General features: G+C 66.7%; 58 protein-coding genes, 1 tRNA gene and 1 pseudogene (1 of these 60 only partly in view). 41 read left to right on the forward strand and 19 right to left on the reverse strand.

Features of this window, described 5'->3' with window-relative positions; genetic code table 11:
• The 4 genes from OLX02_RS07350 to OLX02_RS07365 all read left to right on the forward strand — a co-directional run.
• Positions 1-577, forward strand: partial view of an acyl-CoA dehydrogenase family protein gene (locus tag OLX02_RS07350; RefSeq protein ID WP_264421561.1) — the 3' end only. It extends 587 nt beyond the left edge of the window; only the last 577 of its 1,164 coding nucleotides appear in the window; its start codon lies beyond the left edge, outside the window; its stop codon occupies positions 575-577.
• A gap of 87 nt (positions 578-664) precedes the next feature.
• On the forward strand, positions 665-1,804 hold the full coding sequence (locus OLX02_RS07355) for an acyl-CoA dehydrogenase family protein (protein ID WP_264421563.1): 1,140 nt from the start codon (positions 665-667) through the stop codon (positions 1,802-1,804).
• 109 nt (positions 1,805-1,913) lie between these two features.
• Complete coding sequence (locus OLX02_RS07360) at positions 1,914-2,714, forward strand: SDR family oxidoreductase (protein ID WP_264421564.1); 801 nt, start codon at positions 1,914-1,916, stop codon at positions 2,712-2,714.
• Position 2,715: 1 nt separating this feature from the next.
• Positions 2,716-3,597 (forward strand): SMP-30/gluconolactonase/LRE family protein, encoded by an 882-nt coding sequence (locus tag OLX02_RS07365; RefSeq protein ID WP_264421566.1) that lies wholly within the window; start codon positions 2,716-2,718, stop codon positions 3,595-3,597.
• A 33-nt stretch (positions 3,598-3,630) separates the two neighbouring features.
• Here OLX02_RS07365 and gmk read toward each other — a convergent pair whose 3' ends face one another.
• The 3 genes from gmk to OLX02_RS07380 all read right to left on the reverse strand — a co-directional run bounded on the left by gmk (position 3,631) and on the right by OLX02_RS07380 (position 5,325).
• Entirely contained in the window at positions 3,631-4,287 is a 657-nt protein-coding gene (gmk, locus tag OLX02_RS07370; protein WP_264421568.1) for a guanylate kinase, read from the reverse strand.
• 66 nt (positions 4,288-4,353) lie between these two features.
• Positions 4,354-4,776, reverse strand: a complete 423-nt coding sequence (locus OLX02_RS07375) for a hypothetical protein (RefSeq protein ID WP_264421570.1) — start codon at positions 4,774-4,776, stop codon at positions 4,354-4,356.
• A 39-nt stretch (positions 4,777-4,815) separates the two neighbouring features.
• A complete protein-coding gene (locus OLX02_RS07380) occupies positions 4,816-5,325 on the reverse strand; it encodes an SspB family protein (RefSeq protein ID WP_264421572.1) in 510 nt (169 codons plus the stop codon).
• A 119-nt stretch (positions 5,326-5,444) separates the two neighbouring features.
• On the opposite strand from OLX02_RS07380, the gene hisB reads away from it, so the two are divergent.
• The 14 genes from hisB (at position 5,445) to OLX02_RS07450 (ending at position 15,469) form a co-directional block, all read left to right on the forward strand.
• Complete coding sequence (gene hisB / locus OLX02_RS07385) at positions 5,445-6,038, forward strand: imidazoleglycerol-phosphate dehydratase HisB (protein ID WP_264421574.1); 594 nt, start codon at positions 5,445-5,447, stop codon at positions 6,036-6,038.
• A complete protein-coding gene (gene hisH / locus OLX02_RS07390) occupies positions 6,031-6,651 on the forward strand; it encodes an imidazole glycerol phosphate synthase subunit HisH (RefSeq protein ID WP_264421576.1) in 621 nt (206 codons plus the stop codon). Before hisB ends, hisH begins: the two co-directional genes overlap by 8 nt.
• 67 nt (positions 6,652-6,718) lie before the next feature.
• Positions 6,719-7,870 carry a glycosidase gene (locus OLX02_RS07395; protein ID WP_264421578.1) on the forward strand — a complete coding sequence of 384 codons (1,152 nt, stop codon included), beginning with the start codon at positions 6,719-6,721 and terminating at the stop codon, positions 7,868-7,870.
• A 21-nt stretch (positions 7,871-7,891) separates the two neighbouring features.
• Positions 7,892-8,620 carry a 1-(5-phosphoribosyl)-5-[(5-phosphoribosylamino)methylideneamino]imidazole-4-carboxamide isomerase gene (gene hisA, locus OLX02_RS07400; RefSeq protein WP_264421580.1) on the forward strand — a complete coding sequence of 243 codons (729 nt, stop codon included), beginning with the start codon at positions 7,892-7,894 and terminating at the stop codon, positions 8,618-8,620.
• A gap of 1 nt (position 8,621) precedes the next feature.
• On the forward strand, positions 8,622-9,383 hold the full coding sequence (gene hisF, locus OLX02_RS07405) for an imidazole glycerol phosphate synthase subunit HisF (protein WP_264421581.1): 762 nt from the start codon (positions 8,622-8,624) through the stop codon (positions 9,381-9,383).
• A gap of 31 nt (positions 9,384-9,414) precedes the next feature.
• The gene (locus tag OLX02_RS07410) at positions 9,415-9,735 is read left to right on the forward strand and encodes a phosphoribosyl-ATP diphosphatase (protein ID WP_264421583.1); all 321 of its coding nucleotides are present in this window, start codon (positions 9,415-9,417) and stop codon (positions 9,733-9,735) included.
• Positions 9,736-9,737: 2 nt separating this feature from the next.
• Positions 9,738-10,115 (forward strand): histidine triad nucleotide-binding protein, encoded by a 378-nt coding sequence (locus tag OLX02_RS07415; protein WP_264421584.1) that lies wholly within the window; start codon positions 9,738-9,740, stop codon positions 10,113-10,115.
• An 85-nt stretch (positions 10,116-10,200) separates the two neighbouring features.
• On the forward strand, positions 10,201-10,674 hold the full coding sequence (locus OLX02_RS07420; protein ID WP_264421585.1) for a YbgC/FadM family acyl-CoA thioesterase: 474 nt from the start codon (positions 10,201-10,203) through the stop codon (positions 10,672-10,674).
• The gene (tolQ, locus tag OLX02_RS07425) at positions 10,671-11,372 is read left to right on the forward strand and encodes a protein TolQ (RefSeq protein ID WP_264421587.1); all 702 of its coding nucleotides are present in this window, start codon (positions 10,671-10,673) and stop codon (positions 11,370-11,372) included. The genes OLX02_RS07420 and tolQ overlap by 4 nt, the downstream gene beginning before the upstream one ends.
• A gap of 10 nt (positions 11,373-11,382) precedes the next feature.
• Positions 11,383-11,832, forward strand: a complete 450-nt coding sequence (locus OLX02_RS07430; protein ID WP_264422069.1) for an ExbD/TolR family protein — start codon at positions 11,383-11,385, stop codon at positions 11,830-11,832.
• Between the two features lie 10 nt (positions 11,833-11,842).
• On the forward strand, positions 11,843-12,820 hold the full coding sequence (locus OLX02_RS07435; protein WP_264421589.1) for a hypothetical protein: 978 nt from the start codon (positions 11,843-11,845) through the stop codon (positions 12,818-12,820).
• Positions 12,817-14,205, forward strand: a complete 1,389-nt coding sequence (tolB, locus tag OLX02_RS07440; RefSeq protein WP_264421591.1) for a Tol-Pal system beta propeller repeat protein TolB — start codon at positions 12,817-12,819, stop codon at positions 14,203-14,205. The genes OLX02_RS07435 and tolB overlap by 4 nt, the downstream gene beginning before the upstream one ends.
• Positions 14,206-14,289: 84 nt before the next feature.
• Complete coding sequence (gene pal, locus OLX02_RS07445) at positions 14,290-14,808, forward strand: peptidoglycan-associated lipoprotein Pal (RefSeq protein WP_264421592.1); 519 nt, start codon at positions 14,290-14,292, stop codon at positions 14,806-14,808.
• Between the two features lie 127 nt (positions 14,809-14,935).
• Positions 14,936-15,469: a J domain-containing protein gene (locus OLX02_RS07450; protein WP_264421594.1), complete on the forward strand. Its 534-nt coding sequence runs from the start codon at positions 14,936-14,938 to the stop codon at positions 15,467-15,469.
• Between the two features lie 120 nt (positions 15,470-15,589).
• Here OLX02_RS07450 and OLX02_RS07455 read toward each other — a convergent pair whose 3' ends face one another.
• The 5 genes from OLX02_RS07455 to OLX02_RS07475 form a co-directional block, all read right to left on the reverse strand.
• Complete coding sequence (locus tag OLX02_RS07455; RefSeq protein WP_264421596.1) at positions 15,590-16,189, reverse strand: hypothetical protein; 600 nt, start codon at positions 16,187-16,189, stop codon at positions 15,590-15,592.
• Positions 16,190-16,324: 135 nt separating this feature from the next.
• Positions 16,325-17,497 (reverse strand): CCA tRNA nucleotidyltransferase, encoded by a 1,173-nt coding sequence (locus tag OLX02_RS07460; protein WP_264421597.1) that lies wholly within the window; start codon positions 17,495-17,497, stop codon positions 16,325-16,327.
• A complete protein-coding gene (locus OLX02_RS07465; RefSeq protein ID WP_264421599.1) occupies positions 17,490-18,098 on the reverse strand; it encodes an NUDIX hydrolase in 609 nt (202 codons plus the stop codon). The genes OLX02_RS07460 and OLX02_RS07465 overlap by 8 nt, the downstream gene beginning before the upstream one ends.
• Positions 18,095-18,667, reverse strand: a complete 573-nt coding sequence (locus OLX02_RS07470) for a DUF1285 domain-containing protein (protein WP_264421601.1) — start codon at positions 18,665-18,667, stop codon at positions 18,095-18,097. Before OLX02_RS07470 ends, OLX02_RS07465 begins: the two co-directional genes overlap by 4 nt.
• Positions 18,668-18,690: 23 nt before the next feature.
• On the reverse strand, positions 18,691-19,200 hold the full coding sequence (locus tag OLX02_RS07475) for a GNAT family N-acetyltransferase (protein WP_264421603.1): 510 nt from the start codon (positions 19,198-19,200) through the stop codon (positions 18,691-18,693).
• Positions 19,201-19,344: 144 nt separating this feature from the next.
• On the opposite strand from OLX02_RS07475, the gene egtB reads away from it, so the two are divergent.
• Both egtB and egtD read left to right on the forward strand, forming a co-directional pair.
• A complete protein-coding gene (egtB, locus tag OLX02_RS07480; RefSeq protein WP_264421604.1) occupies positions 19,345-20,601 on the forward strand; it encodes an ergothioneine biosynthesis protein EgtB in 1,257 nt (418 codons plus the stop codon).
• Between the two features lie 3 nt (positions 20,602-20,604).
• Complete coding sequence (gene egtD / locus OLX02_RS07485) at positions 20,605-21,591, forward strand: L-histidine N(alpha)-methyltransferase (protein ID WP_264421606.1); 987 nt, start codon at positions 20,605-20,607, stop codon at positions 21,589-21,591.
• Between the two features lie 28 nt (positions 21,592-21,619).
• Here the strand turns inward: egtD and OLX02_RS07490 are convergent, their stop codons facing one another.
• Positions 21,620-23,026 (reverse strand): helix-turn-helix domain-containing protein, encoded by a 1,407-nt coding sequence (locus tag OLX02_RS07490; RefSeq protein WP_264421608.1) that lies wholly within the window; start codon positions 23,024-23,026, stop codon positions 21,620-21,622.
• A 148-nt stretch (positions 23,027-23,174) separates the two neighbouring features.
• On the opposite strand from OLX02_RS07490, the gene OLX02_RS07495 reads away from it, so the two are divergent.
• The 4 genes from OLX02_RS07495 (at position 23,175) to OLX02_RS07510 (ending at position 26,319) form a co-directional block, all read left to right on the forward strand.
• Positions 23,175-24,770, forward strand: a complete 1,596-nt coding sequence (locus tag OLX02_RS07495; protein WP_264421610.1) for an isocitrate lyase — start codon at positions 23,175-23,177, stop codon at positions 24,768-24,770.
• Positions 24,771-24,900: 130 nt separating this feature from the next.
• Entirely contained in the window at positions 24,901-25,059 is a 159-nt protein-coding gene (locus OLX02_RS07500) for a hypothetical protein (RefSeq protein ID WP_225008600.1), read from the forward strand.
• Positions 25,060-25,378: 319 nt separating this feature from the next.
• On the forward strand, positions 25,379-25,558 hold the full coding sequence (locus OLX02_RS07505; protein ID WP_264421614.1) for a hypothetical protein: 180 nt from the start codon (positions 25,379-25,381) through the stop codon (positions 25,556-25,558).
• Positions 25,559-25,614: 56 nt separating this feature from the next.
• Positions 25,615-26,319: a glutamine amidotransferase gene (locus OLX02_RS07510; RefSeq protein ID WP_264421616.1), complete on the forward strand. Its 705-nt coding sequence runs from the start codon at positions 25,615-25,617 to the stop codon at positions 26,317-26,319.
• Here OLX02_RS07510 and OLX02_RS07515 read toward each other — a convergent pair.
• Positions 26,312-27,505 (reverse strand): aminotransferase, encoded by a 1,194-nt coding sequence (locus tag OLX02_RS07515; RefSeq protein WP_264421618.1) that lies wholly within the window; start codon positions 27,503-27,505, stop codon positions 26,312-26,314. The two genes, OLX02_RS07510 and OLX02_RS07515, sit on opposite strands and share 8 nt — an antisense overlap.
• A gap of 154 nt (positions 27,506-27,659) precedes the next feature.
• On the opposite strand from OLX02_RS07515, the gene OLX02_RS07520 reads away from it, so the two are divergent.
• The 7 genes from OLX02_RS07520 to OLX02_RS07550 all read left to right on the forward strand — a co-directional run bounded on the left by OLX02_RS07520 (position 27,660) and on the right by OLX02_RS07550 (position 35,580).
• A complete protein-coding gene (locus OLX02_RS07520; RefSeq protein WP_264421620.1) occupies positions 27,660-29,735 on the forward strand; it encodes an alpha/beta hydrolase family protein in 2,076 nt (691 codons plus the stop codon).
• 37 nt (positions 29,736-29,772) lie between these two features.
• Positions 29,773-30,555, forward strand: a complete 783-nt coding sequence (locus OLX02_RS07525; protein WP_264421622.1) for an SDR family NAD(P)-dependent oxidoreductase — start codon at positions 29,773-29,775, stop codon at positions 30,553-30,555.
• A 48-nt stretch (positions 30,556-30,603) separates the two neighbouring features.
• Positions 30,604-31,269 carry a TetR/AcrR family transcriptional regulator gene (locus OLX02_RS07530; RefSeq protein ID WP_264421624.1) on the forward strand — a complete coding sequence of 222 codons (666 nt, stop codon included), beginning with the start codon at positions 30,604-30,606 and terminating at the stop codon, positions 31,267-31,269.
• A gap of 98 nt (positions 31,270-31,367) precedes the next feature.
• On the forward strand, positions 31,368-32,150 hold the full coding sequence (locus OLX02_RS07535; protein ID WP_264421626.1) for an SDR family NAD(P)-dependent oxidoreductase: 783 nt from the start codon (positions 31,368-31,370) through the stop codon (positions 32,148-32,150).
• 29 nt (positions 32,151-32,179) lie between these two features.
• Entirely contained in the window at positions 32,180-32,743 is a 564-nt protein-coding gene (locus tag OLX02_RS07540) for a cupin domain-containing protein (protein WP_264421628.1), read from the forward strand.
• A gap of 14 nt (positions 32,744-32,757) precedes the next feature.
• The gene (locus tag OLX02_RS07545) at positions 32,758-33,834 is read left to right on the forward strand and encodes a zinc-binding dehydrogenase (protein ID WP_264421630.1); all 1,077 of its coding nucleotides are present in this window, start codon (positions 32,758-32,760) and stop codon (positions 33,832-33,834) included.
• Between the two features lie 15 nt (positions 33,835-33,849).
• A complete protein-coding gene (locus OLX02_RS07550) occupies positions 33,850-35,580 on the forward strand; it encodes a thiamine pyrophosphate-binding protein (protein WP_264421632.1) in 1,731 nt (576 codons plus the stop codon).
• A gap of 161 nt (positions 35,581-35,741) precedes the next feature.
• Here the strand turns inward: OLX02_RS07550 and OLX02_RS07555 are convergent, their stop codons facing one another.
• The 7 genes from OLX02_RS07555 to OLX02_RS07585 are packed head-to-tail and all read right to left on the reverse strand — an operon-like array spanning position 35,742 to position 43,862.
• Positions 35,742-36,986: an FAD-dependent oxidoreductase gene (locus OLX02_RS07555; protein ID WP_264421634.1), complete on the reverse strand. Its 1,245-nt coding sequence runs from the start codon at positions 36,984-36,986 to the stop codon at positions 35,742-35,744.
• Positions 36,986-38,545 (reverse strand): AMP-binding protein, encoded by a 1,560-nt coding sequence (locus tag OLX02_RS07560; protein WP_264421636.1) that lies wholly within the window; start codon positions 38,543-38,545, stop codon positions 36,986-36,988. Before OLX02_RS07560 ends, OLX02_RS07555 begins: the two co-directional genes overlap by 1 nt.
• Positions 38,542-39,432, reverse strand: a complete 891-nt coding sequence (locus OLX02_RS07565) for an SDR family NAD(P)-dependent oxidoreductase (RefSeq protein WP_264421638.1) — start codon at positions 39,430-39,432, stop codon at positions 38,542-38,544. The genes OLX02_RS07560 and OLX02_RS07565 overlap by 4 nt, the downstream gene beginning before the upstream one ends.
• Positions 39,432-40,577: a thiolase family protein gene (locus OLX02_RS07570; protein WP_264421639.1), complete on the reverse strand. Its 1,146-nt coding sequence runs from the start codon at positions 40,575-40,577 to the stop codon at positions 39,432-39,434. Before OLX02_RS07570 ends, OLX02_RS07565 begins: the two co-directional genes overlap by 1 nt.
• Positions 40,574-40,978, reverse strand: a complete 405-nt coding sequence (locus OLX02_RS07575; RefSeq protein ID WP_264421640.1) for a Zn-ribbon domain-containing OB-fold protein — start codon at positions 40,976-40,978, stop codon at positions 40,574-40,576. Before OLX02_RS07575 ends, OLX02_RS07570 begins: the two co-directional genes overlap by 4 nt.
• Entirely contained in the window at positions 40,975-41,847 is an 873-nt protein-coding gene (locus tag OLX02_RS07580; protein ID WP_264421642.1) for an SDR family NAD(P)-dependent oxidoreductase, read from the reverse strand. The genes OLX02_RS07575 and OLX02_RS07580 overlap by 4 nt, the downstream gene beginning before the upstream one ends.
• The gene (locus OLX02_RS07585) at positions 41,844-43,862 is read right to left on the reverse strand and encodes an FAD-dependent oxidoreductase (protein ID WP_264421644.1); all 2,019 of its coding nucleotides are present in this window, start codon (positions 43,860-43,862) and stop codon (positions 41,844-41,846) included. Before OLX02_RS07585 ends, OLX02_RS07580 begins: the two co-directional genes overlap by 4 nt.
• Positions 43,863-43,955: 93 nt before the next feature.
• Between OLX02_RS07585 and OLX02_RS07590 the strand changes: the two genes are divergently transcribed.
• The 9 genes and pseudogenes from OLX02_RS07590 to OLX02_RS07625 all read left to right on the forward strand — a co-directional run bounded on the left by OLX02_RS07590 (position 43,956) and on the right by OLX02_RS07625 (position 53,319).
• Entirely contained in the window at positions 43,956-44,627 is a 672-nt protein-coding gene (locus tag OLX02_RS07590) for a TetR/AcrR family transcriptional regulator (protein ID WP_264421646.1), read from the forward strand.
• A 469-nt stretch (positions 44,628-45,096) separates the two neighbouring features.
• Positions 45,097-45,843: an FkbM family methyltransferase gene (locus OLX02_RS07595; protein WP_264421647.1), complete on the forward strand. Its 747-nt coding sequence runs from the start codon at positions 45,097-45,099 to the stop codon at positions 45,841-45,843.
• A gap of 184 nt (positions 45,844-46,027) precedes the next feature.
• Positions 46,028-47,158 (forward strand): acyltransferase family protein, encoded by a 1,131-nt coding sequence (locus tag OLX02_RS07600; protein ID WP_264421648.1) that lies wholly within the window; start codon positions 46,028-46,030, stop codon positions 47,156-47,158.
• A 206-nt stretch (positions 47,159-47,364) separates the two neighbouring features.
• The gene (locus OLX02_RS07605) at positions 47,365-48,822 is read left to right on the forward strand and encodes a tyrosine-type recombinase/integrase (RefSeq protein WP_264421649.1); all 1,458 of its coding nucleotides are present in this window, start codon (positions 47,365-47,367) and stop codon (positions 48,820-48,822) included.
• A gap of 202 nt (positions 48,823-49,024) precedes the next feature.
• A complete protein-coding gene (locus OLX02_RS07610; protein WP_264421650.1) occupies positions 49,025-49,450 on the forward strand; it encodes a Bro-N domain-containing protein in 426 nt (141 codons plus the stop codon).
• A pseudogene (locus tag OLX02_RS20190) lies at positions 49,404-49,499 on the forward strand (antA/AntB antirepressor family protein); the annotation flags it as partial. The gene OLX02_RS07610 and the pseudogene OLX02_RS20190, both read left to right, overlap by 47 nt.
• Positions 49,500-49,564: 65 nt before the next feature.
• Positions 49,565-49,744 (forward strand): hypothetical protein, encoded by a 180-nt coding sequence (locus OLX02_RS07615; protein WP_264421653.1) that lies wholly within the window; start codon positions 49,565-49,567, stop codon positions 49,742-49,744.
• Positions 49,745-49,854: 110 nt separating this feature from the next.
• Positions 49,855-50,646 carry a hypothetical protein gene (locus OLX02_RS07620; protein ID WP_264421655.1) on the forward strand — a complete coding sequence of 264 codons (792 nt, stop codon included), beginning with the start codon at positions 49,855-49,857 and terminating at the stop codon, positions 50,644-50,646.
• A 1,995-nt stretch (positions 50,647-52,641) separates the two neighbouring features.
• Positions 52,642-53,319, forward strand: a complete 678-nt coding sequence (locus OLX02_RS07625; protein ID WP_264421656.1) for a recombinase family protein — start codon at positions 52,642-52,644, stop codon at positions 53,317-53,319.
• Between the two features lie 106 nt (positions 53,320-53,425).
• Here the strand turns inward: OLX02_RS07625 and OLX02_RS07630 are convergent, their stop codons facing one another.
• Positions 53,426-54,127, reverse strand: a complete 702-nt coding sequence (locus OLX02_RS07630) for an abortive infection family protein (RefSeq protein WP_264421658.1) — start codon at positions 54,125-54,127, stop codon at positions 53,426-53,428.
• A gap of 100 nt (positions 54,128-54,227) precedes the next feature.
• On the opposite strand from OLX02_RS07630, the gene OLX02_RS07635 reads away from it, so the two are divergent.
• On the forward strand, positions 54,228-54,386 hold the full coding sequence (locus tag OLX02_RS07635) for a hypothetical protein (RefSeq protein ID WP_264421659.1): 159 nt from the start codon (positions 54,228-54,230) through the stop codon (positions 54,384-54,386).
• Between the two features lie 29 nt (positions 54,387-54,415).
• Here the strand turns inward: OLX02_RS07635 and OLX02_RS07640 are convergent.
• Positions 54,416-54,490 (reverse strand) — tRNA-Gln (locus tag OLX02_RS07640).
• Positions 54,491-54,568 lie beyond the last annotated feature (78 nt).

Genomic DNA, 54,568 nt, shown 5'->3' on the forward strand with positions numbered 1-54,568 from the left:
GACCACGCCGGGCGTTTCGACCAAGCCGATCAAGCTGATCAGCGGCAATTCGCCGTTCTGCGAGACCTTCTTCGACAACGTCGTCGTGCCCAAGGACCAGATCGTGGGCCAGCTGAACCGCGGCTGGGACGTGGCCAAGTACCTGCTGGGTCACGAGCGCGAGATGATCTCGGCCACTGGCGGCGGCGACCGCGCAGGCTCGCTCGGCGCCTCGCTGGCGCGCCACGGTGCGCTGGAAGATCCGGTGCTGCGCGGCCAGGTGGCGCTGTTCGACGTCGATGCGCTGGCCTTCACCTGCATGAGCGAGAAGTTCATGGACGAGGTCAAGATCGGCCGTGGCCATCCCGCCCAGCCCAACATGATGAAGTATGCCGGCACCGAGCTGAACAAGCAGCGGCTGGAACTGCTGATGTCGGCCGGCGGCAGCACCGCGCTCGAATGGGACAGCGAGGAGACCGAAGGCGGCGCGCTGCCGCGTTCGTGGCTGCGCACCAAGGCCAACTCGATCGAGGGCGGTACCAGCGAGGTCATGCTGAACGTGATCTCGAAGCGCATTCTCGAACTGCCGGGCGCCTGAACGCGGCGAACCGCTGAACCCTTGACGGGGCGGGGCGCAGGCCCCGCCCGCACGTTCCCCCGGGAAGGGGGAGCCTGGAGAGACACGATGCCTCTGTATCACAACGACGACCAGCAGATGCTGGCCGATACCGTCACCGGTTTCCTCGCCGAGGAAGGCGGGATCAAGAAGCAGTTGCGCCACCTGCGCGACACCAATTGCCAGGACGGTTTTGCCCACGCGCTGTGGAAGCAGTTTTCCGAAATGGGCCTGACCGGGATGCTCGCCGCCGAAACGGACGGCGGGCTGGGCATGGGCCATGTCGAGGCGGGGATCGTGCTGAAGGAAATCGGCCGCAACCTGACGCCGTCGCCGTTCCTGACCAGCTCGGTCATGGGCGTGACCGCTCTGGCCGATGCTTCGGCCGACCTCAAGGGCCGCTGGCTGCCCCGCGTGATCGCGGGTGAAGGCGTGCTGGCCGTCGCCATCGACGAAGGCGCCAAGCATCGTCCTGAGCGGATCGCCTGCCGCGCCGAGAAGGCGGGCAACGGCTTCCGCCTTTCGGGCCGCAAGGACTTCGTGGTGCAGGGCGCTTCGGCCGATGCGATCATCGTCGCCGCGCGCACTTCGGGCAGCGATGGCGATGCCGATGGCTTGACCCTGTTCGCGGTGCCGAAGGATGCCGCCGGCGTGGGCCACAATTCGGTGCGGCTGGTGGACAGCGCGATGGCGAGCCACATCACGTTCGACAATGTCGAGCTGGATGGCGGCAGTGTGATCGGCGAAGTCGATGGCGGCCGCGCGCTGCTGAACAAGGTGCTGAACGCCGGTCGCCTTGGCGCGGCGGCGGAGCAGGCGGGCGTGGCTTCGGGCGCGTTCGACATCACCACCAATTACCTGCGCACGCGCAAGCAGTTCGGCCAGCTGATCGGCGAATTCCAGGCGCTCCAGCACCGCGCCGCGCATCTCTATTCCGAGATCGAGATCGCCGATGCGACCGTGATCAAGGCGCAGCAGTTGCTCGATGCAGGATCGGAAAAGGCCGAGCTGATGGTCGCGGTGGCCAAGGCCAAGGCGGGCAAGGCGTCCAGCCTCGCGGTGCGCGAAGGCGTGCAGATGCACGGCGGCGTGGGCATGACCGACGAATTCGACATCGGCCTCTACATGAAGCGCGATCGCGCGCTGGCCGAGTTCCTGGGCGACCAGTTCTACCACGCGCAGAAGGTGGCCGAACTGAGCGGCTACTGAGCACGGCGAACATGAAGGAATGAATGCGAAGGGCGGTTCGGCGAATAGGCGGAGCCGCCCTTCCTGCTTCGGGCACCGGGTGCCGAAGCAAGCAAGGGAGAGAGCGCACATGGATTTCAGCAAGCTGTTCAGCCTTGAAGGCCGGGTCGCGCTGGTGACGGGCGGATCGCGCGGGATCGGCGAGATGATCGCGGAAGGCTTCATCGCCGCAGGCTGCGAGCGGGTCTACGTCACCGCGCGCAAGGCCTCGGTGGTCGAGGAAACCGCCGCGCGGCTGGGTGAGCGCTGCATTGCCTTGCCGGGCGATATTTCCACGATGGCCGGGATCGAGGCGCTCGCCGCCGACCTTGCCGCGCGTGAGAGCCGGCTCGACATTCTCGTCAACAATGCCGGCGCGGCGTGGGGTGCGGAGTTCGACCAGTTCCCCGAGAGCGGCTGGGACAAGGTGATGGACCTCAACGTCAAGACGCCGTTCTTCCTGACCCAGAAGCTGCACGGGCTGCTCCAGGCGGCCGCGGCAGATCGGCCGGCCAAGGTGATCAATATCGCCTCGATCGACGGCCTGCGTCCCAATGCGTGGGAAACCTACTCCTACCAGGCGTCGAAGTCCGCGCTGATCCACCTGACCCGGCGCATGGCGGCCCGGCTGATCAAGGACAATATCGTCGCCAGCTGCATCTGCCCCGGCGCTTTCCCGTCGGAAATGAACAAGGCCGCCGCGCTCAATCCCGAAGCTTCGGCCAAGGGCATTCCGTCGAAGCGCGTCGGCACGATCGAGGACATGGCAGGCGGCGCGATCTACCTCGCCAGCCGCGCAGGCGACTACGTGGTGGGCACGCCGCTTCCGATCGATGGCGGCATCGTCAACGGCTGGGTGCCGGAAGACGCCGTCGATCCCTCGGGGCACTGACATGACCCGGACCCTGCGCACGCTGGTGGACGGCATCCACTTCGCCGAAGGACCACGCTGGCATGAAGGCCGGCTGTGGTTCAGCGACTTCTACAAGCATTCGATCTGCTCGGTCGGCCTCGGTGGCGACTTGCGAGTGGAACTGGCGGTGGATGACCAGCCCTCTGGACTGGGGTGGATGCCCGACGGTTCGCTGCTCTTCGTCTCGATGAAGAAGCAGCAGGTCTGGCGGCGCTGGCCCGATGGGCGCGTGGCGCTGCACGCCGATCTTGGCGGCATTTCCGTCCATATGTGCAACGACATGGTTGTCGCGGCGGACGGGCGCGCCTGGGTGGGCAACTTCGGTTTCGATCTTGACCGCACCGCGCGCGAGAAGGGGATCGAGGCGATCTTTGCCGATACCCCGCTGGCCAGGCTGGCGAGCGTGGGACCGGACGGTGCGGTGTCGGTCGCCGCGGAAGGCTTGGCTTTTCCCAACGGCATGGTGATCACGCCCGATGGCGGCACGCTGATCGTGGCGGAAACCTTCGGAATGCGGCTGACCGCGTTCGATATCGCGGCCGATGGCACCCTGTCGAACCGCCGGCTGTGGGCGGACACCGCGCCGCGCCTGCCCGACGGGATTGCGCTCGATGCCGAAGGGGCCATCTGGATCGCCAATCCGGGTGCGGCCGAATGCGCGCGAATCGCCGAGGGCGGGGCGGTGCTGGAAACGGTGCCGGTGGGCGATACCAACTGCTACGCCTGCATGCTGGGCGGTCCGGAAGGGCGCCACCTGTTCATGCTTTGCGGTCCGCACAGCGATGCGGAAAAGGCGGCAGCGGCACCGCTGGGCGCTATTCTGGTGACGGAAGTGGACGTGGGCCGGGCGGGCCGGCCCTGAATCTTGACGCTCTAGCCCGTCAGGCCGTGCCCCTTACGACTGCGTGAGTTCGCGCACGAAGTCGATCAGGCCGGTCTGGCGGGTGCGGCGCATCCGCTCGGCTTCCAGGATCTGGCGCACTTTGGCGAAGCAGGTTTCGACATCGTCGTTGACCACGACGTAGTCGTAGCCGTCCCAGTGGCTGATTTCCGCCTGCGCGCGGGCCATGCGCGCCGCGATCACTTCGGCGCTGTCGGTGCCGCGCCCCACGAGGCGGCGGCCCAGTTCTTCAAGGCTGGGGGGCAGGATGAACACGCGCACCACGTCGGCCTGCGCCTTCTGGTAGAGCTGCTGCGTGCCCTGCCAGTCGATGTCGAACAGGAAGTCGCGCCCGGCCTTCAGGCCCGCGCGGATTTCCGCCTTGGGCGTGCCGTAGCTTTTCCCGAACACGTGCGCCCATTCGTAGAACTCGTTTTCCTCGACCATGCGGTCGAAGTCGTCCTGCGACACGAAGTGGTAGTCCTTCCCGTCGACTTCGCCCGCGCGCATCGGACGGGTGGTGGCCGAGATCGACAATGCGATTTCGGAGTCTTCCGCCAGCAGCCGGCGCGCGATGGTGGTCTTGCCCGCGCCCGAGGGCGAGGACAGGATGAACATAAGTCCGCGGCGGTGGAGCGTGTCCGCGCCGGTCTGGGAAACTGTGTCGGCCATGAGCGCTAGTGGCGCATCGCTGGCCCTTCGGTCAAGCCGGGGGCGGCGCGGACGGGCGCGGCGGCTTCAGGCCTTCTTGCCCTTTTCCGCCTGCTCGGCGACCTGTTCCTCGCCCTTGGCCTTTTGCGATGCCGCGTGGCGGCGATCGTAGAGCGTCTTTGCCAGAAGGCCGCCGCCGACCACGATTGCGCCCGGAACCGAGCGCGTGGCGACGCGGGCGAGCGCCGTGCCGACCAGCGTCTGGCCCAGGCTGCGGCCCTTGATGATCTTCTTCGCCTTTTTCGCGCCGAATTGCTGGCCAAGGATGCCGGTTTCCACGCCCCGGCGCAGCAGCGCGCCGCCGGCGCGCAGTGCGATGTCTGCCAAGATCACGGTGGTCATCGGGTTTGGACTGGGCGGCGGAACCGCGTCGGCGGCCTGCTTCGCGGTATCGGCGGTGTTGCGTCCGGCCTCGCCCAGCGTGCGTTTCGTGCGCTTCAACAGACCCATCGGATGCCCTTGCCTTGCGGGGGCCGGATCAGGCCCGCCTTACTTCTTGCGGCCGAAATCCACCGTCACGACGTTGGAACCGTCCTCGGCCGGCTCAACGGCCGGCTTGTCGCCCTGTTCCCCGTCGTCTGCCGCCGAATCGTTGCCGGCATCCTCGAAGTCCTCGTCGTCGAGGTCGCCCGCAGCCTGGAACTGGAGGCCGAAATCGACCGCCGGATCGACGAAGGCGGTGATCGCGCTGAACGGAACCAGCAGGCTGGAGGGGATCTGGTTGAAGCTCAGCCCCACGCTGAAGTGGTCTTCCGCGACCTTCAGATCCCAGAACTTGTTCTGGAGAACGATGGTCATTTCGTCCGGAAAGCGCTCTTTCAGGCGGGTCGGGATCGACACCCCGGGGGCGCCGGTCTTGAACGTGATATAGAAGTGATGGTTGCCGGGCAGGTGGCCGCCCGAAGATTCGACCTGCCCCAGCACGCGGCCGACGACGGCGCGCAGCGCCTCCTGCACGATTTCATCATAGGGGATCAGGCTATCGGGGCTTTCGGTCATGGCGCATACCATTCGCCCCGCCGGGCCGCGCGGTCAAGGGGGCGTTGCCGCGCCGCGGGGCAAAGGGTGCGGATCAAGGGGCGATTGATTCTGCGTTCCACCGGCCTATAGGCGCTTCCATGCGCACCGGATCGATCAAGCGGAAGACCGAGGAAACCGACATCGACGTGTCGGTCAATCTCGATGGCACCGGCACCTATCAGGTGGAGACGGGGATTGGCTTCCTCGACCACATGATCGAGCAGTTCAGCCGCCATTCGCTGATCGACGTGACCTGCCGGGTGAAGGGCGACCTCCATGTCGACCAGCACCACACGACCGAGGACAGCGCCATCGCGCTGGGCCAGGCCATTTCGCAGGCGCTGGGCGACAAGAAGGGCATCGCCCGCTACGGCCACACCTATTCGCCGATGGACGAGGCGCTGAGCCGCGTGGCGCTCGACATCTCGGGCAGGCCGGTGCTGGTGTGGAAGGCCGCGTTCACGCAGCCGCGCCTTGGCGAGATGGACACCGAGATGTTCGAGCACTGGTTCCAGTCGATCAGCCAGGCCGCCGGCATCACGCTGCACATCGAAAGCCTCTACGGCTCGAACAACCACCACATCATCGAAGGCATCTACAAGGGTTTCGCCCGCGCGATGCGACAGGCGGTGGCGATCGACCCGCGCAAGGCCGACGCGGTGCCGTCGACCAAGGGCATCCTCGGTGGCTGAGATCGTCGCGCTGATCGACTATGGCGCGGGCAACCTGCGTTCGGTCCACAATGCGCTGATGGCGGCGGGCGCCGCAGAGGTTTCCGTCACCGCAGACCCGGAAGTCGTCCGCGCGGCGGACCGGATCGTGCTGCCCGGCGTGGGCGCGTTCAAGTCTTGCGCCGAGGCGCTGCGCGGTGTGCCGGGCCTGGTCGATGCAATGGAAGAGCGCGTGCTGGTGGGCGCGGCGCCGTTCCTGGGCATCTGCGTGGGGATGCAGCTGCTGGCTGACCGGGGCATCGAATTCGGCGTGACCGAGGGGCTGGGCTGGATCGGCGGCGAAGTGCGCCCGATCGAGCGGACCGACCCGGCGATCAAGGTGCCGCACATGGGCTGGAACGACGTGGAGCCCAGTCACCATGAAAGCCTGGTCGAAGGCGGCGAGGCCTATTTCCTCCATTCCTATCACTTCGTCACCGCGCAGGGGACGGATGTGGCAGCGATGACCGACCATGGCGGCGGGCTGGTCGCGGCGGTGGGGCGCGACAATATCCTTGGCGTGCAGTTCCATCCGGAAAAGAGCCAGGACTACGGACTCGCGCTGCTGGCGCGGTTCCTCGACTGGAAGCCCTGATCCGCCGCATGCGCGGGAACGTATAGCGGCGCCATGCCTTCCTCCGTCAACAAGGAGGGCCGGTTTCGTGACGCAGTTTCCCTATGACCGCCTCGTGCTGACGCCGCACGTGATCGACCTGTCGCGCTCCCCACTGGCGGGCCACTTCGCTGCCGAGACTTATGTGCTGGGCGCGTTCAACCCCGGCATGACCGTGCTGCCCGGCGGCAACATCCTGCTGATGGTGCGCGTGGCCGAGGCGCTGCGCGAGCCGATCGTCGATGGCAAGGTCCACGCGATCCGCTGGGAGGACGGCGGCTACGTGCTCGACGGATGGCCGCTCGAACTGGTCGACACGGCGGATCCGCGCAAGTTCATGCTGGGTTCCGGGGCAGTGGGCGGCGGCGGCTGGAAGGTCATGGCGCTCACCTCGCTGTCGTGGCTGCTGCCGGTCGAGATGACCTCGGATGGGCTGGAAATCGTGGCGATCCACTATGACAAGGCTATCGCGCCGCAGGGTTCATACCAATGCTACGGCATTGAGGATGCGCGGATTTCGCGCATGGAGGACCGGTACTGGATGACGACCTGCTCGGTCAGCCCGGAGCGCCATTCCACCACGCTCTACACATCAGACAACGGGCTCGATTGGACGTTCGAGGGGATCGTGCTCGATCACCAGAACAAGGACATGCTGATCTTCGAAGGGTTGGTGGAGGGCAAGTTCTGGGCGCAGACACGGCCGCTGGGCGATCTCTACTTCGCCTATCCGCCAGGCAGCGAATGGCGTCCGGGGCCATCGATCAATCTCGCCACCTCGCCCGACGGGCTGCACTGGAAGCCGCACATCGCGCCGCACATCCGTCCGCCTGCCGGAACCGTGGCGACCGCGCGCATGGGGGGCGGCGCGCCGCCGATCCTGACCGAGATCGATGGCAGGCGTGGCTGGCTGACGCTGTGGCACGGGGTGGAGCCGAAGGAAATCGTCGGTATCTACCGCACCTACTGGACGCTACTCGATGAAGCAGACCCGACGCGGGTGATTGCGACCTCAGACGGGCCGCTGCTGGAGCCGAACGCGGAGCTGACGCGGCCGCTGGAAGACCTGCTCTATTTGCGCGACGTGGTGTTCACCACCGGGGTGATCGACGCGGGCGACCGCTTCATCGTCGCCTCGGGCGAGGCCGACCTTGCCTGCCGCATTACCCATGTGCCGAAGGAATCCTTCCGTTCGGCGTAATCCGCTGCTAGGCGCGCGGCCATGATCGTCTTTCCCGCTATCGACCTCAAGGGTGGACAGGTTGTCCGCCTTGCCGAAGGAGACATGGATCGTGCCACCGTTTACGGTGACGATCCCGCGCACCAGGCCGCGCTGTTCGCAGCCGCCGGCTCGCAATACCTGCACGTGGTCGATCTCGACGGCTCGTTCGCGGGCCGGGCGGAAAACCGCGAGGCGGTGGAAGGCATTCTCAAGTCCTTCACCGGCCACGTCCAGCTCGGCGGCGGCATCCGCACGCGTGAGGCGGTCGAGGGCTGGTTCGATCTGGGCGTTGCGCGGGTGGTGATGGGCACCGCCGCGCTGAAGGACCCGCAGTTCGTCAAGGACATGGCCAAGGAATTCCCTGGCGGGATCGTCGTGGCGGTAGACGCGCGCGACGGCATGGTCGCAACCGAGGGCTGGGCCGACGTGTCCGACGTCGAAGTCGTCGATCTCGCCCGCCGTTTCGAGGACGCCGGCGTCGCCAGCCTGCTGTTCACCGACATCGGCCGTGATGGCCTGCTCAAGGGCGTGAACATCGACGCAACCGTCGATCTGGCCCGCCGGGTCGATATCCCGGTGATCGCCAGTGGCGGGGTGAAGGGCATCGACGATATCCGGATGCTCAAGATCCACGAAACCGACGGCATCGAAGGCGTCATCACCGGCCGCGCCCTGTTTGAAGGCCGGCTCGATCTGGCAGCGGCCATCGCCATGGCCGAGGCGGCCTGACATGACCGTCCGCGTCCGCGTGATCCCCTGCCTCGACGTTCGCGAGGGTCGCGTGGTCAAGGGCGTGAACTTCGTCGACCTGCGCGACGCGGGCGATCCGGTCGAGCAGGCGCGCGCCTATGACAAGGCCGGTGCGGACGAGCTGTGCTTTCTCGATATTTCCGCCACCCACGAAGGGCGCGGCACGCTGCTCGACGTCGTGGCACGCACCGCCGAAGTCTGCTTCATGCCGCTGACCGTGGGCGGCGGCGTGCGCGCTGTTGAAGATGCGCGCGCGCTGCTGCTGGCGGGGGCGGACAAGGTGGCGGTCAATTCCGCCGCCGTCGCCCGGCCCGAACTGGTGCGTGACATTGCCGAGAAGTTCGGCGCGCAATGCGTGGTCGGCTCGGTCGATGCGCGGCGCGTGGCTCCGGGCAAGTGGGAGATCTTCACCCACGGCGGCCGCAAGCCCACCGGCATCGACGCGGTGGCCCATGCCGTCAATCTCGCCACGCTGGGTGCGGGCGAACTGCTCGTCACCTCGATGGACGGCGACGGCACCCAGCAGGGCTATGACCTGGAACTGACCCGCACGATTGCCGATGCGGTGCCGGTGCCGGTGATCGCCAGCGGCGGCGTCGGCACGCTCGATCATCTCGTGGCGGGGGTGACCGAGGGCCATGCCAGCGCGGTGCTGGCTGCCTCGATCTTCCACTTCGGCACTTACTCCATTGCCGAGGCGCACGCCGCCCTGCGCGCTGCGGGCCTGCCCGCTCGCTCTTGACCCAAAGCGCCGTCGCCGCCATGCCCCGCGCATGACCGACGACACGCTGTTCCGCCTCGAAGCGACCATCGCCGAACGCCGCGCGGGCGACCCCGGCGCCAGCTATGTCGCCAAGCTCCATGCCAAGGGCATCGGCAAGGTGGCGCAGAAGGTGGGAGAGGAAGCCACCGAAGTGGTCATCGCCGCGCTTTCCGGCAACGCGCATGACCTGACCGGCGAGGCCGCCGATCTTCTCTTCCATCTCCTCGTGCTGCTGGGCGAAAAGGACGTGGCGCTGGCCGACGTGCTGGCCGAACTGCGCCGGCGCGAGGGCACGTCGGGCATTGCCGAAAAGCAGAGCAGGAGTTCCTGACCATGGCGGTCGATGCCACCCAGCCTTACGACGACCAGAACATCTTCGCGAAGATCCTGCGCGGCGAGATTCCCTGCCGCAAGGTGCATGAGGACGAGTGGAGCCTGGCCTTCCACGACATCAACCCCCAGGCGCCGACGCACATTCTGGTGATCCCCAAGGGCGCCTACGTCAGCTGGGACGATTTCTCGGCCAGCGCGAGCGACGCCGAGATCGCGGGCTTCGTGCGCGCGGTGGGCAAGGTGGCGCGCGATGCCGGTCTTGTCGCGCCCGGCTACCGCCTGCTCGCCAATGCGGGGACGGACAGCCATCAGGAAGTGCCGCATCTTCACGTCCATGTCTTCGCGGGGCGCCCGCTGGGGCCGATGCTCGTCCGCTAAGCGGCAAAAGGGCGCAAATCCGGGGGGAAATCGCCAGAGCGACCTTGCCCAACGATTCGTCGCAGGGTTAAGGTCGCGCCCATCCATGCTTGCGCCCGATCCGCCCTCCGGCCGCTTCGACGGTTCCACCCACCTGTTCCCGGTCCGCGTCTATTTCGAGGACACGGACCTTTCGGGGGTGGTCTATCACGCCAACTACCTGCGTTGGTTCGAGCGCGCGCGGTCCGACATGCTCCGCCTGCTGGGTATCAAGCAGCGCGCCGCGCATGAAGCGGGCGAGGGCGCCTATGCCGTGACCGAAATGGCCTTGCGCTATCTGCGACCCGCCCGGCTCGACGATGCCGTGGTCGTGCGCAGCCGCGTCGCCGAAATTTCCCCCGCCACCTGCCGCATCGTTCAGGAGGCATACAGGGGCGAGGCTCTGCTGTGCGACGCGAAGGTGCGCGTCGCTTTCGTCGCTCCCAATGGCCGTCCGCGTCGCCAGCCGCGCGACTGGGTGGCCGCGTTCCACACCGTTCTTGCCCCTTCCTGCGAACAAGAAGGCCCTGTTTCCGCATGATGATCGAAACGCTCGCCGTTGGCGCTGCCGCCGCTCCGACCCGGCTCAATCCCGTGGCGCTGTTCCTTCACGCCGATATCGTCGTGCAGATCGTGATGGGCGGGCTGGTGCTCGCCAGCGTCTGGGTCTGGACCATCATCGTCGGCTTCTCGCTGCGCATGGCGAGCGTGAGCCGCAAGTGCGATCGTTATGAAGACGAATTCTGGGATGCGCGCGACATCGACGCCTTCCAGAAGGAGAACAAGGGCAAGGACATTCCCTCGGCGCGCGTGGTCAATGCGGCGCTGGCCGAATGGCGCCGTTCGACCGCTGGGCAGGCGATCGACCGCGAAGGCACGCGCCAGCGGCTGAACAGCGCGCTGGAAGGCGCGGTGGTGACCGAAAGCGACCGTCTGGCAAACCGGCTGAACTTCCTCGCCACCGTTGGTTCGGTTGCGCCTTTCGTCGGCCTGTTCGGCACCGTCTGGGGCATCATGGACAGCTTCTTCAACATCGGTGCGCAGCAGAACTCCTCGCTCGCGGTGGTTGCGCCCGGCATTTCCGAGGCGCTGTTCGCCACGGCCATCGGCCTGTTCGCCGCGATCCCCTCGGTCATCGCCTACAACCGCTTCTCGCACCGGGTGAACCGCTTCGAGGGCCGGCTCTTCCGCTTTGCCGACCGCTTCCACGCCACGCTCAGCCGCGAGCTGGAGCAGTAAGGCCGTGTCGATGAATCTCTCGCAGGGCGGGGGCGGTCGCGGCCGCGGGCGGCGTGGTCGTGGCGGCGGTGCGGCGATGTCCGAAATCAACGTGACGCCGCTGGTCGACGTCATGCTGGTGCTGCTGATCATTTTCATGGTCACCGCGCCGATGTTGAGCGCGGGCGTGCCGATCGACCTGCCCGACAGCAAGGCGGAGGCGCTGAAGGAGGAGCAGGACGAAATCACCGTCAGCATGGACGGGGAGGGACGCCTGTTCCTCGACGATCAGGAACTCGCCCCCGGCGAACTGGGCGACCGGCTGGCCGGTGTCCAGAAGGGGGCCAAGCCTCCGCTGGTGACGCTGCGCGCGGATCGCAGCCTCGATTACGGCCGGGTCATGGCGGTGATGGGCGAGCTGAACGCGGCCGGCTTCAAGTCGATCTCGCTGGTCACCAACGGTTCAGTTCCGGCGCCATAGCCCTATGTCGATGCGTGATCCCACCCGGCCCGGCATGACGCGCGAGGAAGGCCTTGCGCTTGGCATCGCGATCGCCGCGCATGGCGCGCTGATCGCGGCGCTGACGCTGTCTCCGCCGGGCAAGGACATCCAGCCGCCGCCCCAGCGGATGACGGTGACGTTCTCGGAGGAGGTGGCTGACAAGTCCACCTCTCCCGATCCGATGGCGCAGGCCGCGCCCGATGTCGCGCCGCAGCTTGGCGAACCCGCGCCCGAAGCCGCGCCCGAGCCGCAGCCTGCACCGCCCCAACCGGCACCGGCTCCGCCGCCGCCCCAGCCGCAGCCTGCGCCGCAGCCCCGGCCGCAGCCACCGCAGCCCGCGCCAAGGCCCGCGCCGGCGCCCAAGCCTGCGCCCCGGCCGCAGCCGGCTCCGCCGAAGCCTGCCCTGAAGCCCCAACCTGTTCCCGTCCGTCCCGCTCCGGCCCAGCCCGCGCCCGCCAAGCCCGCTCCGGCGAAACCGGCGCCTGCGAAGGCCGCGCCCGCGAAGGCTGCGGCGCCGGGCAATGATGCGCCGCGCCGGCGCCCAGACGCGCCCAGCGGCGGCAGCCGGATTGGCAGCGATTTCCTGAAGGGCATTCCCGGATCGACCGCGCCCGGCACGTCGAAGACGCCGCCTGCGCAGGCCGCCGGCCCGGCGGTCGTCTCGTCGCTCGTCAGCGCGATCTCGCGCCAGATCAAGCCGCATTGGGCGGCGCCGCAGGGCGTCGATGCGGACAAGCTGGTGACGGTGCTGGCGTGGAGCCTCAATGCCGATGGCACGCTCGCAGGGCGTCCCACGGTGGTGTCACAATCGGGCGTTACCGACGCCAACCGCGCGCAGGCGCAGCGCCATGCCGAGCAGGCGATCCGCGCGGTGCAGCTGGCCGCGCCGTTCGATCTGCCCGCCCCGTATTACTCCAGCTGGAAGCGCGTTTCGCAGTTCCGCTTTGACAGGAAGTTGTCGCAATGATGATCCGCAAGATCGCCCTGTTCCTCGGTGTTGCCGCGCTGCCGGTTGCCGCGTTCGCGCAGGCCCAGTCGCTGCCGGCCTCGACCGCGTCGCAGGCGGCCCCGGCGCCCGACGAGGGTGGGTTGACTGGCTCGGTCACCGATGAAAGCGAGTGGCAGGACCTTGGCATCGCCATCCCCGCTTTCCCCACCGATAGCCCGGTTCCCACCGCGGCCGAAGGCGGCAACACCGCGGCGCTGGGCCAGAACCTGGCGCGCGTTGTGTTCAACGATCTTCGGAACAACGGCCTGTTCAAGCCGGTCGGCCCCGATGCGCTGCCCGGCATCGGCTATCCGCAGGTGACCGCGCCTTCGTTCGATGTCTGGCGCGGGCGCTCGGCGGAAATGCTGGTGCAGGGCTTCGTCAAGGCCGCGCCCGACGGCAAGCTGACCGTGGGCTGCTACCTCTATGACGTGGCGCTGGGCAGCGAGCTCGCGCGGCAGGGTTATGTCGTCCAGCCGTCCGACTGGCGGCGCGCGGCGCATAAGTGCGCGGACATGGTCTATTCGCGCCTGTCGGGCGAAAACCCGTTCTTCGACAGCAAGATCGCCTACATCGCGGAAACCGGCCCGAAGGATCATCGCCGCAAGCAACTGGCGATCATGGATTCGGACGGTGCGAACCACCGCTTCATCACCAACGGGCAGGCGACCGCGCTGACGCCGCGTTACTCGCCCGACTATTCGAAGATCGTCTACCTCAGCTACCTCAACGGCTATCCGCGCATCTACATCTACGACATCGGCAGCGGGCAGCAGCGACTGGTGACGGAAGGCCGCGGGCCGACGTTCGCGCCGCGCTGGTCGCCGGACGGCAAGTGGATCCTCTATTCGATGGCGATCGGCGGCAACACCGACATCTACCGCGTTTCGGCGCAGGGGGGGGCTTCGACCAAGCTTACCGATTCGCCGGGCATCGATGTGGGCGGCTCCTATTCGCCGGACGGATCGAAGATCGTGTTCGAAAGCGACCGGTCGGGCAGCCAGCAGGTCTACGTCATGAACGCGGACGGTTCGAACCAGCGCCGCATCACCTTCTTCGGCGGCCGCGCGGCCACGCCAGAATGGAGCCCGCGCGGCGACCAGATCGCGTTCACGCACATCGGTGGCAATTTCCGAATTGCCGTGATGAACCCGAACGGCGGCGATCTGCGTTTCCTGACAGACAGTTGGCAGGATGAAGCGCCGACCTGGTCTCCCAATGGCCGGATCGTGCAGTTCTTCCGCACCGAAAAGGGCAGCGGCAAGACCGGCATCTGGCAGGTGGACCTGACGGGGCGGAACGAGCGCAAGCTCAACACTCCGGTGGATGGCTCTGACCCCGCGTGGGGTCCGGTCCTGCCCTGAACTGCCCGGAAATCCGCGTTTCCGTTTGCCAAGTCGCCTTGTGCGATGCACCATATTCCTAGTCTCGCCTGAGGAGTTACCCCCATGCCTGCGCTGACCCCGACCAAGATTTCCGCGCTCCTTCTTGCCGCTGCCAGCCTGTCGCTTGGCGCCTGCGCCAGCAAGGCGCCCAAGGAACTGCCGCCGCAGCCGACCGCGACGTCGACCACGACGATGCCGACCCAGCCGGCCGGTCCGGTGCCGGGCAGCCAGGCGGACTTCCTCGCCTCGGTTCTGGCGGACACGATCCACTTCGATACCGACCGCTACAACGTGGACACCGAGGACCAGGGGATCCTGCAAAGCCAGGCCCAGTGGCTGGCGCGCTATCCGGCGAAGATGGTCACGCTTGAAGGCCACTGCGATGAACGCGGCACGCGCGACTACAACATTGCGCTGGGTGAGCGCCGTGCCAACGCGGCCAAGAACTACCTTGTCAGCCTGGGCGTCGATGCCTCGCGCATCACGGTCGTCAGCTATGGCAAGGAACGCCCGATCGCGCTGGGTTCGGACGAGGCGAGCTGGGCCAAGAACCGCCGGGCGGTGACGATTACCGTCCAATAAGGCACCGTCCATTAAGGGCTAATCGGCCCGAAAGGGCTTTTCTCGGAAGGCGCCTTGGCGCAAGGCTCGGGATCGAGTCTTGCGCGGGGCGCCTTCCCGCGTTTTGAAGGAGTGCGGGCGACAGGCCATGGCGCGGTATCAACGATCCAACGACTGGGGTTTCCCGCGCTGGCGCGGCTATGGCAGCGGCCGCGATGCCGCGCCCGTGCGCCTGTGCGACCGTGCCGGGTGCGAGGAAAAGGGCGATTGCCCCGCGCCCAAATCGCCCAACAATCCCGATCGCTGGTACTTCTGCCCAAAGCACGCGGCCGAATACAATGCCGGCTGGAACTACTTCGAAGGGCTGGACAAGGAAGAAACCGAGCGGCGCGAGCAGGCCGAGCGCGGCGAGGCTGCCGGTTATCGCCAGTCAGCCTGGGCGGAGTGGGGCGGTTCCGGCGATGGCACGCGCAGCCGTGACGAGCTGCGCGCGCTGGAAGTGCTGGGGCTGGACCCCGACGCCGATTTCGAAGCCGTGAAGAAGGCCTGGCGCACCAAGGCCAAGCTGGTCCATCCCGATGTGCGGCCCGGCGACGCCGAAGCTGCTGAGCAGTTCCAGAAGCTGCAGGTGTCCTACGAAGTGCTGCGCGCCGCCGAGGACCGGAGAGAGTGGAAGGGCTGACCGCGGGGCCGCCTGTTCACGAATTCAACGACCAGTCCAATGTTCTGCCGCAAGCGAGCGGCGGCAGGACGGCATAGTACGGGGTCGCCTTGCAGGTGTGGCCGGACGAATCCTCTCACATCATGGAGCAGCGCCCAACGTCAGGGTCTTGAGCGCGAGGTCGTATCGTTCGAACGGAACGAGGTTCTTGAAGCGCTCCTTGAACTGGTCCGATTTTACCCGGAAGCGTTCGCTGGCTTTCAGTTCCACAACACGGATCGAATTGTCGGCTTTATCGACGCGGCCGCAGATCAATCCTGTGGCCCAGATGCGAAATTCGTCGGAACCAAATCCGGGCACGCGGCGATCGATCGCGACGGATGTGAAGTTCGCGCAGCTGTCCGCCCCCTTGGGGAAAAGCAATGCGTCGGGGGGCATCGGCCATGTGCCGAACGACAGCAGGATCTGCCCCGGCTGCCCCTCCTCGTTTGCCTTCCTCAGTCTCGCCACCGCTTCTTCGACCACCATCCGCGCGACATCCGCATCGGCACGAGCCTTCGGATCGGTCGAGCGCACCCTGATTTCCTTGAGGGTGATGATGAATTCATGCGTGGGGCTGAAGCGCTCGACGCAGGCCTGAGCGGCCTGCGATGCCGTGGCAAGGGCCTGGTCCGGAATGCATCCATCAGGCGCGGTGAAGGAGGCCGCCGGCGCGGGAAGCGGCTCGGCTCGCGCCGGCACAGTGGCAAGCGCGACGAGCGGAAGTGCGATCCATATCGGTCGTCTCATGCGGACGGACTCGCGATGCGCGGAACCGGCATTCTGGCAGCGCTTCGGCCCGCCTACAATGGCAATCCGCCAGCGGGCCGTGCTGGCTCAGGCCGCCAGTTCCGCATCCAGCAACGCGGGAATGCGGGCGTTGTCGAAGCCCGCCGAGATCCATTTCGCCTCGACCGTGCGCAGGATACGGGCGACCTCGGGACCGGCGCCGACGCCGCGTGCAACGATTTCGCCGCCCTTGAGCGGAAAGCGCGGCACGTCCCAGCCGATCAGCGGCGCGGCCGATGCCCCCCCAATCAGCAGCCGGTCGAGTGCTTCGTCGCGCCCGATGCGATAGGCGAGCGCGCGCGGGTCGCCTTCATCGGGCACGCGCGCGGCCACGGCCAGGAGGTGCTTGCGCTGGGCGGCCGACAGGCGCAGCCGGGCGCCCACCTGGTCCACCACGGGGCGATCGGCCGGCAGCATCGCGGCCAGGCGGCGCAGCGCATTGGGCGCAATGCCTTCGCGCGCTTCGGCGGCGACCAGCGCGAGCAGCGGCGCGGCGCTGGCTTCGGGCAGGATCTGCGCCAGCACGCCCAGATCGGCCATGCGCTGCACCGTGGCGGCCGGATCGGGCAGGCCAAGCAGGTTGAGCAGCTCCATGGCGATGCGTTCGCGCGAGAGGCCCTTCATCCCCGGCGCCAGCGCGGAGACGGCGGCTTCTGCCTCGGCATCCGCAGGCAGCGATCCGAAGCGCGCCTGGAAACGGAAATAGCGCAGGATGCGCAGGTAATCCTCGCGGATGCGTTGTTCCGCTGCGCCGATGAAGCGCACGCGGCGCGCGGCAAGGTCGGCCAGACCGCCGAAATAGTCGAACACTTCAAGCGTGCGCGGATCGGCATAGAGCGCGTTGATGGTGAAATCGCGCCGCGCGGCGTCCTCGCGCCAGTCGCCCGAGAACGCCACGGTGGCATGGCGGCCATCGGTGGAAACGTCGCGGCGCAGCGTGGTGATTTCCACCGGGCCGCCCGCCAGCACAGCGGTGACGGTGCCATGCGCGATGCCGGTGGGCACCGCCTTGATTCCGGCGGCCGCAAGGCGCGCGGTCGTCTCCTCGGGGACAAGGCTGGTGGCCATGTCGATGTCCTTCACCGCCAGCCCCAGCAGCGTGTCGCGCACTGCGCCGCCCACCCAGCGGCACAGGCCCTGCGCGTCCGGATCGAGCGCGGCGACGAGCGCGGCAAGGTCCGCGCGGGCGGTCCACGGGGCGGAGGGAAGGGTATCAGCCATGCCAGTTCATGCGTCCGGTAAGGTTGGCGATGATCCCGCCGGTCACGCCCCAGATGCGGTGCTCGTTCCAAAGGATCTCGACGTAACCGACTTCGCGCTCCTGCCATTCGACGGTGCGGCGCTGCTGGTTGACGGGATCGAGCACGAAGCCCAGCGGCGGCTCGAACCAGCTGGCGACTTCGGCGGGATTGGGTTCGAGCGGCAGGTCGGGCGGCACCATCGCGAGCACGGGCGTGATGTCATACCCGGTGCCGGTGCGGTAGCGGTCGGTCGCGCCGATCACCTGCACGTCCTCTGGCCGGATACCCAGTTCCTCGTTCGCTTCGCGCAAGGCCGCCTCGATCGGGGTTTCGCCCGGATCGATCTTGCCTCCGGGGAACGCCGCCTGGCCCGGATGTGCCCGCATGTGCGAGGGACGGTGGATCAGCAGCACGCCTGGACCGTCGGGATGGTTTGGCCGGTCGGTCACCGCGATCAGCACCGCGGCGGCGCGCAGGCCGGTTTCGGGGATCGGGCGAAAGTCCTCGTAGGCCGGTGTGAACGGCTGGGCATGACCGGCCTCGAACAGTGCGGTCAGGCGCGTCAGCAGCGGCGAGGTCATGCGGCGGGCACCAGTGCGAAGCGCGCCCCAAGGCTTTCCACGGCCAGCGCGTCCACGTCCGAGACGGCCAGCGCGTGTTCGATCAGCTGGCCATAGGTGCTGCGGTTGAGTCGCGCCTCGGTGCCGTGCCGCACGGCGAGGTAGAAGGCGGGAACATCGGCGGTGCCGGCCACGCGCAGCGGATGGTCGGGTCCGGCCAGCACCACGTCGTCGCTGTTGAGGCGGAATGCCAGCACCGGTCGGCCGGCGTCGTCGTGGCGTACTTCCATATCGGTGGCGAGGAAGGCCGCGTCATCGACCGCGATCGATAGCCGCTGGAACGGGGTGACCAGCCAGTGCCGGCCTTCGCCGCCGCGCGTCAGCAGCGAGGAAAAGGCGCGGACCATGGCCGGCCGGCGGATTTCGCCACCCTGATGGAACCAGCGGCCATCGGCGGCGATGCGCATCTCGCTGTCGCCTTCCTCCTGCGGGGTCCACTGGTCGAGCGGCGGGATGCGGCGCGCCTCTGCCGCCTCGGCCAGTTGGGCGAGGCTGAGCGCGGCCAGCTCGGGCGGGGGCGTGTAAGGCATGGCTCAGCCGATGCCAGATCGCGTCACCTGCGCCAAGGCCCCAGAGTCCCTTCCGCCGGGAGGACGGCCTGGTTGGCGGTGCGGCACAGCAGACGAGCCTGCTCGAACGGACCGGGCAGGCGCCAGCCCCCGGTGTGGGCATTGGAGAAGCCGAAGAACCGCTCGTAATATTCGGGATCGCCGATCAGCACCTGCGGCAGCGGCGCGCGCGGGTCGATCGCGGTGAGGGCGGCGGTCATCAGTGCCTTGCCATAGCCCTTGCCTTGCAGGTCGGGCAGCACGGCGACCGGGCCGACCATGATCATCGGGTGATCGCGGCCCTGCGGATCGGTGAGCGCCACCGGCCAGCACTGGATCGTGCCTGCCAGCATGTCGTTCTCGTCAAGCGCTGCGAACGACAGGCCGGGCAGCCATTCCATCCCCTCGCGCACCTTGTACGCGGTGCGCTGGCGGCGTTCCGGCTCGAACGCGGCATCGAGCACCTGTTCGATGAGCGCGGGATCGACGTCGGCAAGGGGAATGATCGTGGCCACGGCGGCGCTTTCGGGAAACTGCAGGGAAGCGCGCCGATAGCCCCCCCGGTCCCCCGGTGCAAGCGCAGGGGGATAAGGGGGGAACCCGTCAGCGCCGCGGGCGTTGGCTTTGCATCCAAGAGGGGACCCGACATCGCGACCGTCTTGCCCAATGCCGCGCCTGCGCCAGCCGGACCGGGTCACGAAGGCCTCGCCCAGCGCTATGCCCGCGTGCGCGCCCTGACCGCCGCGCTCGCCGCGCCCCTGTCCGATGCGGACGCCACCCTGCAATCGATGGACGATGCCTCGCCCGCGAAATGGCATCTGGCGCATACCACGTGGTTCTTCGAGACTTTCGTGCTGCGCGATCATCTGCCGGGCTACCGCGCGTTCGATCCGGCCTACGCGTTCCTGTTCAATTCCTATTACGAGGCGGAAGGTGCGCGGCTGGCGCGGCCTGCGCGCGGGATGCTGTCACGCCCGGCGCTGGCGGTGGTGCTCGATTACCGGGCGCACGTCGATGCGGCGGTGGCGCGGGTGCTGGAGCGGGGCGACGCCGCGGCGATCATCGAACTGGGTCTGGCGCACGAGGAACAGCATCAGGAACTGCTGCTGACCGACATACGCCATGCGCTGTGGCGCAATCCGCTGGGCCCGGCGATGTGGCCGGCCGAACCGCGCCTCCGCGCAGCGGTGGTGCCGGGCGAGGGCTGGCTCGACCATCCGGGCGGCATTGTCCGCGTGGGGCATGAAGGGCCGGGCTTTGCGTTCGATTGCGAGGGACCCGCGCACGACGTGCTGCTGCGGCCCTTTGCGCTGTCGCGAGGGCTGGTGCGCAATGCGGACTGGCTGCGCTTCATGGCGGACGGCGGTTACGCGGCGCCCGGCCTGTGGCTTTCCGATGGCTGGGATTGGGTGCGGCGCGAAAGCGTGTCTGCGCCGCTCTACTGGCGCGAGGGCGCGCAGGGGTGGGAGCGGTTCACGCTGTCCGGCTGGCAATCGCTCGATCTGCTGGCGCCGGTCAGCCATATCTCGTTCTACGAGGCGGAGGCTTTTGCCGCATGGGCCGGGGCGCGGCTGCCGACCGAGTTCGAGTGGGAAGCGCTTGCGGCCGACGGTGATCCCGCGGGCGGGATGCAGCTGGACGGGGCCGGCCCGGTCGATCCCATGGCCGAAGGCGCGCCGTCGCTGTTCGGCAATTGCTGGCAATGGATGCGCTCTGCCTATCTGCCATACCCCGGCTTCCGTCCGGCGGCGGGCGCGGTGGGCGAATACAACGGCAAGTTCATGAGCGGCCAGGGCGTGCTGCGCGGCGGCAGCTGCGCCACGCCCAGAGGGCACCTGCGCGCCACCTACCGCAATTTCTTCCAACCCGAAAAGCGCTGGCAGTTTACCGGCCTGCGCCTTGCCAAGGATATCTGAGCGATGGGCTTCGACCCCGGATTGCGCCTGATGGAGCCGGACGCCGACGGCATCGACCCCGCCTTTCGCCGCGACGTGGTGCAGGGGCTGTCGCAACCGCACAAGGCGATCCCGGCGCGCTGGTTCTACGATGCGCGGGGATCGCAGCTGTTCGAGGCGATCACCGTGCAGCCCGAATACTATCCCACCCGCGCCGAGACGGAGATTCTGGCCGGTCAGGGCGCGGACTTCGCCGAACTGGTCGGGCCGGGGCGCGTGGTGGTCGAATTCGGATCGGGCAGCAGCGCCAAGACCCCGCACCTGCTTTCCGCCATCGCGCCTTCGGCCTATGTCCCCATCGACATTTCGGGCGACTTCCTGCGCCAGTCCGCGCAGGCGCTTTCCCGGCAGTTCCCCGCGCTGGAAGTGATCCCGGTGGAGGCTGACTTCACCCACCCGGTGACCTTGCCCGATGCGGTGCGCGGACGGCCGATGCTGGGGTTCTTCCCCGGATCGACCATCGGCAACCTGGTGCCTGCCAGTGCGGTCGACCTGCTGCGTTCGATGCGCGACACGCTGGGCACGGGCGCGCAATTGCTCATCGGGATGGACCGGATCAAGGACGACCACACGCTGCTCGCCGCCTATGACGATGCGGCGGGGGTGACGGCGGCGTTCAACATGAACCTGCTGGAGCGGATCAACCGCGAACTGGATGGCGACATTCCGTTGTCCGCGTTCCGGCACAAGGTGGCATGGATCGATGCGCTGGCGCGGATCGAGATGCACCTCGAAGCGCAGCGCGACCTGGCCTTCCACGTCGCCGGGCGTACGTTCACGATGCGCGCGGGCGAGACCATCCACACCGAGAACAGCCACAAGTACGACGCGCGCAGCGCAGCGCTGCTCCTGCTGGCGGGCGGGTGGACTCCGCTGGACGAATGGACCGACGCCGCCGGGCGCTTCTCGCTGGTGCTCGCGCAGGCCGCAGCCGTCCGCATGGCGCCCTAGGGGCGATGGTCTCCGCGCCTGAGGCCTGTCAGCTTTCCGCGAAGCTGAACGGCTCTGCGGCGCGGCGGTAGTCGTCGGGGAGGATTTCGCGGCCGAGCGGCGGCTCGGCGCGGGCGGTGCATTCGGCGCGGTTGCACAGGCGGCAGGTGACGCCGATGGGCGTGGGGCGTGGTTCCTGTCCGCGCGCATAGACGAGCCTGGGCGCGTGTTCGGCGGCGCAGGCGAGCGCGATGGCGCGCATCGTGCGGGGGCGGTCGTGGCCTCCGCCGCCCGCCACAACGCTGCGCGCAATCGAGAAGAAGCGCTGGCCGTCGGACAGTTCGAGCCACTGGGTGAGGATTTCGTCGGGCGCGCGGAACGCGGCGTGGAGATTCCACAACGGGCAGCCTCCGCCATGCGCGGCGAAGGGAAAGCCCGCGCCGTCTAGCCGCTTCGACACGTTGCCCGCCGCATCCACGCGGATGAAGAAGAACGGCACGCGTTCCTGCCCCGGTCGGTTGAGCGTGGTCAGCCGGTGCGCGACCTGTTCGAAGCTGGTGCCGAACTGGCCGGCCAGCGCTTCGATGTCATAGGCGCGCGCGTCCACCGCGCGGGCGAAACGGTCATAGGGCATGACCAGTGCGGCGGCGGCATAGGCGGCGAGCGCGCGCCGCACGAGCGTGGCGGCGGTGGCGCTGGCGAAACTTTCGCCCCGGATGATCGCGGCGATTTCCGGCCGCAGCGCGGTATAGGCGATGTGCATGGCCATCTGCCACGCGCGGCTCGACGGGGGCAGGGTATCGTCGAGCAGCAGCTGCTCGTTGTGGCGGTCGTAGCGGCGGATCGACCCCATCATCACTTCGGGCGGCAGCGCACGCACGCGCAGGCCCTGCTTGCGCAGCCATTCGCGGGGACCGCCCGCTTGCTCGATTTCGCCCGCGAGCTGTTCAGCCTTCGAATCGAGCGTGGGGAAATAGTTGCGCCGCTGCGCCACGAAGCGCCGGGCCTCTCCCACCGGGTCGACGCCCTGCGCCTCGCTGCTGCCGCCATCGGCGCGCAGCCCGGCGAGTGCCTGCTGTTCGCGGACATAGGCGCCGTGAAGGCGCAGCATGGCCTCGGTCACGCCGGGGAAGCTGGTGGCGACGTCCGCGATTTCGAGCGGCGGCAGGTCGATCTCGGCGAAGATCGGATCGCGCAGCACGTCGGCCAGGCGGCGGGCGTAATCGTCGCGCTCGTCTGCGGCGAGGTCGGCCATGTCGAGCTTGTAGGCGCGGGCGAGGCGCAGCAGCAGGTCGGCGGTGAGCGGGCGCTGATTGCGTTCAAGCAGCGCGATGTAGCTGGCCGAGATGCCCAGTTCCTCCGCCATGGCGGATTGGGTGAGGCCCAGCTCGCGCCGCAGCCGCTTGATGCGCGGGCCGAGATAGAGCGGTTTGGGAGAGGACGCGCCGGGTTTCATGGAAGGGGCCTGTGTTGACTGCACAACTATACAAGCAAATCCTGTAAAGTTTGACAACAGGACTTCGCGAGGCCTGTCCGAATCCCCCCGCGGCGCATTATCCCGATGCCAGACACAAGATGCTTCACCGCACGACGGGGTAACGACCATGACCTACCAGAGCACCATCGCCGAGGCCGCCAAGGCCATCGCTCCCTTCCAGAAGACCTGGGACGGCATCGAGCCGGAATCGGTCGCTCGCATGCGCCTGCAGAACCGTTTCCACACCGGGCTGGACATCGCGAAGTACACCGCGAAGATCATGCGCGCCGACATGGCCGCCTATGACATCGATCCGGCGAACTACACGCAGTCGCTGGGCTGCTGGCACGGCTTCATCGGGCAGCAGAAGCTGATCTCGATCAAGAAGCACTTCGGCACCACCAAGGGCCGCTACCTCTACCTGTCGGGCTGGATGGTCGCCGCGCTGCGCAGCGAATTCGGTCCGCTGCCCGACCAGTCGATGCACGAGAAGACCAGCGTTCCGGCGCTGATCGAGGAACTCTACACCTTCCTGAAGCAGGCCGATGCCCGCGAACTGGGCATGATGTTCCGCGATCTCGACAAGGCGCGCGAGGCTGGCAACGACGTTGAGGCGGCGCGCATCCAGCACGCAATCGACAACTACGAAACCCACGTCGTTCCGATCGTTGCCGACATCGACGCCGGCTTCGGCAACGCCGAGGCGACCTACCTCCTCGCCAAGAAGTTCATCGAGGCGGGCGCCTGCTGCATCCAGATCGAGAACCAGGTTTCGGACGAAAAGCAGTGCGGTCACCAGGACGGCAAGGTCACCGTCCCGCACGAGGACTTCCTCGCGAAGATCCGCGCGGTCCGTTACGCCTTCATGGAACTCGGGGTCGATGACGGCGTGATCGTTGCCCGCACCGACTCGCTGGGCGCCGGCCTCACCAAGCAGATCGCTTTCACCCGTGAGCCGGGCGACATCGCCGACCAGTACAACAGCTTCCTCGATTGCGACGAAGTCGATCCCGCGACCATCGGCCACGGCGACGTTCTGATCACCCGCGACGGCAAGCTGATGAAGCCGAAGCGCCTGCCGTCCAACCTGTTCCAGTTCCGCCCCGGAACCGGCGAGGACCGCTGCGTGCTCGATTGCATCACCTCGCTCCAGAACGGTGCTGACCTGCTGTGGATCGAAACCGAGAAGCCGCACATCGGCCAGATCGGCGGCATGGTGAACCGCATTCGCGAAGTCATCCCCAATGCCAAGCTGGTCTACAACAACTCGCCCAGCTTCAACTGGACGCTGAACTTCCGCCAGCAGGTTTTCGATCTCTGGACCGAAGCCGGCAAGGATCTCTCGGCCTATGACCGGGCGAAGCTGATGAGCGTGGACTATGACGGCACCGAGCTGGCGGCCGAGGCCGACGAGCGCATCCGCACCTTCCAGCGCGATGCCGCGGCGCAGGCTGGCATCTTCCACCACCTGATCACGCTGCCGACCTACCACACGGCCGCGCTTTCCACCGACAACCTCGCCAAGGAATACTTCGGCGAGCAGGGAATGCTCGGCTACGTCAAGGGCGTGCAGCGCCAGGAAATCCGCCAGGGCATCGCCTGCGTGAAGCACCAGAACATGTCTGGCAGCGACATCGGCGACGACCACAAGGAATACTTCGCTGGTGAAGCCGCGCTCAAGGCCGGCGGCGCTGCCAACACGATGAACCAGTTCGCGGCATAATCCGCACCACTTTCCTTCTCCACCTGCCCCGACCCAAGCTGCAACCTCGGCACGGGCGGGTGGAGAAGGGGCCACAACGCAAGACAAGTTTCGCGGCAATCTCGCCCCGAAGACCCAAGGAGGACGACCAATGTCTGAACCGCAACGCGCCCGCGCGGTCCTCTCGACCGAGGACTTCAAGCTGATCCGCGAAGCCGTACTGTATTATCTGAAGGCCATCGAGGATCAGCCGGAATCGGTGAAGTTCTCGAACCTTTACCACCGGCTCGGCAGCGCGATGGGCCGCTGAGGCCCGCGCCGCCAACGAAACTTTCCTGGGGAGGAAAGGGAACCCGCCGTGCCGTGCACGGCGGGTTCTTCGTTTTGGGCGATCCGCGGCGGCGGGGATCCGCCGAAAGGCCAGCTTCATGCGCCTTGAGAAAATCTGAAGCGACAATCTCAATCAAATTGGTAGATATGGAGTCGCCGGGCGGATGTGCCTCTCCCAAGTATCCGTCCGGCCGCGGCTTTTGATGGATGCCAGCTTGCTCCGCGTCACCAACGGCTAAAGCGCACGGACCCGGGCGGCAGCGCCAGATTCGTGTTCCGGCAAGTGCAGGAGAATGCGAATGTCGCAAGTTACAGATCCTTCGGCCCGGTCCGTTTCGTCGAAGCCTTTCCGGCTGGCGCGTGCGCCGCGCGCGCCCTTGGTGCGCATCCCGCACCCCTCGTGGCGCCTGTCGCGCCCCGCACCGGACGAGGTGGCTCCGCTTTCCGCAGACGAGTTCTGGCAGCGGCTGGGACTCTGACGTTTTTCACCAAAAGGGGTTTTGACGCCCGCCCACGGACAGATCACGATAGCGCCATGAAGACCGCCTTGATCATTCGCCATGTGCCCCACGAGGGGGTGGCGGGATACCGGGAACCGATCGAAGCCGCCGGATACGATGTCGATCGCATCGACGTGTCCGACCCGGCCTTTGCCACGCTCGACCTGCGCGAGCCGGACCTGCTCATCATGATGGGCGGACCGATGGGCGTTTACGAGCACGAGGCGCATCCCTGGATCCGCTGCCAGCAGCGCCGGCTGGCGCAGCGACTCGAAGCCGACCGGCCCACGCTGGGCGTATGCTTCGGCGCGCAGATGATTGCGGCGGCGCTGGGCGCGGAGGTCTATCCCGGGCCGGCCAAGGAAGTGGGCTTTCATCCCGTGACCGTGCACGCCGAGGATGGACCGCTGCGCCATGTGGCGGGTGTGCCGGTGCTGCACTGGCACGGCGACACATTCACGCTGCCGGGCAATGTCGAACTGCTCGCGTCGAGCGACCTTTACGCGCACCAGGCGTTCCGGCGTGGGCGCAACCTGCTCGCGCTGCAGTTCCATGCCGAGATGGGGGAGGACCCGCGCTTCGACGCGTGGATCGCGCAATCGCCCGAGGATCTGGAAGCGGCGGGGCTGTGCCCGGTGCGGCTGAAGGCGGCGCACGATACGCACGGCCCGCGTGCGGTGCAGGCCGGGCGCGCGATGATCCGCGAGTGGCTCAGCGGGCTTCCGGGCGGGCTTAACTGACCAGCTTGTCGCGCCAGCGGGCAAGGCGCGACACGGCTTCTTCCAGCATCGGCACCGGCTTGCAGTGGCACAGCCGGACGATGGTGATGGGGCCACTTTCGCCCTCCCGCCCATTACCCTCCCACAGCGCGGACAGCGGGATCGAGGCGACGCCGGCTTCGCGCACTGCGCGTTCGCTGAACGTGCGGTCGTCCAGCGCGATGCCGCTGGCGGCAAGGTCGATGCAGGCGAACCACGTGGCGGCGTTGGGCGCCACGGCGAAACCGGCGCGGGTGAGTCCCTCGACAAGCGCTGCGCGCGATACGGCCCATTGGGCGACGATCGCGGGCGCGAGGGCCGGATCGGCCAGCCCTTCGGCCACTGCCCATTGCAGCATGGGCGGGGTGGTAAAGGTCAGGAACTGGTGCGCCTTGGCCAGCACGGACGCCATCGCGGGCGCGGCGACCATCCAGCCGACCTTCCACCCGGTCGCGCCGAAAATCTTGCCCGCCGATCCGATCTTGATGGCGCGGTGCTCCATCCCCGGCTCGGCCAGCAGCGAGCGGTGCGCCATGCCATCGAAGCGCACGCCTTCCCAAACCTCGTCGCAGATCGCGATGAGGTCGTGTTCCACGCACAGCCCGGCCAGCATCGCGAGGTCGTCGGGCGAGGCGACGGTGCCGGTGGGATTGAGCGGATCGTTGAGGATCATTGCGCGCGTGCGCGGCGTGATGCGCGCGGCGATGGCCTGACGGTCATAGGCCCAGGCCGGCGGCGCCAGCGGCACAAACACCGGCACGCCGCCCGCGCGGCGGACCATCGGTGCATAGGCATCATAGGCCGGGGCGAACAGCAGCACTTCTTCGCCTGCGCCCACCACGGCGAGGATCGCGGCGGCAATCGCCTCGGTCGCGCCCGAGGTGACGATGACGTTGTCGCGCGCGAGCGGCAGGCCCTGCGTGCGCGCATGGAACGCGGCGACCGCATCGCGCAGTTCTGGCAGGCCGGCCATCGGCGGATATTGCTGCGACTTCTCGTGCATCGCGCGCACCGCCGCCTCGGTCAGCGCGGGCGGCGGGGGATCGTCGGGGAAACCCTGCCCCAGATTGATCGCGCCCAGTTCGCGCGCGAGGCCGGACATCCATTCGAACACGGTGAGCGGCATGCCGGCATAGACCGGGTGGAGCCTTGTCGCAGGGTCGATCATCGCCGCTTTCCTAGGCACGGCGAAACCGGCGCGACAAGAGGGCAGGTGCGGTTTTGCATCAAGGGCGCGCCTGCCCTCTTGTCCGTCCGGCCTTGCACCGGCTCGCGCCAGATCGCATAGCACGCCATCATCCGATTTCCGGAGAAACCGGTTCATGCGTTCGTCTTCCAGCAAATTCCGCATCTTGGCGCTGCTTCTGGCTGCCGCTTCCCCGCTGCCCGCGCTGGCCGCGCCCGATGCGCCCGAACGCGCTTTCACCGGCGCGGACCTGTTCAAGCTGGAAGGTGCGGCCGATCCGCAGGTCAGCCCGGACGGAACGCGCGTGGCATATGTGCGGCTGTCGACCGACGTGATGGCGGACAAGGCGGTGCCCTCGATCTGGCTGGTCGATCTGGCGAGCGGGCGGCAGCAGCCGCTGGTCGCCGGGGCGGGCGCGCATCGCTCGCCGCGCTGGTCGCCCGATGGCAAGCGGATCGCCTATGTGTCGAGCAACGGCGGCGCGCCCGAACTCCATGTGCGCTGGCTCGATGGCGGGGCGGATAGCCGGCTGGCCAATCTTCCCGAAGCGCCGGGCGGCATCGCCTGGGCGCCGGACGGGCGCAGCATCGCGTTCCTGATGCGCGTGCCGGGCGAGGGGATGAAGCTGGGGCAGGCCCCCGAAAAGCCGGAAGGCGCCAAGTGGGCGGACGGGCTGGAGATCATCGACCGCGTGACCTACCGCGCGGACGACGCAGGATATCTCAAGCCTGGCTTCGATCACCTGTTCCTGATCCCGGCCGAAGGCGGCGCGCCGCGCCAGCTGACCTTCGGCGCCTTCGACGATGGCGGTCCGCTGTCGTGGACGCCCGATGGCCGCTCGATCCTGTTCTCGGCCAATCGCGGCAAGGACTGGGAGCGCGAGGCGAACAACAGCGAGGTGTGGTCGGTCGATGTCGGCTCGGGCTCGCTGAAGGCGCTGACCACGCGCTATGGTCCCGATGCCGCGCCGGCGGTGTCGCCCGATGGGCGGCTGGTCGCCTATCTGGGGTTCGACGATCACAACCGCAGCTACGAGAACGCGCAGCTCTATGTGATGAACCGCGACGGCAGCGGTGCGCGCTCGCTGACCTCGAAGCTGGACCGCAGCATCGACGGGCTCGCCTGGAGCGGCAATTCCATCGTCGTGTCCTATGACGATCACGGCGAGAAGAAGGTCGCGCGCGTGGGTCTGGACGGTTCGATCCGGCCGGTGGCGGGCGGGCTGTCCAATGGCACCGATTTCGACCGGCCCTACACCGGCGGCGATTTCACCGTCTCGCGCAATGGCGTGGTCGCCTATACCGCGAGCGGCACCGACCGCCCCGCCGACCTGTGGGTGGCGGGCAAGGGCGCGCCGCGCAAGCTGACAAGCCTCAACGCCGGCTGGCTGGCGGACAAGGCGATGGCTCCCGTGCGCAAGCTGCCGGTCACCGCGCCCGATGGCCGGCCGATCGACGCCTGGCTGGCCCTGCCGCCGGGGCGCCAGCCGGGGCAGCGCGTGCCGCTGATCCTGGAAATCCACGGCGGTCCCAACGCGGCCTATGGTCCGGCCTTCGCCACCGACGTGCAGCTCTATGCCGCGCATGGCTATGCGGTGCTCTACACCAACCCGCGCGGCAGCACGTCTTACGGCGCGGAGTTCGCCAACCTGATCGACCGCGCCTATCCCGGCACCGACTACGACGATCTGATGGCCGCGGTGGATGCGGCGATTGCCGAGGGGACGGCGGACCCGAACAACCTGTTCGTGACCGGGGGATCGGGCGGCGGCGTGCTTACCGCGTGGATCGTGGGCAAGACCGACCGGTTCAAGGCGGCGGCCAGCCAGAAGCCGGTGATCAACTGGCTGTCCGAGGCGCTGACGATGGACGGCACCACCTTCACCTCGTGCTACTGGTTCGACAAGAAGCCGTGGGAAGACCCGATGAGCTACTGGAACCGCTCGCCGCTCAGCCTGGTCGGCAACGTCAAGACGCCGACGCTGGTGGTGGTGGGCAGCGAGGATTATCGCACGCCCGTCAGCGAGAGCGAGCAGTATTACGCCGCGCTCCAGATCCGCGGCGTGCCGACCGCGCTGGTCAAGGTGCCCGGCGCCAGCCACCACGGACTGGCCGGGCGGCCCTCGCAATCGGCGGCCAAGGCTTCCGCAATCCTTGCGTGGTTCGACAAGTATCGTACGGATGCCAAAGCCGGAGATGCCGCCGCCAAGTGAACGGACGGCCCCGGCACTGTCTGATTGGGAGATGGTGATGGTGAAGGGGTTGTTCGATCTGACCGGCAAGGTTGCGCTGGTCACGGGTGGTAATGGCGGCATCGGCCTCGGCATGGCGAAAGGTCTCGCCATGCACGGGGCCACGGTGGTGATCTGGGGCAACAAGCCCGAGAAGAACGAGCGCGCGGTGGAGGAACTGCGCAGCTTCGGCGGTGAAGTGCGTTGCGAGTCGGTCGAAGTGTCGGACGAAGGCGCGGTGCGCGATGCGATCCAGCGAATCGTGGACGAGTTCGGCCGGATCGACACCGCCGTCGCCAATGCAGGGATCAGCATTGGCCGTGGGAGCATGTTCGACATCACCAACGAGGACTGGGCGCGGATCGAGGGGATCAACATCCACGGCGTGTTCTACACCCTGCGCGAAGCCGCGCGGCATATGCTCGCGCGCGGCGAGACGGGCGACCGGGGCGGCTCGCTGATCTCGATCTCGTCCACCAGCGCCATTCACGGTGCGGCGCGCAACGAGCATTATGCCGCCACCAAGGGCGCGGTGTTGACGATGAGCCGCGCGATGGCGGTCGAGCTTGGTCCCAAGGGCATCCGCGTCAATTCGATCCTGCCGGGCTGGACCCGCTCCGACCTGACCGAAAAGCTGCAGGGCTGGGACAAGTTCAACAGCAACGTCATCAGCCGCGCGCCGGTGGGCCGCTGGGGTGATGGCGACGATTTCGCGGCCATCGCGGTCTATCTCGCCAGCGATCATTCCAGCTTCCACACGGGAGATTCGATCGTGATCGACGGCGGCTACACCATCTATTGACAAGCGTTACAGTTGACCGGGGCAGGGTTTCGGTGAGATGAGCGGCCCATGGCCACCCAGCTTGCCGATACGCCTGAAACCCTTTCCGCCCGCCCGCGCAAGCTGACGCGGCGCGGCGCGGACACACGCGAGAAGATCCTTGATGCGACGGTCCGCGTGATCGTCTCCTCGGGCTTTGCCGCCATGACCATCGAACGGGTCATGGCCGAATCCGGGATCAGCCGGGGGTCGGTGCTGCACCAGTTCCCCAACCGCCACGCGCTCGCGGTGGCGACTGCCGAACGCACCTTGCAGGTGGTGATCGACATCGCTCGCCGCATGGCCGAGACAAAGACCGATCCGTTCGAGCGGCTCGCCAGCCATGCCGAAGTGGTGTGGGAAGCGCATTCCAGCCCCGAAGGCCTGGCGCTCAACGAAATCGTCATGGCGGCGGGCTGGGACCGCGAGCTTGGCGAAGGCATCCGCCCGATCGTGGAAGTGGTGGAAGCCGACATTCGCCAGCAGTTCGTGGAAATGGCGAGCGATGCCGGCCTGCCCGATCCCGATGCTTTCGTCGCGCGCGGCTGGTGGCTGGTGTCGAGCGTGCGCGGCCTCATCATCGAGCATCGCCTGCCGCAGCCGCGCCCGATGATCGACGCCGCGATCGAGGAAATGAAGGCGAGCCATCGCCGCTATTGCAATGCGCTTCGCAATAAATTGGTCACGCTTGATTAGTTTGGGTTGACCGCCACCGCCGGGGGTGCGAACCTCCCGCTCGAGACAGCGCGTCCCCCAACAGACAGGGCAGGGCAGCGCCGCAGCGGGAGAGTGGAATGCGGTTTTCGGGCAAGGTTGCGATTGCCACTGGTGGCGCCTCGGGCATTGGCGCGGCATTCGTGCGCCGGCTTCACGGCGAAGGCGCATCGGTGATGATTGCCGACCTCGATGCAGAGAAGGGTGCCGCACTGGCCGCCGAACTGGGGGAGCGCACCGCTTTCCGGCAGGTGGACGTTTCGGATGTCGAGGCGATGGCCGCGCTGGCGCAGGCGACCGCCGATACCTTCGGCGGGATCGACATCCTGTTCAACAACGCCGGCATCGGCTGCTTCGGCGAAACCCCCGATCTCGATGTCGAAACGTGGAAGCGCGTGATCGCGATCAACCTCGATGCCGTGTTCTATGGCTCGAAGGCGGTGATCCCCTTCATGCGCCAGCGCGGCGGCGGGGCCATCGTCAACACCGCTTCGGCATCGGGCATGGCGGCCGACTTTGCCTTCACCGCCTATAACGCGGCCAAGGCCGGGGTGATCAACTACACCCGCTGCCTCGCCATCGATCATGCCAAGGACAATATCCGCGCCAACGCGATCTGCCCCGGCCCGGTCGATACCCCGCTGCTGGTCACGGGCGTGGACGCCATTCAGGGCCTGCGCACCGACTGGGAGCGCCGCGTGCCGATGAACCGTTTTGCCCGGCCGGACGAGATCGCTGCCGTGGCCGCGTTCCTTGCCAGCGACGATGCCAGCTACCTGACCGGCGCTTCGATCCCGGTCGATGGTGGCCTGACCGCCCATACCGGACAGCCTGACCTGCGCCCGCTGATGGGCGCTGCCTGAACAACAAGAACAAGCGAGAGGAGAAAGCCATGACCGACCAGACGGACCCCACCGACAAGGCGATGGCCAGTGTCGCCCCGTTCCGCGTCTACCGCGCGGCGACTGCGCAGGACTTCAACGAACTCACCCACATGGAATACGCCGGCCTCACCCCGGTGATCGAAGCGGCGCTGGTCAAGGCGGGCGAAGCGGCGAGCAAGGACAGCGGGCAGATCGTCAAGGAACTGTTCTCGATGCCGGGGATGAGCCTGACCTACGCCTGGTTCAAGAGCGGCTTCCCCCTGCCGCTGCACACCCACAACGCCGATTGCCTTTACTACATCATCGCCGGCTCGCTGAAGCTGGGCACCGAGGAACTGGGCGCGGGCGACGGGTTCTTTGTCGGCAGCAACGTGCCTTACACCTACAAGCCGGGTCCGAACGGCGTGGAAGTGCTGGAATTCCGCACGGCCGACAAGTTCGACATCCGCTTCCTGGGCAAGACCGAATCCTACTGGAACAAGACGATCGGTGCGATTGCCGAAAAGCAGGACGCGTGGGTAGGTGAACGCCCGCCGCACGAGCTGGCCGGACAGATGGTACCCGCCGAATGAGGGCGGCGGGCACCATGCGGGCCGTGGTTCGCCGCGGCCCGCGCCTTCTTGTCGATGATGTACCCGAGGCGGTTGCAGGCGAGGGGCAGGTGCTGGCCAAGGTGCTGTCTTGCGGCATCTGCGGGTCGGACCTTCACGCGGTGCACAGCCTGGAGCACACGGTCGAGATGGGTCGCCGTTCTGGCGGGGGCGACACCATCGACCCCGCGCAGGACCTGGTCATGGGACACGAGTTCTGTGCCGAGATCCTCGACCACGGCCCTGGCACCGAACAGCGCTTCAAGACGGGCACGCGCGTTGTGTCGACCCCGTGGGCCTTCGGCCCGCAGGGAGGCGAGCTGATCGGCTTTTCCACGCGCTTTCGCGGCGCCTATGCCGAACGCATGGTGCTGACCGAGGCGCTGTGCCTCGAAGTGCCCAATGGCCTTTCGCCCGAGACGGCCGCGCTGACCGAGCCGCTGGCGGTGGGGCTCCACGCGGTCAACGCCGCGCACCTGACCGACAAGTCGGTCGCGCTGGTGGTGGGCTGCGGGCCGATCGGCCTTGCCGTCATCGTCGCGCTCAAGCGGCGCGGTGTCGGGCCGGTGATCGCGGCGGACTTCTCGCCCGCGCGGCGCGCGCTGGCGGAACGGCTCGGCGCGGACATCGTGATCGATCCCTCGCAGGTTTCGCCGCATGGCCGGTGGGAGGACTTCAACGTTCCTGCCACGCTCTCCTCGATGGGCGCTGCGGCGCTGTCGGGCCGCGCGATGCGCGATGCGGTGATCTTCGAATGCGTCGGCGTGCCGGGAATGCTGCAGTCGCTGATCGAACAGGCTCCGCCGACCGCACACGTGGTCGTGGTGGGCGCGTGCCAGGAGGATGATCGCATCCTGCCGGTCATCGCGATCAACAAGCAGCTGCGCTTCAGCTTTGTCTTTGCCTACACGCCCGACGAGTTCGCCGAAGTGCTGCACGCACTGGGCGAAGGCGAGATTGATGGCACGCCGTTCCTGACCGGAGCGGTTTCCTTGAACGATACACCGGCCGCATTCGAACGGCTGGGGCAACCGGGAGAAGATGTGAAAATCATGGTCCAGCCCTGGAGCTAGGGCGAAGGAGGCATAATGAAGGGCACGGAACGTTTGGTCGGCGGTCAGCTTCTGGCGCAGACATTGCGGGCGGCTGGAGTAAGACAGGCGTTTGCACTGCACGGCGGGCACCTTGAGGCCCTGCTCAAGGGCTGCGTCGACGAAGGCATTGCGCTCACCGATTTCCGCCACGAATCCGCAGCAGGGCACGCGGCGGATGCCTATGCGCGGGTGACGGGCGAACTGGGCGTGTGCATCATCACCGCCGGCCCTGGCTTCACCAACGGCATTTCGGCGATGGTCAATGCCAAGCTCGATGGGTCGCCCACGCTGTTCATCATCGGCGCGCCGCCGCTGCGCGAGGTGGAGACCAATCCCTTGCAGGGCGGCATCGACCAGATCGCGATGGCGCGCCCCGGCGCCAAGTGGGCCTGCTCGATCCCGTCCACCGAGCGGATCCGCGACCTGACCGCCATGGCCATTCGCAAGGCGATGACGCGGCCCTATGGCGCGGTCCTGCTCGAAGTGCCGATCGACGTGCTGCACATGAGCGTTCCGGCGGACCAGGCAACCCCGGCTGCGGGCGTCGCCGTGCGGCCGCATTCGGCCCCGGCCCCCAGCGAGGCGCGAACCCTGGCGGACATGGTGCTGGCGGCGAAGCGTCCGGTCGTGATCGCGGGGTATGAGGCCGCCAATGTCGAGACCGCAGCGGCCTTGCGCGAACTGACGCAGACGTTGCCCATCCCTGTCTTCGCCAAGTCGCTGGCAACCGGCGTGCTGCCGCATGACCACCCCTGCAACGGCGGCGGGGCGGGCAATATCGCAATGTTGCCGATGGTCGGCGCTTCGCCGCCCGATCTGGTGATCCTGCTGGGCGGACGGATGGGCCTGCTGCTGGGCGGCCGCTCGGGGGCGGTCGTGCCGCACGCGGCGAAGCTGGTGCAGGTCCACGGCGACGCCTCGGAAATCGGGCGGCTGCGCGATGTCGACCTGCCCATCGCGGCCGATGCGGCGGAAACGGTCAAGGCGCTGTCCGCCGCGCTCGCAGGCCGCGCACCCGAAGGGCTGGGCGCGTGGTGCGCGCAGGCCACGGCACCGCGCATGCTGTTCGCGGCGGGGTTCGACGGCGCAGCGGCGAAGGGCATCCATCCTTGGGAAGCGGCGAAGGCCGTGGCCCGCGCGGCGGGGCGCGATGCAATCTTCGCGCTCGACGGAGGCGAGGCCGCCTCGTGGGCTGGCGCTGCGGCCGAAGTCGATACGCCGGCCAGCGTGCTGACCCACGGCTACCTCGGCTGCCTTGGGATCGGGCCGGGTTTCGCCATCGGTGCCGCGCGCGCCGCGCCCGGACGGCGCGTGGTCCACGTCACCGGCGATGGTGCGCTGGGCTTCCACATGATGGAACTGGACACGATGGTCCGGCACCGGCTGCCCATCGTCAACGTGGTGCTGAACAACCAGGTATGGGGGATGTCGATCCACGGCCAGCAGATGATGTTCGGCGGCAATTACAACGTCATCACCAAGATCGGCGGCACGCATTACGCGGATATCGCGCGCGCTTTCGGCTGTCCGTCGGAACGGGTGACCACGCTGGAGGAACTGGGCCCTGCGCTCGAACGCGCCTTCGCCTGCGACGGGCCATCGTTCGTGGAGATCATGACCGACGCGGACGTGGTCCATCCGGTGACGGTGTCGATGCTCGGCCAGATCGAGGAAGGCAGCGGCGAAGTGATGATCCCCTATTACGAGAACATCCCGGCGGCCTGACCACCGCAGGCGGAAAGGCCAAGCGAAAAGGCCACGCGAAAAGGGGTGCCCGCTCCCTCAAGCGGACACCCCCTGGCCGTCCCCCAAGAGACAGGCCACGGTTCGCTCCGGCGTGCGGGAGCCCCTCAACCCCCGCCGCCGGAACGTCTCGTCAAAGCGGATCACACCGGCGCGGGTTGACCTCCCAGCACACGCTCTGCGTGGGCGGGGGTGAACACTTCGGGCGGCACGATGTCCGGTCCGCCCAGCACGGCGGCGGCGTGCATCCCCACGGTGGGATCGGCCGCGCTCATTTCGTGGTAGCGATGGCGGCGCGCCTTCGCGGCCTCGCCGAATTCCATGTCGAGCGTCGCCTGGATATGCGCGACGAAGCGCAGCCGGCGCATCCGTTCGCGGCGCTCTTCCTCATAGGGGCGGAAATCGGGCGCGGCGCCGGGGGCGGTGTCCTTCAGGATATCGGTCACCATGCGCACGTCGCGGTAGGTGATCGACTGGCCCAGGCCCAGGATCGGGTCGTTCCAGCCGGCCGCATCGCCCACCAGCACGGTGCCCGGCGCGTGGGGCACGTCCACGATCGAGCAGTTGTTGTAATAGGCATAGAGCGGCCCGGCGGGCGTGCCGCGCGCGATGGCCTCGTTCTTCGGCGCGGACTTCATGCGGAATGCGGCGAGGAACTTGTCCGCCCCGTCCTTGCCCGCGAAGCGCGCAGCCTGGTCCAGCGACCAGCCGCCATAGACGCGCACCCGCGTGCCGCCCTGCGGGAAGGCGAGGAACGCGAAATCGTCCTCGGTGCCGATGGCCTGCCGCGTTTCATCCCAGCCGTTCACATCGTCGACCAGCAGGCCGGCGAACCAGTGGTGCGGCTTGTCCTGCTGCAGGAGGCGCCCGGCGGCGCGGCGCACGGTGGACTGGCGCCCTTCCGCCCCCACCACCAGCGGCGCGTGCGCGGTGCGCTCCACCCCGTCATGCACGAAAGTGACCGACGGCGAGCCGCCGAGTTCGACATTCGTGACCGTCACGCCGCGCAGCGTGATCGCGCCTTCCGCGCCGGCCTTGTCGAACAGGGTCTGGCAATGCACCGGGTGGCGCAGGCACAGCGGGCCGGAAATGCCCTCGGCAAAGATGCCAAGGTCGATCGCGTGCGCCTCGGCATCGCCCGGGGCGACCGTTTCGTCATAGGTGACGTGGCTGGTCAGGTGGTGCCCGCCCGCGCCCATCAGCGTATCGTAAAGGCCCACGCGCTTCACTTCGGTCACACCCCAGGGCGAGATCCATTCGCCGCGCACGCGGTCCTCGTATTCGGTGGACTTTTCCAGCAGCAGCACCTGCTTGCCCGCGCGCGCCATCACCGCGGCGAGGGCGGAGCCGGCAAGGCCGCCGCCGATCACGATCAGGTCATAGGACATCACGCCGTCTCCTGCGCAAAGCGGGCCCGCAGTGCCTTCTTGTCGGGCTTGCCCACGGCGGTCTGCGGGATCGCGTCGATGAACACCACGCGCTTCGGTGCCTGCACCGGGCCCTTGTGCTCGCGCACCAGCGCGATCAGTTCGCCGTCTTCGACGCTGGCGCCGGGGCGCAGCACGCAGGCCGCCCACACCGCTTCGCCCCACTTTTCATCAGTGATGCCGAAGACCGAGACCTGCGCCACCGACGGGTGCTGCGCGATCACGTTCTCGACTTCGCTGGGGAACACGTTGAACCCGCCGGTGACGATCATGTCCTTCTTGCGGTCGACGATGCGCAGGAAGCCGTCGGCGTCCTTCACCGCCACGTCGCCGGTGTGGAGCCAGCCGCCCGCCAGTGTCTCGCGGTTCTGGTCCTCGCGGTCGAGGTAGCCGTCCATTACCAGCGGCCCGCGCACGCAGATCTCGCCAGGCTCGCCTTCGGGCACGGGCAGGTTGTCATCCCCCAGCAGCGCCACGTCGACGTAAGGCACCGGGCGCCCGCACGAAGCGAGGCGCAGCGGGTTGTCGGGATCGTGTTCCGAGCGGCGCAGCACGCTGACCGTCATCGGCGCTTCAGCCTGGCCATAGAACTGGAAGAACACCTTGCCGATCCGCTCGATGCCTTCCTTGAGGCGGGCGGGGGACATCAGCGAGGCGCCGTAGAAGATCGTCTCCAGGCTGGAGAGGTCGTACTTGTCGAAATCGGGGTGATCGAGCAGCGCATAGATCATCGTCGGCACCAGCATGGTGCAGGTGATCTTGTACTTCTCGATCGCGGCCAGCACTGCGCCCGGCTCGAAGCTGGGCAGGATCACCATCGTGCCGTGCTTGAGCAGGGTGGGGCCGAACAGCGAGCCGCCCGCGTGGCTCAGCGGAACGACCGCCAGCACGCGCGGTTCGATCGGCCATTCCCACTCGCTCAGCATGATCGACAGCGCCTGCCCGCCGGTGCGCGGGTTGCCGGGGATCGCCTTGGGCTTGCCCGTGGTGCCGCCCGAATAGGACAGGCGGGTGATCGTGCCCGGATCGAGCACCGGGGCGACCAGCGGACCCGGTGTGTAGCTCTTGGCGAGGCGCAGCAGGTCCTGACCATGTTCGCCGGCGCCCAGCGAAAGCACCACTTTCAGGCGGTCGGTCCGCGCGGCCAGTTCGGCGGCGCGCTTCTCGAACTTGCGCGGATCATAGAGCAGCACTTCGACGCCCGCGTCCTCGATGGCGAAGATGTGGTCGTCCGCCGAACCCATCGGGTGCATCGCCACAAGGCAGCCGCCGGCATAGCCGATGGCGTTGTGCAGCAGCAGCACTTCCACCGAATTGCCCGCCAGCAGCGCGATGCGCGTGCCGTTGCCGATCCCCGCGGCGATCAGCGCCTGCGTGAGCTGGCTGGTGGTGTCGAGAATGTCCCCGCCGGTCCATGCGGGCTCGCCCGCCATTTCCGCGATGGGGCGGTTACGGTCGCGTTCGAGCGCGTTGAGCACGGCATTGACGGGCCAGAGCGACGGGTGGAGCGGCTGGGTCATCGGGCGGCTTCCTTCATCTGCTCGAGCAGGGGGGCGATCAGGTTGGGGTAGAAGTTGTTGGCCGTGGCACGGCCCATGGCGATGCCCTGCGCGACGGCCTGCGAGGCTTCGTCGGTGAAGTTGGGCAGGACGTAGAGGTTGTCGGCCTCGACCGCGCCGTAGACCAGCTTGACCAGCTCCGAACGCGGCAACCCGTTGTCCACCGCATCGCGCATCGAGGCTTCGACCGCCGCCAGCACCGGGTTGCCGAGCCGCGCGGAGACTTCGCCTTCCAGCCCGCCCGAGGTCTTTTCGGGGAACATGATCTTCGACTGGACCACGCCCGGCATCACGATGGTGACGCCGATGTTGGGCACGCCCTGCGTCTTGAGATCAAGCCACAGCGCTTCCGAAAGCGCGACGACCGCGTGCTTCGTCATCGAATAGGAACAGAAGCCCGGATTGACCGTGATCCCCGCGCCCGACGAGACGGTGACGACGTGGCATTCATCGCCCTGCGCGATCATGCGCGGCACGAAGGCCTTGATGCCGTGGATGACCGAGCGCTGGTTGACGCCGATCACCCATTCGTACTGCTCAAGGCTGACTTCCCAGGTGACGCCCGCCGCGAATACGCCGGCGTTGTTGACCAGCACGTTGACCTTGCCGAAGCGGTCCACCGCGGCCTGCGCAAGTGCCTCCACGTCCTCGTACTTCGAGACATCGCCCTTCACGCCCAGCACTTCGCCCTTGGCCGAAAGCGCGGAAACGGCTTCGACCAGCGTATCGTCGCGGATGTCGGAAATGACGACTTTCGCGCCGCGTTCCAGCGCGCCTTCCGCCAGCGAATAGCCGATGCCCGATGCGCCGCCGGTGACGACGACGACCTTGTCCTTCCAGTCCTTCATCATACCTTCTCCAGCACGTGGATGGCGCAGGCGGTGCCCATGCCGGGACCGCCGCCGACGACGTGGGTCATGCCGATCCGTGCGCCTTCGACCTGCCGTGCACCGGCCGCCCCGCGCAAGTGCGTGGCCACTTCGTAGATGTTGGCGATGCCCGTGGCGCCGAGCGGGTGGCCCTTGGACAGCAGGCCGCCCGAAACGTTGACGGGCACGCGGCCGCCCAGTGCGGTCACGCCTTCGTCGATCAGGCGCCCGGCCTCGCCATCGGCGCAGAGGCCGAGGTTTTCGTAGTGGATCAGTTCGGCCGTGGCGAAGCAGTCGTGCAGTTCGACCAGATTCACGTCCTCCGGCCCGATGCCGGCGCGTTCATAGGCCTGCTTGGCGGCGAGGCGTGTGGCGCCGCTGAAATCGGGCATCGCCATCTGGCGTTCGGCAAAGGGGTTGCTGCTCATTTCCGAAGCACGCACGCGCACCGCGCGGTCCATCAGCCCCAGCCGGCGGACCTTTTCCTCTGCCATCAGCACGGCCGCAGCCGACCCGTCGACGTTCACCGAGCACATCAGCTTGGTGTTGGGGTAGGCGATCATTTCCGCGCCCATCACTTCCTCAAGCGGCGTTTCCTTGCGGTACATCGACTTGGGGTTGAGCGTGGAGTGGTGGTGGTTCTTCACCGACACCTTGGCGAACTGCTCGAAGGTGGTGCCGTATTGCCGCGCATGTTCCATGCCGATCTGCGCGAACATGGCCGGCATGGTGTAGGAGCCGACCAGCCCCTCGGGCGAGACGCCGCCGGTGCCGCCCAGCAGCCCCTTGCCCATCTGTTCGACGCCCACCGCCAGCACGGTGTCATACAGGCCCGCCTTGATCGACATCCACGCATCGCGGAACGCGGTGGCGCCCGTGGCGCAGGCATTGGCGACGTTGACGACGGGAATGCCGGTCTGGCCGATCTCGCCCAGCATCCGCTGGCCGACCATGCCGTTGGCCTGCCCCAGGTTGCCGCAATACAGCGCCTGCATGTCGCGGATCGAAAGCCCCGCGTCATCAAGCGCCATCAGCGCGGCTTCGGCGGCGAGGCCGGGGACGGTGCGGTCCGGAAAGCGGCCGAACCGGATCATGTCGATGCCGACTACATAGACGTCGCTCATGCTGCGGCTCCCTGCTGGGGGACGAAGAGATAGGTGAGGTAGGGCTTGTCCTGTCCCGCGGGGATCGCCTCGCGGAACACCACGCGCACCGGCAGGTCGAACGTCACCTTGTCGGGATCGATATCGGTCAGCGTGCCCTTGATGTGCGCGCCGTCGTCCAGGTCGACGATCACGTCGAGGAAGGGCGTGGCAACGCCGGGAAAGCTGCGGTGGACCACGGTCCAGACGTGGACCTTGCCGGTCTCCGCCAGATGCACCGGTTCCATCGCTCCGCGCGCGGTGCACTTGGCGCACACCTCGCGCGGGCCGACATAGACGTGACCGCACTGCGTGCAGCGGCATCCGGCCAGATAGGGTTTGTCGCCCTCCGTGTGGATGATGGGCAGCAGGGGCTCGCTCATGCTGCATCCTCCGGGGTGGGGGCGTGGGGCGCCATCGCGACGTGGATCGGCAGCACGGCTTCCGGGTTCCACGAAATGCGCTGGCCCACGGTGATGCCGCCATCGACCACGATGTGCGTGCCCGTCACGAACGAGGAATCCTCGGTCGCCAGGAACAACGCGGCGCCCGCGATGTCCGCCGGTGCGCCCGGTCGGCGCAGCGGCTGCATCTGCGCGGCGCTTTCCACCAGCGCGGCGGTCATCTGGTCGGCGGCGGCGCGCTCCAGCCCGATGCTCATCCCGAAGATCGGGGTGACGATCACGCCGGGGCAGATCGCGTTGACGCGGATATTGTGGATCGCAAGGTCCGCAGCCGAAAGCTTCGACAGGTGGATCACCCCGCACTTGGCCACGCCGTAAGCAAGGCCCCAGCCGGCTTCCAGGCCAGCGATCGAGGCGATGTTGATCACCGACCCGCCGCCGCGCGCGATCATCAGCGGGGCGGCGTGCTTGGTGCCCAGCATCGGTGCGCGCAGCAGCAGCGCATGGGTCTGGTCCCAGCCGTCGGTGGTCATGTCCATCGAACCGGCCGGCGTGCCGCCCGCGCCCGCGTTGTTGACGAGCACGTCCAGCCCGCCGAACACTTCTGCAGCCGCCGCCGTGGCTGCGGCGATGTCCGCCTCCTGCGTCACGTCGCAGCGGCGATAGGCCACCTTGCCGGCGAAGCGCGCTTCGATGTTCGCGCCCTTCTCGTCCTGAAGATCGGCGACCAGCACTTGCGCGCCTTCGGCCACGAAGCGTTCGACGATGCCAAGGCCGATGCCCGAGCAGCCGCCGGTGACGAGGGCGATCTTGCCCTGGAGGCGTCCGCCTGTTCCCCCGGCGCTCACTTCACCGACCTCGACAGGTAGGCGGCTTCATGGATGGCGTTGGCGTAGGAGCGCGGCGTGCGCGCATCGCCGACCACATGGACCGCGATCGGCTTGCCCATGAAGGCACGCTCGAGCGTGTTGTCCTTCTCGCGGCCCGCGCAGATCACCACGGTGTCCGCCTCGATCCGCGTTTCGCCGCCTTCACCGGTGAACACGGCCGCGCCGTCCTCGATGCGGGCGAGCGCAAGGCCCGGTTCGGCGGCAAGGCCGACGTGCGCCATCATGCCCATGATCGCCCACACGCGCGATCCGACGTAGTTGGCGGGGGCATAGGCCGGGCCGGACTCGATCAGGCGCACCTCGTGTCCGCGCAGCTTGTAGTCGAGCGCCAGCTCGGCGCCTTCCGCCGCGCCATAAACCACCACGCGCTTGCCGATGGCGGGCGGGTCGTCGCGGCGCATGGCCTCGTCGATGCGCAGAGCGGCGCCCCTGGCACGCGCTTCGGCCAGGCCGGGCACCTCGATGGCGATGGGCTTGGCGCCGGTGGCGATCACCACCACGTCGGGGTTCTCGGCCAGGATCTCGGCCACGCCCGCATCCGTGCCCAGCCGCACCTCGACGTTCGATTTCTCGATCATCCGGCGGTGATAGGCCGGCTGGTAGCGCAGCATCTCCATGTTGGGCAGGCCGGGATAGTTGCCCGCCCAGTCCATCGCGCCGCCCAGCGTGCCGGCCTTCTCGAACAGCACCACCTTGTGGCCGATCTCGTCGGCGGTCAGCGCATATTCCATGCCGCCCGAACCGCCGCCGACCACCACGATGGTCTTGGGGTGGATCGTCGGCACGATGCGATATTCGTCCTCGCGCCCGAACACGGGGTTCTGCGCCGAACCGGCCCAGCCCTTGCCGAAGATGTTGCCCTGCAGCAGCGAAGCGCCGGTGTGGGTGGAAAGCCGGATTTCGTCCTCGCGGTCCTGCATCATCTTGTTGGGGAAATCGGGATCGTCGAGCGACAGGCGGCACACGCCCGCAAAGTCGGCGCCCGCTTCTTCCACCATGGTGTGCAGGTGCTTCGGCGTGATCAGGTTGGCCGATCCGATCAGCGGCATGTCGATGCCGCGCTTCTGCAATTCGGCGCGCAGCTTCTGGATGTTGTCCTTGTTCACCACCTTTGGCGTGTAGAACGAGGGGCCGATGAACTCGGTCGAATGGATGTCCGCCCGGCGGCTGGGCGCGCCCAGCATCGAGCCGAAGGTGCAGTCCAGCACCGAGATGCCCAGCGCGTGCAGGCGCGGCGCATAGTGCTCCGCGAAATACTCGATGTCGTAGCCGCCTTCGAGGTTCTCGTCGCAGCACAGGCGCGGCACCAGCGGGAAGTCCTTGCCGCACAGCTCCTGCGTGCGCTTGATGATCGCCTCGCACATGTAGAAGCGGTCGGCATACTTGTCGGTGCGGCCCTGGTTGGCCAGCAGCGACAGGTTGGTGTGCGGCAGCGAGCCATGGCAGAAGTGGAACGAGAGGAAGTCGAAACCGGCTTCCTTGGCGCGGCGACCGGCCTGCGCGAAGCTTTCCACGATGTCGTCATAGACTTCGGTGGGCACAACGCCGCTTTCGGCATTGCCGATCACGTACTTGTTGCTTGGCCCCCACGCGACGGTGCCCGGAATCCAGCCCTTGCCGGGTTCGAGCGGAATGGTGGTGCCCAGGCCGGGGATGAGCCCGCCGTAGAACAGCTGGATGCCGGCGAGCGAGCCGTTGTTCTTGATTTCCGAAACCGTGTCGCGGAACTCGATGACGTAGTCCTCGTCATAGAGGCCGAGCATCCGTTCGTTGATGAGGCCATCGCGCCGCACGCAAGTCGCGCCCACGATCACCGCCGCATAGCCGCCCGCAGCAAGGCTGCCATAGGCCGCGGCAAGGCGCCGCGTGGCATAGCCTTGCGGGTCGGACATATTGAGCGTGGTCGGCACGTGAATCAGGCGGTTCTTGAACGTGAGACCCTTCGCTTCGAAGGGCTCGAACAGCTTGCTCATGGTCATCCTTTCCCGGCGCCGCCTTTTGGTCTAGCGGTCATCCATTCCCTAAGTCATCTGACTTAATCAGGCAATTAACTACAGGCGGGCACGGTGCAAGTCAATTCCGTCGAAAAGGTTCTGGAAGGCCCCGCGGTGGGCGAGGGCGACACCGCCCGGTTGCTGCTGAAAACCGCGCGAAAACTCTTCGCAGAGCGCGGAATCCGGGCGGTGACGGTGCGCGAGATCGCGCGGGAGGCGGGGCAGCGCAACCAGGGCGCGGTCGCCTATCACTTCGGCACCAAGGACGCGCTCGTCACCCGCATCCTCACGGACGGCGCGGAACGAATCGAGGCGCGCCGGCACGCCTTCCTGGCGGCGCTGGAGGCCGAAGGCGGCCCGCGCACCGTGCGCGATGCGGTGGCCGCGATCATCGTGCCCAGCGCCGCCTTCGCCGACGAGGACGAGGAGCACGGCAGCTACTTCAACCGTTTCCTCGCCCGGCTCGCGCTTTACGATCCCGCCTTCATCGACCGCGTGCTGGAGGGGCGCTACAACGCCGGCTACCAGCGCTGCCTTGCCCACTTGCGTACGCTGATGGCGGACCTCCCGCGCGAGGCGCAGAGCCGGCGCTTCGCCTTTCTGGGCACTTACGTTTCCTCGCTTCTCGCCCAGCGAGAGGCGGCACTGGCCGAAGGCGCGCAGGAACGCCGCCGCTGGCGGTCGGACAAGGCGCTCGACGACCTGATCGTCACCGCCGCGGCCATTCTCGAAGCGCGGGGCTGATCGCGCCTGCGGCGGACTGCGCCAGAATCATCGCGCCGGCCCTGTCGCGCAAACCCGCCGCGCGAACCTTGTCCCGTGAACAAGGGACTTGGGAAAATCGCCGAATCAGAACATATTGGCACGACCTCAAAGGCATTTTCGCCTGCATCGCGGTCATTGGGAACGTGCCCATGGTCGGTCGCCTCAGATGTATGCTGAACTGGCACGCCCCCAGGCGAAACGCTGTCCGCTGGGATGGGGACAACTTCGTGGGGCATTGCCGCAATTGCGAAAAGCCCATCTTGCGCCTGCGCAAGCGCCGCTGGGCCCTGCGCGAAGACGGCTGAAATCGCCGCGATCATTCGGCCGAAACCCCTGAATTGACGTTATTTTAGCAATCGACAGCCTCACTTGTGCAGGCGCGGGAATAGAGTCATCATAACCTTAGTAATTTTTGCCAAAGCCAAAAGTTATCAGGGGTGACGGTTCCATGACCACTACGACCCAAGCAGCCGAAAGTTCGGCCTTCAATCACTACGCGCAATATGGCGAGGACAGGATTCTGCGGCGGATCTTCGGGCCGCAATACCGTGGCACCTGCGTGGAAGTCGGTGCGTTCGACGGCCGCTCGGGCAGCAATACCCTCGCATTCGAGGAAGTGGGCTGGACCACCGTGCTGGTCGAGCCGAACCCCGCGCTGGCCGCCCGGATTCGTGCCGAACGGCCCGCCGCGCAGCTCTACGAATGTGCGGTCGGCGCGCGTGCGGGCGAAGTGGTGCTGGCGATTCCGGTGGGATCGGAGACGCTGGCGAGCGTCAGCGACAATCCCGAGCAGATCAGCCGGATGAATGGCGCGCGCGGCGGCGTGCGCAACGTCACCGTGCCCCAGCGCACGATCGACGATGTGCTGTCGGCAGCCGGGGTCTCCAAGATCGATTTCATGACCATCGATGTCGAAGGCTATGAAATGGACGCGCTCAGGGGCTTCGACATCGCCCGCTGGAAGCCGCGCATCGTCATCCTGGAAGACAACAGTTCGGGCACCAGCGTCGAAATCCCGACGTGGATGAAGCAGCACGGCTACCTCCGGTTCCGCTCCAGCGGCTGCAACGACTGGTACTGCCGTCATGACGATCCGCTCGTCACCCGCAGCAGCATCATGGCGACCGAATTGATCAAGAGCCTGAAGGCCTACAAGCGCATCACCCGCCTGACCTGGCACCGCGCCTTCGCCTGACGGATCGGCCCTTCCTGCCAGAGGTTGGCGGGAAGGGCGGCACTTGCCGGGCCGGGCTTGTCGAGGCGATGGCCCGCTGCCTTGCTGCGGTTGCGCAATGATGCTGCAACTGCGCATGAAATCTTGCCACCCTGCCTGTTTGCCCGCACTGTGCGCGCCGCGCAGACGCATCTGGGAGTTGCTTGTGGACAGAGTGGATTGCCTTGACGGCCTGCGCGGGCTTGCCTCGCTGTGGGTGCTGCTGGGCCATTGCTGCATCCTGACCGGGTTCATGATCCCGCTGCTCAGCGGCCCCGGACTGGGCGTTGACCTGTTCATGATGCTGTCCGGCTTCCTGATGGTCTTCCAGTTCGAAATCCGCTCGCGCAAGGAAGACTGGAACCAGCCGCGCACGTGGGCGACTTTCTGGGTGCGGCGTTTTTTCCGTCTGTCCCCGATGTATTTCTTCGCGCTGTTCTTCGCCTTCACGCTCGGCGGCCAGATCCTTGTCTATAGGCACGAGATCGACAGCTTCCTCCATCTCGGCCTGCAGGCCAGCGAGCGATACGCCGATAACAGCCTGATCAACGTGCTGCTGCACGTGACCTATCTCTATGGCTTCTTCCCGGCCTATGGCTTCCGCACGGCGCTGCCGGACTGGAGCCTTGCGCTCGAAATGCAGTTCTATGCCGTGTTCCCGTTCATCGCCCTGGCGGGGCGGCGGTTCGGCTGGGCCACGACGGCGATCGTGCTGGGGCTGCTGTCGCTATGGGCCACCACGGCGGGTCTGGGCGCCCTCTATCCGAGCAACACCGTGCTGCCCATCAAGCTGCACGTGTTCCTGGCCGGAATGCTGCTGGCGGTCCGGCAGGAGAAGGGCCTGTGGCTCCGCCTTGCGGTGGGCGCGATGCTGGCCGGGCTACCGATGGAGTTTCCGGTCCACTGGGGCGGATGCATCGCCCGCGAACTGATGTACCTCGGGTTCGCGGCGCTGGTCCATTTCCGGTCGATCGCGGCCATCGGCGCCATGTCGCGCATCCTGGGAAGCCGGTTCTTCCACTGGCTCGGCGAATTGTCCTACGGCGTCTACCTGATCCACCTGCTGATTCTGCAGCCGGTGTCGGCCATGGTCATCCGCGCGTTCGGATCGAGCTTGTCCAATGCGGAACGCTTTCTTGTCGTCACGCCCATCGTTGCGCTGATTTCCTACGCGCTGGCGTTCGTCACCTACAAGGTGATCGAAGTCCCGGGGCAGGAACTGGGCCGCAAACTCGTCGGCAAGCGCCCCGCCATGCCCCGCGCCGCGACCGACGCAGACTTCATCGCCGCCCCGTAGGGCGCCGTCTCCCGGAAGTGTCGTGGATGAAGTGACGCGTGCGTCTGGCGCTGCTGGCTGGGGCGGCAGGAGACTCTGACAATGGTGCCTGTAACCCGCAGACTCCAGTAAATCCCGGTGTATAATGGGTTTTTGGCTAACAAATGGGGCCAACAAATGGGGCCAACACCGGTTGCTAAGGTGCCCCTCGCAGCCTACGAAACCCCATGGTCTCCATCCGCCAACACCGCCTCCGCTGGAAGGCAACCGTCCGCGTCCCGAAGGCACTCGAGCGCCACCACGGCACCACCCACCTCTACCGCAATCTGACTTCCACGGACCGCCGGGCAGCCAAACTAGAGGCCGAGACATGGGAGAACTCGTTGCGGCTGCAGTGGGCTGCAATGTCGGGGGGTGACAGCGTGTCCCGCGAAGTGATCCGAGAGATTTACGAGGATGCCCGGCGCGTGGCCGAGGCAGGAGAACTCCTGCTCCATGCGGACGACGAGCGCGACCCGGTGACTGCCGGGATTGAATACGAGTTGGACAAGCTGGCGGATAGCATCGGGCAAAGGGAGCTGAAGGGGCCTGAGGCGGCGAAGGTGAATGCACTGCAGGACGCATTGAGGGCGGTGCAGCGGCGGCCGGTCGAGCGCCGCCGGGAGTACGAACGGACGTTCCGGGAACTGGCAAGCGCGTACATGGAGGCGTGGAAGGCCGATGCCAGCCTGAAGGACACGAACACCGAGCAGCAGAAGCTGGCAACCTTCGACCTGTTCGCCATGTACTGGGGCGCTCGCCCTCTTCGAGAAGTCCGCAAGGCCGACGCGGCAGACTTCGTGGACGCCTTGCGCCGCCTTGACCCTCTATGGGGCCGGTCACCGAAGGCCAAAGAGAAGGTGTCGGCGGGGAAGATGTCTTGGGCCGAACTGCAGAAGGCATTCGGGGGCCGCCCCTCGGGCCTCTCGGACGCGACAGTGAACCGGCACATGGCAACACTGCAATCCTACTGGAAATGGGGGCAGGAGCGCGACCACTGCGAAGGAAACAACCCATTCTCGGGCTTTCATCGCAAGCTGAAGACCGGCCGGAACGTGCAAGGGTACGTTGCATGGGCGGCCGATGAACTGGAACGTCTGTTCAACCCGCCGCCTAAGCGCAGCGACCTGACCGAGGTCATGTTGGTAGCCATGTTCACCGGCATGCGCCTGGACGAAATCGCCTCGCTAACGAGGGGGCAGATCAAGACAAAGGACGGGGTGCCCTTCCTGCATGTCACCGATGCAAAAACGGCAGCTGGCGTCCGATACGTCCCCCTGCATCCGCGCCTAGAGTGGCTTGCCCGGCGCGCGAACGGACCAGCTGAGGACCGCATCTGGCCGACCTTTAACGAGGAGGGGCCGGGCAAGAAGGCCGGGGCCGACGCTGGCAAGGAGTTCTCCCGCTTCAAGCTGGCTCTAGGCTTCACAGACCGGCGAAGGGTGTTTCATTCGTTCCGTAAGAACTTCGTTGGGCAGTTGGAGGAGCGGAGCGTCCCGCAAAGCGAGGTCGCCCAGTTGGTCGGCCATGAGAAGGGCTTCACCTACGGCAAGTACGGGGCCGGGGTGTCGCTGCAGCGACTAGCTAAGATTGTAGCCCTGATCGACTATCCGGGGCTTGCACTGCCGGCGCCCTCGGTCGTCTGACCGTCGCACGAAATAGCCGCCAAAACGAAGCGTAGAGCGCGACCAGCGGCCCGAGGCTGCCCATAGTGCTCCTAAGTCCCCCTAGCGGCTCCTAGGGGCGTTATGACGCCTCGTAGCTGCCGGTCGATTAACCCTCATTCTCGGGGTGGGGCATGGAAGGTTCTACCTAAGGATCACCTAAGGATCACCTAAGGACATCCTCATGAACACCTTCGACTTCAACGGACACCGGTTGCGCACCATCGACCTCGACGGGGAGCCGTGGTTCCACGCCACTGACGTCTGCAAGTGCATCGGCCTCAACACCGCAGGAGGAGCGGGCAAGCACTTGACCGCATTGACCGAGGACGAGAAGCGCACACTCAACCGGACCCCCGGAAAGATTGGGGGTCACGACGCCTTCGTTGGGAAGACCAGCGCAGCCACGACGATTAGCGAGAGCGGCCTTTACAAGCTGATCCTCCGCGCCAACCCGTCCCGCCCTGAGGTGGCCGAGTTCCAGAACTGGGTGACCCGCGACGTTCTTCCGTCCATCCGCAAGACCGGCGGTTACCTGCTGAACGAGGATGCCCGTACCCTGCATGCGTGGCTGGCTGGCTGTCGGCGACCCGTTCAGTCAGTGGCTTAAGCGCCGCTGCAAGGAGTACGGGTTCTCGGAAGGCGACGACTTTTTGCTTCACAAGCGTGTGACGCAAACGCGCCGGGGCGGGCACAACCGCAAGGGCTACCTCCTGACATCGACATGGCGAAAGAGCTGGCGATGGTGGAGCGCACCGAGGTGGGTCGCGAAACCCGCCGCTACTTCATCCGTATGCTGCGGTCCGCGATGCAGATGGCAGCCGACCACGACGCCAATGGGACACCCGAGGCGATCCCGCAGGACTTCTTCGACGCCCGCGCTGGCCTCGGGACCACCGATTAACCCTCAGTTTCGGGGAATGGAAACAGTCCCGTCCCGCCGCCGTCGATGCCCATCCGCACCCGGCGTCCTCCTGCGGCTGCGCCGCACCTCCCGCCATGAAAGCCACCCATATGCAGCTTATCGACAATACCCCCGCCCCGAACGACGCCATCTTAGTCCCCGCTGTGGAACATTATGGCAGCGCCTCCGACCAGCCTTCCTTTGAGATCGGCCCTGAGGACCAACACCACGTAGACGCCGTTTTGGGCATGGACCCCTTCAACGATGTTCCCGCGCCTTACGATCTCCCTGAGGGCCGCAGCTTCGGGGCGCTCAAGCTTACCGCGTTGCCCGCCGAAATGCAGGTAGCGGTCCGTGCGCGCCTCGCGGCCATCCCGGCCGGCCAGCGGGAAGCCAAGGAAGCCGAGTTCACTGCCGAAGCTATTCGGGGCATGCGTCCTAACATCCGCCTCATGACAGGGCTGGGCAGGGACGCCACGCCCTACCACCGCGAGCAACTCGCAATCACCCGCGAGTATCAGGACGCGGCTGCGGAGTTTGACAGGCTGCAAGGCGAGTTGTCCGCAGTGGCGCGCCATGTGACCCAGTTCGACCCGGTCACAGGGAAAGCCCACGCTGTTCCTGTCCCCAAAGTTTCCGAGGAGCGCCGCCGGGCGATTGTCGCCGAAATGGACTCTCTCGCTATCCGCATGCGATTGCTGCACAACGGCGACCAGCCCGGGGTTGAGGCTGAAATGCGGCTGAAACAGGCCATGTTTGAAACAGTGCAGGCCCGCAAGGAAACCCGACGGCAGATTGACGAGAGTGCCGAAGCCAAGCGCCGCGCGGTCGAGATCAACCGCGAAAGCCGCATCAATGAGCATGCCCAGCGCCTCGCGGCCCTCACGCGGAATGCAACCTGATGCGGCTTAGGACAGCGAACCTTCTCACGGTGCAAGAGGTGCTGCCCGGCATGCGTCGTTTCGATTATGAAGCTTCGGTGCTGTGAGAGGCTTCTACTCGATTGGCGCGAAGGTTTGGCCCGGCCGCCGCTCTAGGAGCGTGGCCACACTTCCCGACCCCTACGCGCCTAGCTCTCCCGACTTCGCGGAACGGACGACGGAAACGACCACCCAAATCGCGCCGGGAATGCTTCGGATCGATATTGGCGCGCCGATGGATGCAGCTGCCAAGGGCAAGCGCAAGGTTCCCCTGCGGTCTCCCGCTGAACCATTCGACGCTCCTAAGCCCCAGCCCGCGAGCCAGCCCAAGCCCCGAAAGGGGCGCAGCTGGAAGGAGGATTACGGACTCGCCCGCCATTCCTGACGGGCATGGGCAGTTATCAGGAACTGGACAACGCCTCGTTACCGTTCGCGACCCGCTGCCGGGTCGTCTGCTCTCTGGGACGACGTGCAAGCCCTAGCGGCTCTCGCGTCCCGCTTCGATACCTCACCCCCTAACCGAACCCGCACCCAAGGAACTCTGCCGGATCACCGGCAGGGCGCTTTGCCGTGCCAGTAGGAAACGCACTCCCATGTCCAACTCGTTTCGTTCCGCCATCAACGCCAAGTGCCGAGAGTGCGTCTACGATCCTCTTAGCCGGGGAACGTGGCGCGAGCAGGTCGCCGATTGCGTTAACGCCAACTGCGCTTTGCATGCCCTTCGACCTGTCCCGAGGGGCGCAACGGTCGACGGCAAGCCTTGCCCTATGAAGGTCTCTGCTATCCGGGCGAAGCTCGCCCAAACCGTGGTGGCGTAAACGCCTCATTTCGAGTCACTGAAGGCTGCTGCAGGCGTGACCGGCACTCCCGGCTCCCCGCAGCGGCCTTCGGTTCTCCTTGCATGAAAACAGCGGCGAAATGCCGCAAGGAGCGACCATGCCGCGAAAGACCCCTCCGGTCCCTGTGCCCGACGGCTACCACTACTGCTTCATTTGCGAGGCAGCCATGCCTGCCGACAGTTTCCCTATCCGTGATGGTAAGCCCAGATCGCCCTGCCGCCCATGCGGCCGCAAGTCTCGCGAGCGAACAGCAGCGATGCAGAGGCTAATGGACGAGGCCCGCGCCGAAATGCGCGCCTTCTTTGCCTCTCGTCCGCCGCCGCCGCCAATCGTTCCCGTCTACGAGGTCAACGACGGCCTAGCCCGGTGGGTTGAAAGGCGGGGTGCCGAGGAGCGCCGAAAGGCCCGTCGGTTCAAGAAGGATTCCGCCCAATCATGACCACGAACAAGATTGCCAAACGTTTCCCGGCGGCTGCCTTCGCAGCGCACCTGGGCGAAGCAAGGCGCGACCGGTTCTCCCGGTTTGCCCTCGCAGTCCCGACGGATGCCCTAAGGGCGTTCCTTCGGTCGCAGAACGGCACCAAGAATCCCCGAGCGGTGCCCGGCTGGTACTTCCGGCCCAAACGATAGATTTTCCGCAAAAATCCGAAGCGCCATAGCGCAGCGGACAAGAGCCCCATTCCCCCCATCGGGTACCCGGTTGGCCATGGCGGCCGCCGCCGGGCCTTGCTTACCTGATCCTCCAACGGATCGGCAGGAGGCCCGGCGGCATACCGGGGGATCACTTGGGGCAGGGGGTGCTGCGGTTCGTGTCGAGCAGCCACGCCAACCGGGCGCGAATGCGGGCAACCCGATCTGCCCTATCGCCGGGATGCTGGCGGCAGCGCGCTGCCTTGTCTTGTCCTTCGCCGTTCCGTCCGTTGGTCACTCTAAGCTCTCCTATGCGCCGCTCCGTGCGGCAGGGCGGGGCGTAGATGACCGGTGCGGCCGTCGAAAGGTGACCGTTCCACATGCCAGAAAGCTCTGAGTCCAGACGAGTCTTTAGCGCGGTGAACCGTGCATCCCACCCGACTGCACCCCTTTTGATGTCTTACAAAATGGAGTAACGCTCGTTGCATCGTTTTGTAAGGAGCCTGATATGTCCCGCGTTGCCGCCTACTACCGCGTCTCGACTGAAGGACAGGGGCGCTCGGGCCTCGGGCTTGAAGCGCAGCGCCAGTCTGTCCGCGCCCTGTGCGAGGGCCGGGGCTGGGAGATTGTGGCCGAGTTCACAGAGGTAGAAAGCGGCAAGCGCAACGACCGCCCGCAACTGCATGCGGCTCTGGACCATGCCCGCCTCACCGGGTCCAAGCTCGTTGTCGCCAAGCTGGACCGCCTGAGCCGCGATGCCGCGTTCACGTTACAACTGCGGAACAGTGGCGTGGACTTCACTTGCGCTGACAATCCCGACGTCAACCGGCTGACCATCGGCCTGCTGGCCGTGATCAACGAGGACGAGCGCGAGCGTATCTCCGAGCGGACCAAAGCCGCATTGGCTGCCGCAAAGGCTCGGGGACAGCGGCTGGGCAACCCTAACGGCGCTGCGGCGCTCCGCCGGGCGGGTAAGGGCAACGGCGCGTCCGTGGAGTCGATCAAGGCGAACGCTGATTCGTTTGCAGAAGGCCTGAGGGACACCGTCGAGCGCATCAAGGCAACTGGCGTCACCTCGCTTGCTGGCATCGCGTCTGAATTGAACACCCTGCACATGAAGACCGCGCGGGGCGGGCATTGGCATGCGTCGTCCGTTAGGAACCTGCTGGCGCGTTTGGGGGGCTGAGGGTGTCGGGGAGTTGCCCTCGCCCTCCCGTCGCCCTGCTTTTTTCCCCCTGCCCCCTGCTTGCGCCCATTGGAGGTGCAGCAGGAGGCCTGTCGGTAGGAGATTATCAAGCAGCGACAGCCGCCGTCCTTGCCTCCCACGTCTCGATCAGAAACATAGACATCGCGCCACTGAGGTTGACGGCGAGTAGGGCATGGCGAGGAAGTGGCTTTACAGCCCCACGGCCATGGCCGTGAGCGTCGCCAACCTTGTTGCGGAGCGTCCCAAGCCCTTCAACGACGCTGGTACAGCCGCCGAGGATGCGTTTGAAGGCCTCTTCGGAATGCTGCGACGGGCCGAGGTTCAGATATTCGGCGGTGCGCCTGTACAGCTTGGGCAGATCGGGGTTTTCGCTAAGAACATCGGTCGCATCGGCCGCCTCCAATATCAGCCGGCAGGTGCTTTCCAACAACGTGCGCGCGCTTGTTACTGCGCCTTCGGGATCAAATGTGCAGCGAGCGATGGCTTTGTCCCAGATAGGACGAACATGCGCTTCGTCTAGCTTGGAAAGCGCCTCGGCCACGATGTTCTCGACAGGTGTAAACCGTTCGAGGTGATCCAAGAGTGCCTTGAATTCGTCGCGGACGAACGACCGGCGTGGTTCCCAGTGGGGACTCACCTGCTTGGCGAACGACCATAGGGCGGCGACATCGCGGATGCGCTTCAGAAAGGAGGGGGCGAGGCCGATGTAACGAGGATTGTTCAGCAGGTCATTGCGTAGAGCGGCGAAGTCCTCGGGGGTTATTCTTTCGCTGGTGAACGCCCCCACTAGCATCTCCTGATAGCCGATAACGCGATTGAAATCGTCGTTTCTACTGTCAGAGGATGGAGTTTCTCTTGTGTGCGAAGGGGGCAAGGGAGTCTGAGCCATGGGTGAAGAATACTTCACCCGGCTTCCCGCGAAAAGGTTGACGCTGCGAAAACCGTTGAAACCGCATGTCGCAAGCTTCAGCCGCTTTGTCGCACCGATTCGGGTTAAGCTTGGGGCCAACGAATGGGGCCAACAATGGTTCGCTGTCGTAGATTAAATCTATGATTTTAAACGATTTTTGAGAACTGGCTGGGGCGGCAGGATTCGAACCTGCGAATGCCGGTACCAAAAACCGGTGCCTTACCACTTGGCGACGCCCCAGCAGGAGAGGCGCTTATAGCGGCGCCTTCGGCAATGAAAAGAGGGTGCGCGCCGGGGTGGGCCTTGTTGTCCCCGGCG

Source organism: Novosphingobium sp. KCTC 2891 (assembly GCF_025938155.1).
GTDB lineage: Bacteria > Pseudomonadota > Alphaproteobacteria > Sphingomonadales > Sphingomonadaceae > Novosphingobium.

Excerpts from the sequence above, each read along its gene's own strand:
- OLX02_RS07355 (WP_264421563.1), top strand. The coding sequence starts at position 665 with ATGCCTCTGTATCACAACGACGACCAGCAGATGCTGGCCGATACCGTC.
- OLX02_RS07360 (WP_264421564.1), top strand. The coding sequence starts at position 1,914 with ATGGATTTCAGCAAGCTGTTCAGCCTTGAAGGCCGGGTCGCGCTGGTG.
- OLX02_RS07365 (WP_264421566.1), top strand. The coding sequence starts at position 2,716 with ATGACCCGGACCCTGCGCACGCTGGTGGACGGCATCCACTTCGCCGAA.
- gmk (WP_264421568.1), bottom strand. The coding sequence starts at position 4,287 with ATGGCCGACACAGTTTCCCAGACCGGCGCGGACACGCTCCACCGCCGC.
- OLX02_RS07375 (WP_264421570.1), bottom strand. The coding sequence starts at position 4,776 with ATGGGTCTGTTGAAGCGCACGAAACGCACGCTGGGCGAGGCCGGACGC.
- OLX02_RS07380 (WP_264421572.1), bottom strand. The coding sequence starts at position 5,325 with ATGACCGAAAGCCCCGATAGCCTGATCCCCTATGATGAAATCGTGCAG.
- hisB (WP_264421574.1), top strand. The coding sequence starts at position 5,445 with ATGCGCACCGGATCGATCAAGCGGAAGACCGAGGAAACCGACATCGAC.
- hisA (WP_264421580.1), top strand. The coding sequence starts at position 7,892 with ATGATCGTCTTTCCCGCTATCGACCTCAAGGGTGGACAGGTTGTCCGC.
- hisF (WP_264421581.1), top strand. The coding sequence starts at position 8,622 with ATGACCGTCCGCGTCCGCGTGATCCCCTGCCTCGACGTTCGCGAGGGT.
- OLX02_RS07410 (WP_264421583.1), top strand. The coding sequence starts at position 9,415 with ATGACCGACGACACGCTGTTCCGCCTCGAAGCGACCATCGCCGAACGC.
- OLX02_RS07415 (WP_264421584.1), top strand. The coding sequence starts at position 9,738 with ATGGCGGTCGATGCCACCCAGCCTTACGACGACCAGAACATCTTCGCG.
- OLX02_RS07420 (WP_264421585.1), top strand. The coding sequence starts at position 10,201 with ATGCTTGCGCCCGATCCGCCCTCCGGCCGCTTCGACGGTTCCACCCAC.
- tolQ (WP_264421587.1), top strand. The coding sequence starts at position 10,671 with ATGATGATCGAAACGCTCGCCGTTGGCGCTGCCGCCGCTCCGACCCGG.
- OLX02_RS07430 (WP_264422069.1), top strand. The coding sequence starts at position 11,383 with ATGAATCTCTCGCAGGGCGGGGGCGGTCGCGGCCGCGGGCGGCGTGGT.
- OLX02_RS07435 (WP_264421589.1), top strand. The coding sequence starts at position 11,843 with ATGCGTGATCCCACCCGGCCCGGCATGACGCGCGAGGAAGGCCTTGCG.
- tolB (WP_264421591.1), top strand. The coding sequence starts at position 12,817 with ATGATGATCCGCAAGATCGCCCTGTTCCTCGGTGTTGCCGCGCTGCCG.
- pal (WP_264421592.1), top strand. The coding sequence starts at position 14,290 with ATGCCTGCGCTGACCCCGACCAAGATTTCCGCGCTCCTTCTTGCCGCT.
- OLX02_RS07450 (WP_264421594.1), top strand. The coding sequence starts at position 14,936 with ATGGCGCGGTATCAACGATCCAACGACTGGGGTTTCCCGCGCTGGCGC.
- OLX02_RS07460 (WP_264421597.1), bottom strand. The coding sequence starts at position 17,497 with ATGGCTGATACCCTTCCCTCCGCCCCGTGGACCGCCCGCGCGGACCTT.
- OLX02_RS07465 (WP_264421599.1), bottom strand. The coding sequence starts at position 18,098 with ATGACCTCGCCGCTGCTGACGCGCCTGACCGCACTGTTCGAGGCCGGT.
- OLX02_RS07470 (WP_264421601.1), bottom strand. The coding sequence starts at position 18,667 with ATGCCTTACACGCCCCCGCCCGAGCTGGCCGCGCTCAGCCTCGCCCAA.
- egtD (WP_264421606.1), top strand. The coding sequence starts at position 20,605 with ATGGGCTTCGACCCCGGATTGCGCCTGATGGAGCCGGACGCCGACGGC.
- OLX02_RS07490 (WP_264421608.1), bottom strand. The coding sequence starts at position 23,026 with ATGAAACCCGGCGCGTCCTCTCCCAAACCGCTCTATCTCGGCCCGCGC.
- OLX02_RS07495 (WP_264421610.1), top strand. The coding sequence starts at position 23,175 with ATGACCTACCAGAGCACCATCGCCGAGGCCGCCAAGGCCATCGCTCCC.
- OLX02_RS07500 (WP_225008600.1), top strand. The coding sequence starts at position 24,901 with ATGTCTGAACCGCAACGCGCCCGCGCGGTCCTCTCGACCGAGGACTTC.
- OLX02_RS07505 (WP_264421614.1), top strand. The coding sequence starts at position 25,379 with ATGTCGCAAGTTACAGATCCTTCGGCCCGGTCCGTTTCGTCGAAGCCT.
- OLX02_RS07510 (WP_264421616.1), top strand. The coding sequence starts at position 25,615 with ATGAAGACCGCCTTGATCATTCGCCATGTGCCCCACGAGGGGGTGGCG.
- OLX02_RS07515 (WP_264421618.1), bottom strand. The coding sequence starts at position 27,505 with ATGATCGACCCTGCGACAAGGCTCCACCCGGTCTATGCCGGCATGCCG.
- OLX02_RS07520 (WP_264421620.1), top strand. The coding sequence starts at position 27,660 with ATGCGTTCGTCTTCCAGCAAATTCCGCATCTTGGCGCTGCTTCTGGCT.
- OLX02_RS07525 (WP_264421622.1), top strand. The coding sequence starts at position 29,773 with ATGGTGAAGGGGTTGTTCGATCTGACCGGCAAGGTTGCGCTGGTCACG.
- OLX02_RS07530 (WP_264421624.1), top strand. The coding sequence starts at position 30,604 with ATGGCCACCCAGCTTGCCGATACGCCTGAAACCCTTTCCGCCCGCCCG.
- OLX02_RS07535 (WP_264421626.1), top strand. The coding sequence starts at position 31,368 with ATGCGGTTTTCGGGCAAGGTTGCGATTGCCACTGGTGGCGCCTCGGGC.
- OLX02_RS07540 (WP_264421628.1), top strand. The coding sequence starts at position 32,180 with ATGACCGACCAGACGGACCCCACCGACAAGGCGATGGCCAGTGTCGCC.
- OLX02_RS07545 (WP_264421630.1), top strand. The coding sequence starts at position 32,758 with ATGCGGGCCGTGGTTCGCCGCGGCCCGCGCCTTCTTGTCGATGATGTA.
- OLX02_RS07550 (WP_264421632.1), top strand. The coding sequence starts at position 33,850 with ATGAAGGGCACGGAACGTTTGGTCGGCGGTCAGCTTCTGGCGCAGACA.
- OLX02_RS07555 (WP_264421634.1), bottom strand. The coding sequence starts at position 36,986 with ATGTCCTATGACCTGATCGTGATCGGCGGCGGCCTTGCCGGCTCCGCC.
- OLX02_RS07560 (WP_264421636.1), bottom strand. The coding sequence starts at position 38,545 with ATGACCCAGCCGCTCCACCCGTCGCTCTGGCCCGTCAATGCCGTGCTC.
- OLX02_RS07565 (WP_264421638.1), bottom strand. The coding sequence starts at position 39,432 with ATGAAGGACTGGAAGGACAAGGTCGTCGTCGTCACCGGCGGCGCATCG.
- OLX02_RS07570 (WP_264421639.1), bottom strand. The coding sequence starts at position 40,577 with ATGAGCGACGTCTATGTAGTCGGCATCGACATGATCCGGTTCGGCCGC.
- OLX02_RS07575 (WP_264421640.1), bottom strand. The coding sequence starts at position 40,978 with ATGAGCGAGCCCCTGCTGCCCATCATCCACACGGAGGGCGACAAACCC.
- OLX02_RS07585 (WP_264421644.1), bottom strand. The coding sequence starts at position 43,862 with ATGAGCAAGCTGTTCGAGCCCTTCGAAGCGAAGGGTCTCACGTTCAAG.
- OLX02_RS07595 (WP_264421647.1), top strand. The coding sequence starts at position 45,097 with ATGACCACTACGACCCAAGCAGCCGAAAGTTCGGCCTTCAATCACTAC.
- OLX02_RS07605 (WP_264421649.1), top strand. The coding sequence starts at position 47,365 with ATGGTCTCCATCCGCCAACACCGCCTCCGCTGGAAGGCAACCGTCCGC.
- OLX02_RS07610 (WP_264421650.1), top strand. The coding sequence starts at position 49,025 with ATGAACACCTTCGACTTCAACGGACACCGGTTGCGCACCATCGACCTC.
- OLX02_RS07615 (WP_264421653.1), top strand. The coding sequence starts at position 49,565 with ATGGCGAAAGAGCTGGCGATGGTGGAGCGCACCGAGGTGGGTCGCGAA.
- OLX02_RS07620 (WP_264421655.1), top strand. The coding sequence starts at position 49,855 with ATGCAGCTTATCGACAATACCCCCGCCCCGAACGACGCCATCTTAGTC.
- OLX02_RS07625 (WP_264421656.1), top strand. The coding sequence starts at position 52,642 with ATGTCCCGCGTTGCCGCCTACTACCGCGTCTCGACTGAAGGACAGGGG.
- OLX02_RS07635 (WP_264421659.1), top strand. The coding sequence starts at position 54,228 with ATGGGTGAAGAATACTTCACCCGGCTTCCCGCGAAAAGGTTGACGCTG.